Here is a 57,045-nt window from a genome sequence, read left to right on the forward strand (position 1 = left end):
TCGCAGGCGGCGATGGCCCCGGCGGTCGCCTCCACCCAGCGCCGCGCCTGCGCGAAGCCGCGTTCGCCGAAGCCCGCGCCGCCGGGGCGGCCGTCGTACACGAACACCGCGGGGGATCCGGTGTCCGGGTGCAGCACCATCGAGACGCCGCCGATGTCCCAGCGGTCGTTGGAGGCCACGAGCGGCATCATGCCGATCATCGCGTGCTCGGCCGCGTGCAGGGCCCCCGGCAGTCGGTCCATGGTCAGGCCGGCGGCGATCAGCTCCTCCGACGACGCCTGGAACCACACCGCCGAGGTGAACAGGTCCCGGGCCGGCAGCTCGAGCGGCTCCTCGCCGAGCACCTCCCCGGAGACCAGGGCCTTGCGCTGGAAGGAGACCACCTGCGTGCGCACCTGCACGTCCCCGAGGCACCAGCGCAGGGTGCCCTCGCGTGCGTCGAGCCGGCGGTGCACGTCCACGATCTCGATCTCGGTGACGTCCCGGGCCTGCGTGGTGAAATCCGGCCAGGCGCGCGTGACGATCACCGCGTGCGCGTCCTCGTCCAGCTCCTCCACCAGGTACGTACGGTCCTGGTGCACATACACGGCCCCGGGGTGCGCCTGGTAGTGCGTCTGCGGGGAGTCCATGGTGCCCAGCAGCGTCCCGGACTCGGCGTCGATGATGTCCATGGGCCCGCCGCCGTCGTCGCGCAGGGAGACCATGCCGGCCGCGTGCTCGGGGTGCGTCCAGAACCAGCCCGCCGGCCGCCGGCGCAGCAGCCCCTGCTCCACGAGCACGTCCAGCAGCGCCCGCACCCGCTCGGGGTCGCCGAACCGCTCGAACGCCTCGGGGGTGAGCGGCAGCTCGGCCGCGGCCGCGCACAGCTGCGGGCCGAGCAGGTGCGGGTTCTCCGGGTCCACCACGGTGTCCTCCACCCCGAGGTCGAACACGGCCTCGGGGTGGTCCACCACGTACGTGTCCAGCGGGTCGTCCGAGGCCACGAAGAACGCGAGCGCGTCCTGTCCGCCGCGCCCGGCGCGGCCGATCTGCTGGAAGAACGACGCGCGGGTGCCCGGCCAGCCCGCCACCACCACGGCGTCCAGGCCGGCGACGTCGATGCCCATCTCCAGCGCGGGCGTGGAGGCCATGCCCAGCAGGCGCCCCGAGCGCAGGTCCGCCTCGAGGGCACGCCGCTCCTCCGGCAGGTAGCCGGAGCGGTAGGCCGCGATGCGAGAGCCCAGGCCCGCCTCGAGCTCCTCGAGCTGGCGCCGCGCGGCGGAGGCGATGGCCTCGGCGCCGCGCCGGGAGCGGATGAAGGCGAGGGTGCGCACCTGCTGCAGGGCGAGGTCGGTGAGCAGGTCGGCCGAGGCGGCCATGGCCGAGCGGCGCACCGGGGCGCCGTTCTCCCCGCGGCGGTCCGTGAGCTCGGGCTCCCAGAACGCCACGGTGACGGCACCGTGCGGGGAGGCGTCCTCGGCCACGGCGGTCGCCGGGGCCCCGATGAGCCGGGAGAAGTGCCCTGCCGGGTCCGCCGAGGTGGCGGAGGCCCCGATGAACACGGGCTCGGGCCTGTCCCCGCGCCAGTGCGCGGCCACGCGGCGCAGCCGCCGCAGCAGGATGCCCACCTGCGAGCCGAACACGCCGCGGTAGGAGTGGGACTCGTCCACCACCACGAACGCGAGGTGCCGGAAGAACCGCGCCCAGCGCTCGTGGTGGGGCAGGATCCCCACGTGCAGCATGTCCGGGTTGGTCATCAGCACGTTCGCGTGCTCGCGCGCCCAGATCCGGTCCGGGGGAGCGGTGTCCCCGTCGTAGGGCGCCGCCCGCAGCCAGGTCGCCCCGTCCCGCTCCAGCGCCCGCCACGCGAGCAGCTGGTCCGCGGCGAGGGCCTTGGTGGGGGACAAGTGCAGCACGGTGGCGTGCGGGTCCCCGGACAGCCGGATGCCGGCCGCGAGCTGGTAGGCGAGGGACTTGCCGGAGGCCGTGCCCGTGGCCACCACGGTGTGCGTGCCGGCGCCCGCCACGGTGGCGGCGCGGACCTGGTGCGCCCACGGCCGTTCGATCCCGCGGCCGGCGAACGCCCGCACGAGCGCCTCGGGTGCCTCCGAGGGCCAGTCGGCGTGCCGAGCCTGGCGCGCGGGCAGGGTCACCACGTGGCGGATCTGCTCGGGCAGGCCGTGGCGTCCGAGGGCGCCGCGCAGGACGTCGGCCGCCTCGCCCCCGGCCACGGGGTCGCCAGGCCGGGACACGCTCAGCCCCGCGACGACGTCGGCGACCGCGTCCGCCAGCGGCGCCGGCTCGTCCCAGGGATGGGCCTCGTCCCCGGGGTGGTCCGTCTCGTCGACGTCGGCCGGCGCGTCTCGGCGGTCGCTCGGGCCGTCGTCGGGAGCGCCCCAGCCCGCGGCCGGGTCGGCCCACGGGTCGAACGCGTCGCCCGCCGCGGCGGGCTCCGGTGGGGGCGTGCTCACGCCCCCATGGTGCCGGTGTGCTCGGCGGTGGGCGTGTCCGCGGCCAGGCCGCGGCCCCAGATGGAGACGGGGCCCAGGTCGGTCCAGGCCAGGTGCTCGTAGAGCTTGCGGCCGTCCGGGGAGGCGACGAGCAGGCCGAGGCTGATCTCGCCGTCGCTCATTACCTCGGAGGTCAGGTAGCGCATCACGAGGGAGCCGAGGCCGCGGCGGCGGTGGTTCGGGGAGGTCCAGATGCGGTCGTAGACGGCGGTGCCGTCCTCCCGGGTGACCCAGCCGAGTGCGGCGAGCTCCTCCTCGCCCTCCGGGGCGGTGGAGGCGCCCACGGCCATGATGCGCACGCGGACGCTGCCCTCCATGGGCTGGTCCACGCGGGCCTCGTAGCCGTCCGGGAGCAGCGGCGGCTCGATGTCCTGGACCTCGGGGTCCATGTCCATGGCCATGAAGCGCTCGGGCTCGGCCTGCGGGGTGAGCCCCATGGCCTTCGGGTCCGCGCCGGAGTCCCCGAACACGGTGAGCAGGATCTGCTCCTCGTCCCGCAGGACCTCGCGCAGCTCTTCGAGCTGCTCGCGGGTGGGGTCCACCACCACGTACTCCCACGTGGCGGGCACGTCCACGGTGGCGCGGCCGGAGCCGCCGGGGATCATGCGGGCGGGGCGCCGGGTGCGCAGGGCCGCGCGCCGCCCCGCCTCGGGGCTCGTCCTGTAGCCGCGGGAGCGCGACCAGGCCGCGAACCACGTGTCGACCAGTGCCGTGTCCAGGTGCTCACTCATGCCATGAAGGGTAAGCGGTGACCCCCGCCACGGCCAGGGCCCGCGACTTCCTGCGACGCCGCGCGCACTAGCCTGGACTTCGATGAGCCCCGCCCCCGTCTCCCGCATCGCGCTGTACTACCGCTTCGCCCCGCTCGCCGACCCCGAGGCGGTGCGGCTGTGGCAGCGCACGCTCGCGGCCTCCCTCGGCCTCACGGGCCGGATCATCGTGTCCCCGCAGGGGATCAACGGCACCGTGGGCGGCCCCGTGGACGCGGTGAAGCAGTACGTCAAGGGCACCCGCGAGCACCCGGCGTTGAAGGACCTGGAGGTGAAGTGGTCGGACGGCTCGGCGGCGGACTTCCCGCGCCTGTCCGTCAAGGTCCGGCCCGAGCTCGTGGCGTTCGGCGTCCCCGAGCGGATCACGGTGGATGAGCACGGCGTCGTCGGCACGGGCGAGCGGCTCACCCCGGAGCGACTCGAGGCCCTGGTGGCCGAGCGCGCCGGCACGGAGAACCCCGTCCGCTTCCTGGACGGGCGCAACACCGTGGAGGCGCAGATCGGCCGCTTCGACGGCGCCGTGGTGCCGGCCGCGCACACCACGCGGGACCTGCTGGCCGCCGTCGACTCCGGCTCCCTGGACCATCTGCGCGACGCCCCGGTGGTCACCTACTGCACCGGCGGCGTGCGCTGCGAGGTCCTCACTGCGCTGCTGAAGGACCGCGGGTTCCGCGAGGTCTACCAGCTCGACGGCGGCATCGTCCGCTACGGGGAGGCGTTCGGCGACGCCGGCCTGTGGCGCGGCGAGCTGGCCGTGTTCGACCGGCGGATGGCCCTGCGCTTCTCCGAGGACGCCGAGACGATCGGCCGCTGCGTCACGTGCGAGGCCCCCACCTCGGCGCTGCGCAACTGCTCCGACCCCGCCTGCACCACCCTCGAGGTCCGCTGCGCCGCCTGCGCCGCCGAGGACCCGGACCGCCGCTGTCCCGTCTGCACCGAACGGAGCGCCGCATGAGCCCGACCGCCCCCGAACTGCCCGCACCGAGCCTGCCCGCCCCCCGCCTCACCCCGGCCACGGCCGCCGCGCTCGCCGCGGACCTGGCCGCCCTGCCCTACACCACCGCCGCGGTGGAGGAGCTGCTCGGGCCCGTGGCCGCCGCCGCCCTGGACCGCGAGCACGCGGAGCCGGCCCGCCGCGTCGTCGCCCGGGTGCTCGCCTCGGCCCCGCACGACGACGGCGACCCCGGCTCCGGCGCACGTCGCGGGCTCGCGGCCCTCGTCTCCGTGTGGATGCTCGGCGACGCCGCGGACGCGGCCGACGTGGCTGCGGCCCTGCCCGCCCTGGGGCTCGACGGGGCGCGCGAGGCGGGCCTCGTGGTCAAGGAGGGCGGGGGCACGGTGCGGGGCATCGTGGACCTGTCGCCGTACGAGGCGGACGAGCCGGGTCGGATGTGGGTGGCCTCGGACCAGACTGCCCTGCAGCGGCGCGGCCCCCTGCCCGAGGACCACGTGCTCGGCATCGGCCGTGCCTCGCTCACCCTCGCCGGGGCCACGCAGCGTCGGCCGGTGGCGCGCGCCCTGGACGTGGGCGTGGGCTGCGGGATCCAGACGCTGCACCTGCTCGCGCACGCCGAGCATGTCACGGCCACGGACCTCTCCGAGCGCGCCCTCGAGTTCACCCGCTTCAACCTGCTGCTCAACGCGGACGTGCTGGGACTGGACCGGCAGCGGCTCGAGGACCGCGTGCGCCTGGTGACCGGGGACATGCTGGAGCCGGTGGCGGGGGAGCGGTTCGACCTCGTGGTCTCCAACCCGCCGTTCGTCATCACCCCGCGCACGGACCCGGACGCGCCCGTGCTCACCTACCGCGACGGCGGCCGGGAGGGGGACCGGATCGTGGCCGAGCTGATCGCCGCGCTGCCGGAGCACCTGACCGAGGGCGGCACCGCGCAGCTGCTGGCGAACTGGGAGATCCCCGCAGGCGAAGCCGAGATCCCCGCGGGGGCGGCCGAGGGCGGTGACGGGACAGGCCCCACACCATGGGACGTCCGCCCCCGCTCGTGGATCGCGCCGGGCATGCAGGCGTGGATCGTGCAGCGCGACAGCCAGGACCCCGCCGGCTACGCGGAGACCTGGCTGCAGGACTCCTCGCTCGAGCTCGACCCGCACCGCTACGAGGCCGCCTACCGCGGCTATCTGGAGGACTTCGCCGCGCGGGGCGTGGCTGGCGTCGGTTTCGGCCACGTGTGGCTGCGCCGCCCGGTCGACGACGGCGCGCAGGGCCGGGCCTGGACGGTGGCGGAGGAGCTGACCCAGCCCGTCGATGAGGCTCTCGGTGCGGCGTGGGCGGCCGCCGTCGCACGCCGGGACCGGCTGGCTGCGGGCGCCCCGGACGGCGCCGGCGACCCCGCCCTGGCGGCGCTGCGCGGCCTGCACCTGCGCGTCGCCGAGGACGTCAGTGAGGAGCGGCACGGGCGCTTCGGCGCCGAGCACCCCGAGGTCATCCTCGCGCGGCAGGGCGCCGGCTTCCGGCGCACCGCGCGCCTGGACACCGCGACGGCGGGCGTCCTCTCCGCCTCGGACGGCGAGCTGTCCGTGGGGCAGCTGGTGGGTGCCGTGGCGGCCCTGCTGGAGCTGGACGACGCCGGCCGCGCCGGCCTGCTTGCCGCGATCCGCGAGCTCTACGAGGACGGCTTCCTGGTGGAGGCGGCCCAATGAACCCCCAGTCAGGCATCGGGCAGGTGGTGCGATGGGACGACGAGGGCGGGTGGGGCGTGATCGACAGTGCGGTCACGCCCGGCGGCTGCTGGGTCCACTTCAGCCATGTGCTCGCCCGTGGGTCGACCTATTCCCATCTCACCGCGGGTGATGCGGTGGAGTTCACTTTCGAGTCGCTGGCTGCCGCCGAGAGCCAGGATGGATACTCCTATCGAGCCGTCACCGTCCTTCCGCGCACGGTGTCCCCTTGATGCATGCCTGCGGCGGTTGCTCCCCTGACGCACTCCCCGTGTGACCGCGATCCGGGAGCTGTACGAGTACGGGTTCCTGGTGGAGGCGGACTGACCGCAGCCCGCGCCCGCACCCCTGACGATCGCGACACGGCCTGGCGGCAGCACCCAGGTGATGTCGCGATCCTCAGACGGGACGGTCTGCGGCGGCCGCACGGCGTCGCGCGGACCGCTCATCCTGCGCCCCGCTCAGGGCCCGCCCCACTCCACCCGTTATCGTGGGCCACGCGCCCCCTACGATGTGGGGACGTTCCGCCCACGGCCGGCGGGGGAGACCCCGCCCCGGCCCGGGCCCGCAGCTTTCCCCGTCCGAGGAGGAACCCCCTTGCCCACCACCCCCGCTTCCGTGACCGCCTCTGTGCCCGAGGGCAAGAAGCTCGTCATCGTGGAGTCCCCGGCCAAGAGCAAGTCCATCGCGAAGTACCTCAACGCGGTGGGCGAGGGCTGGGTGGTGGACTCCTCCGTGGGGCACATCCGTGACCTGCCCAAGCCCTCGGACCTGCCCGCGGACATGAAGAAGGGCCCCTTCGGCAAGTTCGCCGTGGACACGGAGAACGGCTTCGCCCCGTACTACGTGGTGCACCCGGACAAGAAGAAGAAGGTCACCGAGCTCAAGCGCGAGCTCAAGGACGCCGTGGCCCTCTACCTGGCCACCGATGCGGACCGCGAGGGCGAGGCCATCGCGTGGCACCTGCTGGACACGCTCAAGCCCAAGGTGCCGGTCTACCGGATGACCTTCGGCGAGATCACCAAGGAGGGCGTGCGCCGCGGCCTGGAGAACATCCGCGAGCTGGACACGCACCTCGTGGACGCCCAGGAGACCCGCCGCATCCTGGACCGCCTCTTCGGCTACGAGCTCTCCCCGGTGCTGTGGCGCAAGGTCTCGCGCGGCCTGTCCGCGGGCCGTGTGCAGTCCGTGGCCACGCGTCTCGTGGTGGAGCGCGAGCGCGAGCGCATGGCGTTCGTCTCCGCCGCCTACTGGGGCGTGGAGGGCACGTTCACCGTGGCGCCGGGCGCCCAGGCCGCCGACGCCGTTGGCAGCTCCTTCACCGCCCGCCTGTCCACGGTGGACGGTGAGCGGGTGGCCACGGGCCGGGACTTCGACGACGCCGGCGCGCTGAAGGCCTCCGCCGGCAAGAAGGTGACTCACCTGGACGAGGCCGCCGCGACCTCGCTCGCCCAGGGCCTGCGCGGCGCGGACTTCACCGTGGACGCGGTGGAGGACAAGCCCTACACGCGGCGCCCGGCCGCCCCGTTCACCACCTCCACGCTCCAGCAGGAGGCCTCGCGCAAGCTGCGCATGAGCTCGCGGGTGTCCATGCAGGTGGCCCAGCGCCTGTACGAGAACGGCTACATCACCTACATGCGCACCGACTCGGTGAACCTGTCCCAGGAGGCCGTCCAGGCCGCCCGGCGCCAGGCCACCGAGCTCTACGGCCAGGACGCGGTGCCGGCGCAGCCGCGCGTGTACGCCAAGCGCAACGAGTCCGCGCAGGAGGCCCACGAGGCCATCCGCCCCGCCGGCGACTCCTTCCGCACCCCGGCCCAGGTCAAGGCCGAGCTGCGCCCGGACGAGTTCCGCCTCTACGAGCTGATCTGGAAGCGCACCGTCGCCTCGCAGATGGCCGACGCCAAGGGCTACACCGCCACGCTGCGCTTCTCCGCGACGGCGAAGGACGGCCGCGCCGCCCAGTTCAGCGCTTCCGGCACCGTCATCACCTTCAAGGGCTTCCTGGACGCCTACGAGGAGGGCAAGGACGCCGAGACCGAGGACGAGAAGGCCGAGGCGAAGGACCGCCGCCTCCCGCAGGTCGCCGAGGGCGAGCGCCTCATCGGCGAGCCCATCGAGGCCACCGGCCACGAGACCTCCCCGCCCGCGCGGTACACCGAGGCCTCGATCGTCGCAGAGCTCGAGCGCCGCGAGATCGGCCGCCCCTCCACGTACGCGCCCACGATCTCCACGATCATGGACCGCGGCTACGTGTCCAAGCGCGGCAACGCCCTGGTCCCGTCCTGGACGGCGTTCGCCGTGATCGGCCTGCTCGAGGACTACTTCGCGAAGTACGTGGACTACGACTTCACGGCCCGCATGGAGGACGACCTGGACCGGATCGCCGCCGGCGAGCTGGGCCGCGAGGCGTGGCTGCAGACCTTCTACTTCGGCGCCCCCGCCTCCGAGACCGGCAAGGGCGTGGAGGGCCTGCAGCAGGTGGTGGAGAACCTCGGCGAGATCGACGCGCGGGCCGTGAACTCGCTGCCGATCACGGACGAGATCACCCTGCGCGTGGGCCAGTACGGCCCCTACCTGGAGAAGCCGCTGCCCGCGGATGCCGAGGCCGGCTCCACGCCGCCGCGCGCCAACGTCCCCGAGGAGCTGGCCCCGGACGAGCTGACCCCGGCCAAGGCCGAGGAGCTCTTCGCCACCGCCAAGCCCTCCGAGCGCGAGCTGGGCACGGACCCGGAGACGGGGCGCGCCGTCGTCGCCAAGGACGGGCGCTACGGGCCCTACGTCACCGAGGTCATCCCCGAGATGACCGAGGAGCAGCTGCAGGCCTGGCTGGACGCCCAGCCCACCGAGTACTACAAGAACGGCAAGCCCAAGCCGAAGAAGAAGCCGGCCAAGGAGAAGCCCCGCACCGGCTCCCTGTTCTCCTCCATGTCTGTGGACACGGTGACCCTGGAAGAGGCGCTGCGGCTGATGTCCCTGCCGCGCGTGGTGGGCGCGGACGCCGAGGGCGAGGTCATCACCGCCCAGAACGGCCGCTTCGGCCCGTACCTGAAGAAGGGCACGGACTCGCGCTCCCTCGAGTCCGAGGACCAGATCTTCACCATCACGCAGGAGCAGGCGCTCGAGATCTACGCCCAGCCCAAGCAGCGCGGCCGCGGCGCCGCGAAGCCGCCGCTGGCCGAGTTCGGCGAGGACCCGGTCTCCGGCAAGAAGGTCACCGTGAAGGAGGGCCGCTTCGGCCCGTACGTCACGGACGGCGTCACCAACATCACCGTGCCGCGCGGCCGCCAGCCCGAGGAGCTCACCGCCGAGGAGGCCTACCAGCTCCTCGCGGACAAGCGCGCCAAGGGCCCGGCCACCCGCAAGGCCCCGGCCCGCAAGCCCGCCGCCCGCAAGGCCCCCGCCAAGAAGTCCGCCCCGAAGAAGAAGGCCTGAGCCCATGCGTCTCGGCGTCCTGGACATCGGCTCCAACACCGTTCACCTGCTCCTCGTGGACGCCCACCCGGGCGCGCGTCCGTCCGCGTACGCGGAGCACAAGCGGTCCCTGCCGCTGATCCGGTACCAGGACGCCGAGGGCGCCATCACCGAGGAGGGCCAGCACGAGCTCGTGGACTTCATCCGCGAGGCGGTGGCCTTCGCCGAGGTGCACCGGGCCGAGGACATGATCTCCTTCTGCACCTCGGCCATCCGGGAGTCCGCCAACGGGGCCGAGGTGCTGGCCCGCGTGGACCGCGAGGCCGGGGTGCACCTGGCAGAGCTCTCGGGGGACCAGGAGTCCGCCATGACCTACTTCGCGGTGCGCCGCTGGCAGGGCTGGGACGCCGGGTCCATCCTGAACTTCGACATCGGCGGCGGCTCCTTCGAGATCGCCTACGGCCAGGACGAGCTGCCCTCCCACGCGCTGTCCCTGCCGCTGGGTGCCGGCCGCCTCACGCGGGACTGGCTGCCGGCGGACCCGCCCAGCCCGAAGGCCGTGAAGAAGTTGCGCAAGCACGTGGAGAAGCGGCTCGAGGAGGCGTTCGCGGCGTTCCCGCCGGTGGAGGCGCCCGTGGCCGTCACCGCCACGTCCAAGACCTTCCGCTCCCTGGCCCGGCTGACCGGGGCGGCGCCGTCGGCCGCGGGCCCCTACGTGAAGCGGCACCTGCGCGCGGACGACCTGCACCTGTGGGTCAACCGCCTCGCCGCCATGACCGCCGCCGAGCGCGCGGACCTGCCCGGCGTCTCCGAGGTGCGCGCCCCGCAGGTGCTCGCCGGCGCGATCGTGGCGCTGGCCGCCATGCGGACCTTCGGGATCGCGCAGCTCGAGATCTGCCCGTGGGCGCTGCGCGAGGGCCTCATCCTCAACCGCCTGGACGCCCTCATGCTCGAGGGCCACCTCACCCATGACGGCCGCCCCGGGGTGGGCCATGTGAACCTCAACACGGACACCCTCCTGCCCGGGCTGCGCCTGGGGGTGCGCTGACCATGGCCGGCTCCACCGCCCACCTGGCCCCCGCCCCGCGCTTCGGCTCGGACATCCCCGTGACCCTCTCCTCGTCCTCGGTGTTCCCGCTGGGCACGCAGGACGTATTCGCCACCGCGCAGGACCTGGGCTACGACGGCGTGGAGGTCATGGTCACCCACAACGCGTGGAGCCAGGACGCGGACCGCCTGAAGCGGCTCTCGGCCCGCCACGGCATGCCGATCGACTCCATCCACGCCCCCACGCTGCTGTTCACCCAGCAGGTGTGGGGCTCGGCGTGGTCCAAGATCCGCCGCTCCGTGGAGCTCGCGCAGGCGGTGGGCGCCCCCGTGGTGGTGGCGCACCCGCCGTTCCGCTGGCAGGGCACCTACGCCTCGGGCTTCGCCGAGGGCATCCACGAGATCATGGCGGACACCGGCGTGGTGATCGCCGTGGAGAACATGTACCCGTGGCGCGCGTACGGCCGCGAGGCCACCATGTACCTGCCGCACTGGGACCCCATGCCCGAGCCCTACGAGCACGTGTGCTGGGACTTCTCGCACGCGGCCATCGCACGCGAGGACTCCCTGGAGGCGCTGCGCCGGCTGGGCTCGCGGGTCCGCCACATCCACCTCACGGACGGCAACGACTCCGGCAAGGACGACCACCTCGTCCCCGGCGAGGGCACCCAGAAGGTGGCCGAGTCGCTGCGCCACCTGGCCGCGGACGGCTTCGCCGGCACCGTGTGCGTGGAGGTGGGCACGCGCGGCGTGGAGTACGCCGGGCAGCGCGAGGAGAAGCTGGCCGCCTCGCTCGCGTTCGCGCGCGAGCACCTGGCGGCCGGCGGGACGAAGGACGACGACGGCGCACCGGGCGCCTGACACCGCACCTGGCACCACACCAGACACCGCACCGGACAACGAAGGAGAGCGATCCACCGTGAAGCTGACCATCCTGGGCCTGGGGACCATGACGGGCGCCATCCTGACCGGCGCCATCGAGGCGGGCGCCGTGCGCGCCGAGGACGTGCGCGCCACCACCCGCTCCGCCGCCTCGGCCGAGCGCGCCCGCGGCCGGCACCCCGGCGTGGAGGTGCTCGCCGCCGAGGAGGACCCGCAGGCGAACGTGCGGGCCGTGGAGGGCGCGGACGTGGTGCTGCTCGGGGTGAAGCCCAAGGACATGGCGGCCACCGCCGCCGAGGTGGCCCAGGCCCTGCCGGAGGCCGCCACGGTGGTGTCCGTGGCCGCCGGAGTGCGCGCCGAGACCCTCGCCGCGGCGCTGCGCGAAGGCCAGCCGCTGGTGCGCACCATGCCGAACACCCCGCTCACGGTGGGCTCCGGCGTGGTGGGAGTGGCTCCGGCCGCCGGGGTCACCGACGCCCAGGCCGAGGCCGTGGAGGCGCTGTTCGCCGGGTCCGGGCTCGTGGTGCGCGTGGCCGAGGAGCAGCTCGCGGCCGTGGTGGCCGCCGCCGGCTCCGCCCCCGCCTACGTGTTCCTGCTCGCCGAGGCGATCGCCCGGCACGCCGAGGAGCTCGGCCTGGACCGCTCGGACGCCGAGGCCATGGCGGCGGCCACCGTGAAGGGCGCCGGGCTCATGCTGCAGCGCGGCATCCGGGAGGGCGACCAGACCGCCGAGGACCTGCGCCGCGGCGTCATGAGCCCCGGCGGCACCACCGAGCAGGCGATCCGCACCTTCCAGGAGGGCGGCTTCGAGCGGCTCGTGGCGGACGCCATGGACGCCGCCGCCCGACGGGACGAGGAGATGGGCCGCGAGTTCGCGGGCTGACCCCTCCCCGCCGGGGGTGAGGGCCGCCGTCGTGCCCTACGACGCGCGGCCGCGGACGCGCACGCCCTCCAGCCACTGGAGGATCCGCGCCGCGGACTCGGACGGGGTGAGGCCGCCGGTCTCGAGCACCAGGTGCGGATGCGCCCCCAGCAGGCCGGCCGCGGCGTGCGGGCCGTCCGCGGTGGTCATGGTCCAGCCGGCCTCCATCTCCCGCACGTTGCGGTCCGACCACTCCAGGTCCCGCTTGGAGGCCTTGTGCGCGAGGCGCTCGGCCGTCCGGTTCCGGGCCAGCCGGGTCGGGAGGTCCGCGCGGAGCTCCACGAAGGCCGCCTCCTCGAAGAGCGCCGCGTAGTCCGCCAGCAGGGCGGCGTCCTGCGGATCCTCCACGTCCCACACGAGGGTGAACACGAGGTCGGTCCCCGTGCGGGCGGCCTCCTGCAGCACGCGCAGCCGGAACTCCTCGTTGAGCAGGTGGAACGGCTCGGTGCCGTGGCCGAAGACCTCGATCAGCGGCTCGATCGTCATGTGGTTGTGGAACAGGCGGAACGAGGAGGCGGAGGCCACGGCGCGGCCCACCGTCATCTTCCCGACGGCGGGCGGGCCGAAGAGCAGCAGCAGCATGGCCTCACCCTAGGCGGCCAGGGCGCCTGGCTCAGGGCCGGGCCGCGAACCGGTCGATCAGGTCGGTGTGACCGGAGACGATGAGCGTGTCCCGGGCGCCCACGCGGGTGTCCGGCTGGGCGTAGGTGAAGTCCTCGCCGGGGGTCTTCACGCCCACCACGGTCACGCCGTACTTGGAGCGGACGTGGGACTCGCTGAGCGTGAAGCCCACGCACTCGGCCGGCGGGTACATCTTCACGATCGCGAAGTCGTCGTCGAACTCGATGAAGTCCAGCATGCGCCCGTTCACCAGGTGGGCGGCGCGCACGCCGGCGTCGTGCTCGGGGAAGATCACGTGGTTCGCGCCGATCCGCTTGAGGATCGTGCCGTGGGCCTCGCTGATGGCCTTCACCCAGATGTGCTGGATCTCCAGGTCCACGAGGTTCGCGGTGATGAGCACCGAGGCCTCGATGGAGGTGCCCACGCCGACCACCGCCGTGGAGAAGTCCTGCGCGCCGAGCTGGCGCAGCGCCTCCGGGTCCGTGGCGTCCGCCTCCACCACGTGCGTCAGGGACGGCGCGTAGCGCTGGACCAGCACGGGGTCCCGCTCGATGGCGAGCACCTCGCGGCCCTGGGCCACGAGCTCCTCGGCCGTGGCCGCGCCGAAGCGGCCCAGCCCCACCACGAGCACGGGGGCGTTGGGATCGGTGCGCTGCGGGTCAGCCAAGGATCGGCCTCTCGACGGGGTAGCGGTAGAGCACGCGGCGCTGACGCAGGGCCAGGGCCGCGGCGAACGTGATCGTACCAACGCGCCCCGCGAACATCATGGCCGCCAGCAGGTACTTGCCGGCCGGCGGGGCCTCCGCCGAGATCCCCACGGACAGCCCGCACGTGGCGAACGCGGAGATCACCTCGAACAGCGGCCGCTGCAGGGACTCGTCGGCGATGTGCACGAGGGCCAGGGTGGCCACGAGCACCAGCGTGGCGCCCAGGGCGAGCACCGAGATGGCCACGCGCAGGGTCTCCGAGGCGATCGTGCGGCCGTGCGCGGTGACCTCGCGGTCGCCGCGGGCCTCGGCGAGGATAGCCAGGAACATCACGGCCAGCGTGGTGACCTTGATGCCGCCGGCGGTGGACGCCGAGCCGCCGCCCACGAACATCAGCGCGTCCATGAGCAGCAGGGACTCGGGGCGATGCGCGTTCGTGTCGTCGATCGCGAACCCGCCGGAGCGCGTCATCACCGAGCCGAACAGGGACCGCCAGATCCGCTCGACGACGCCGAGGTCCCCGTTCGTGCCCGGATTCCCGGACTCGAAGAAGAACAGCAGCACGGCGCCGAGCACCAGCAGCGCGAGCGTGACCTCCACCGTCAGCTTCGTGTGCAGGTTCCAGGCCCGGTAGCGCCAGCCCTTGTCCAGCAGCACCATGACCACCGGGAAGCCGAGGGCGCCGGCGAACACGCCCACCGCGATCACCGTGAGGATCACCGGGTCGTGCGCCACCGCGGACAGCCCGTCCACGTGCAGGGAGAAGCCGGCGTTGTTGAACGCGCTCACCGAGTAGAAGACGCCGTGCCACAGCCCCGTCAGCCACGAGCCCGACTCGGCCGCGAAGTGCGGCACCAGGAACACGGCCAGGGCCGCCTCGCAGCTCAGCACGGTCACGACGACGACGCGCAGCAGGCGTCCGACCTCGCCCACGTTGCCGGTGGTCATCCCGGCCTCCTGCGTGGCCAGCTTGGAGCGCAGGCCGAGGTGCCGGGACACCGCCAGGGTGAGCAGGGAGGCCATGGACAGGATGCCGAGGCCGCCGATCTGGATGGCCACGAGGATGATCACCTGGCCGGCCACGGACCAGTGCTCGGCCGTGTTCAGCGTGGTCAGCCCGGTCACGGAGACGGCGGAGACGGCGGTGAACATCGCGTCGTGCAGGGCCGTCGGGCGGCCGTCCGCGGACGCCCACGGCAGGCTCAGCAGCGCCGTGAACACGAGCGAGACCAGCAGGAACGCGGACAGCGCCGCGCGGGCGGGGGAGCCGCTCACCACCGAGCTGACCGCCCGGGAGGAGCGGCGCAGCGCCGTGCGCAGCTCCGAGGAGGACTCCAGCGTGGACACCCCGTCCGGCCGGGGCAGGCCGCCGTGGCGGCGCGCGGGGGAAGCGGGCCTGGGGGCCATGGGCACCTCCTGCGCGGGTGAAGGGGTCGGGGCGGGGGCCGGACGGCGTCCGGCCCGGTCATCCCGGGGTCGCGTCCAGTATCGCCCCGCCGGGGCGTCCGCGCGTCACGTGCGCGAGACATCCGCTGCAACCGTCGCGGCCGGGCGCGGGGGATGCCTACCCTGGAGGGTGATGAGCACCACGTCCCAGCGCCCTGCTCCCACACCGGCCGCCGTCGTGTGGGACCCCAGCCTGCTCCGCTACCGGTTCAGCGCGGAGCACCCCATGGCGCCGCTGCGGCTGGACCTGACGCACCGGCTCGTGGAGGCGTTCGGCCTGCTGGACGCCCCCCACGTGAGCATCATCGAGCCTCCCGTCGCCACGGACGCCCAGCTCGCCCTCGTCCACGACCCGGACTACATCGCCGCGGTGCGCCGGGCCTCCGAGGCGGCGTCGGACGAGGACGCCCCCTTCGGCCTGGGCACCGAGGACTGCCCCGTGTTCCCGGACCTGCACGAAGCCTCCGCGCGCATCGCCGGCGGCACCCTGGCCGCGGCCGAGGCCGTCTGGTCCGGGCAGGTGCGGCGCGCCGTGAACTTCGCCGGCGGCATGCACCACGCCGCCCGGGCCAAGGCCTCCGGGTTCTGCATCTACAACGACTGCGCCCTCGCCATCCAGCGCCTGCTGGACCTCGGCGCGGAGCGCGTCGTCTACCTGGACGTGGACGCCCATCACGGCGACGGCACGCAGGCGATCTTCTACGACGACCCCCGAGTGATGACCATCTCCGTCCACGAGACCGGCATCAGCCTGTTCCCGGGCACCGGCTTCGCCAACGAGATCGGCGGACCGGACGCGCAGGGCACCGCCGTGAACGTCGCCGTGCCGCCGCGCACCGGCGACGCCGGCTTCCTGCGCGCCGTGCACGCCGTGGTGCCGCAGCTGCTGCAGGGCTTCGACCCGGACGTGATCGTCAGCCAGCACGGCTGCGACGGCCACCACGCCGACCCGCTGGCGGACCTGCGCCTGAGCGTGGACGGCCAGCGCCAGCTCGCCTTCGACATCGGCGACTGGGCGGAGAAGTTCGCCGACGGCCGGTGGGTGGCCACCGGCGGCGGCGGCTACAACCCGCTGCGCGTGGTGCCGCGCGTCTGGACGCACCTCACCGCCGCCGTCCTGCAGACCCCCATCCCCGTGAAGGCAGAAATCCCGCAGTCCTGGATCGAGCACGCCCGCACCCTCACGGCCGAGGAGCTCACGGGGGACATGTCCCTCTACGAGGGCGACGAGTCCGAGCGCATCCCCACCGTGATGGGCGAGGACGCGGACGTCTGGTGGCGCTCCTGGGAGGTCGGCTACGACCCGGCCGACCCGGTGGACCAGTCGATCATGGCCACGCGCCGCGAGCTGTTCCCGCTGCACGGCCTGGACCCCTGGTTCGACTGACCGCTCGGCGTCTCGGTTCGACCGCGGCGGGCCCGGCCGGTATTGTGGCCGAGAACGTTTTCATGCGTTCCACATCCGGTGGAATGCGGGTCGGCGTGTCCGGGGCCCGGATGCCAGCGGTCCCCACAGCCGCCGACCTACACCCCGATTCAAGGAGTCCCCATGGGATCTGTGATCAAGAAGCGCCGCAAGCGCATGTCGAAGAAGAAGCACCGCAAGCTGCTTCGCAAGACCCGTCACCAGCGTCGCAACAAGAAGTGACGCCCGCGCCGTCACGGCGCTGACACCACGAGGCCGCCGGCTCCCACGAGGAGACGGCGGCCTCGTCGCGTCCGGGCTGCGCTGTCCGGGACTGCGCCGTGCGGGCCGTGCTGTCGGGACTGCTCCGTAGAGTGGGCGCATGAGCACCCTCCTGCCCGCCTCCGCCGCCCGCGTCCAGCTCCTCGTCAAGCCCGGCTGTCACCTCTGCGAGGACGCCGCGGCCACGGTGGCGCAGGTCTGCGGCGCGCGGGGCGAGGCCTGGGAGGCCGTGGACGGGGCCGCGCACCCGGACCTGCTCGAGCGCTTCGTGGACGAGGTGCCCGTGCTCTTCGTGGACGGCGTCCAGCGCGACTTCTGGCGCGTGGACCCGGCCCGCCTGGGCCGGCTCCTCGACGCGCCCCGCCCCTGACCGGGGTCAGCGGGTGCCGGCGCGCTCCCAGGCCTTGAGCCGCATGTACTCGGTGGCCTCCGGGCGGAAGGCCATGACGATGCCCGCCACGCCCAGGCCGACCCACAGCAGGTCGAACGGGTTGACGGCGCCCATCATCAGGTTCGTCACGATCATCAGCACCGAGAGCGCGGCCAGGACCGTGCCGACCGTGCGGGCCGCGCGCGAGCCCTTGCGGATCTTCAGGGCGATCAGCAGGTAGACGAGGAACGCCACCACGCCGAACGCGGCCGCGACGACGCTCATCACCGGCAGCAGCTGGTCCGTCATCTGCTCCATCTGCGCCAGCTGGTCGGCGGGCAGCCCCATCTGCTCGTAGGTCTCGCGCATCTGCTGCTCGAGCATGGCCCGGGACTCGGGCAGGGTCATGGCGAAGGCGGCCAGCAGCGTGCTGGCCAGCAGCACGAGGCCGCCGGCGAGGATCAGCCAGAACGACGCCGTGATGGCCCCGGGGCGCCGCGGCGCCGTCAGCGGGCCGGGGGCCTGCTGGCCTGGCCAGCCGCCCTGGGCCGGGTATCCCTGGTCCGCGTACGACGGGGCCGGGTGCCCCTGCCCGGGCTGGCCCTGGGCCGGGCCGCCCTGGCCGTAGGGCGCCTGTCCATACGGATGCGCGCCGTACGGATTCTCGCCATACGGGCTCGGGCCGGGGGCCTCCTGACCGTACGGGTTCTGGCCGTACGGGTTCGGGCCGCGCTGCGGGTCGGTGGGCGAGGTGCCGGACATGGGGGCCTCCTGACGGCGTCGCCGCTCGCGGCGCCTGTGATGCGGACGGATGCGGTGCGCGCGGGGCGCACCGGACTGCCGCCCACGCTACCGCCGGGGCCCCGCGCGGGCACGGGCCCCGGCACGGCCGGCGCCCCGCCTCTGCCAGACTGGGGCCATGCAGACGCCCGCCACCGTCCACCTGGTCCGCCACGGAGAAGTCCACAACCCCGACCGCGTCCTCTACGGCCGCCTCCCGGAGTTCGGCCTCTCGGAGCTGGGCCGGCAGATGGCCGACGGCGTCGCCGCGTGGTTCCTCGAGCGCGCGGAGCAAACGGGCCGCCGGCCCGACGTCGTCGCGGCCTCCCCGCTGACCCGCGCCCAGCAGACCGCCGAGCCGATCGCCGCCGCCCTCGGGCGCCCGCTGGCCACCGAGCCGGACCTCATCGAGGCCGAGAACGACTTCGAGGGCATGTCCCAGGTCGCCGCCTCGCTCAAGCGGAATCCGCGCCTGTGGCCCAAGCTGCGCAACCCGCTGCGCCCCTCCTGGGGCGAGCCCTACCGCCAGCAGGCGGCCCGCATGCTCGCCGTCGTCGACCGGGTGCGGGACGAGGCCGAGGCCGCCGGCGGACCCAACGCCGAGGCGGTGCTCGTCTCTCACCAGCTGCCCATCTGGGTGACGCGCCTGGCCGTCGAGGGCCGGCCCCTGTGGCACGACCCGCGCCGCCGCGAGTGCTCCCTGACCTCCGTGACCTCCCTCGTGTTCGAGGAGGGCCGCGCGCTGCCGCGCGTCGAGTACCACGAGCCCAACCAGGCCCTGCTCAAGGACGCCTCCTCCCTGCCCGGGGCCTGAGCCGGACCCCGCCCCTCCCACGGGCCGCGGGGGTGACACCCAGGGTTCAGTCAGGATCCAGGGCGGACAGTAGACTTCCAAGGTCCCCGGAATCCAGCGCCGCGCATCCCCTGGAGGGCAGTCACGCCATGCACACCCCGCCCCGTCCGTCCCGCCGCACCCTGCTGACCGGCCTCGCCCTCGCCGGCCTGGCGCCGGCGCTCGCGGCCTGCTCGGGCGGTGACGACTCGCTCGCGCGGCAGGCGGGCAACGCGGACGGCAAGAACTACATCGCCGGCGACGGCTCCGTCCTGGAGATCGCCCCCGCCGAGCGCGGCGCCCCCGTGGAGTTCGCCGCCGAGCTCTTCGACGGCACCCCCGTGACCGGCGCGAGCCTGCGCGGCACCCCCGCCCTGCTGAACTTCTGGTACGCCGCCTGCGCGCCGTGCCGCGTCGAGGCCCCCCACCTCGTCTCCCTGCACGAGCAGTTCGCCCCGCAGGGGGTGCGGTTCCTCGGCGTGAACGTCCGGGACACCGTCACCACCGCGCAGGCCTTCGAGCGCACCTTCGAGATCCCCTACCCGTCCATCGAGGACGCCCGCGGGGACGTGCTCCTGAACATGACCGACTACGTGCCCCCGCAGGCCGTGCCCTCCACCCTCGTCCTGGACGTCGAGGGCCGCGTGGCCGCCCGCGTGCTCGGCGCCGTGGAGGAGTCCACCCTGCGCGCCCTGCTCACCACCGTGGTGGACGAGGCCGCGGCCTGACCCGGCCGCCGTGTCCATGCAGAGCAACCCCTTCGCCGAGATCGCCCTCGACGGCTCTCTGCTGCTGGCCGCGCCGATCGCCGTGCTGGCCGGCCTGATCTCCTTCCTCTCCCCGTGCGTGCTGCCGCTCGTGCCCGGCTACCTCGGGTACGTCACCGGCCTCGGCGGGGACGTGCTCACCAGCCGCCGCCGCGGGCGCCTCGTGCTCGGCTCCGTGCTGTTCGTGCTCGGGTTCGCCGTGGTGTTCGTGGGCATCACCGTGGTGTTCACCCAGGCCATGGTCTGGCTGCGGCGCGACGGCGCCTGGGTCACCCCCGTGCTCGGCGTGCTCGTGATGCTCATGGGCCTTGTGTTCCTCGGTGGCGGCGGCCGGCTACAGCAGGAGCGCCGCATCCACGTCAAGCCCGCCGCCGGCCTGGTCGGCGCGCCCCTGCTGGGCATGACCTTCGGCCTGGGCTGGGCGCCGTGCATCGGCCCCACCATGGCCGCCGTCCTGGCCATGTCCACGGCCAGCTCCGGCTCCGTGGGCCGCGGCGCCCTGCTCGCCTTCCTCTACTGCCTCGGCCTGGGCCTGCCGTTCGTGCTCATGGCCCTCGGCATGGAGCGCGGCATGCGGGCCCTCGGGTTCTTCCGCCGGCACCGCGTGCTGATCATGCGCCTCGGCGGCGCCCTGCTGATCGCGCTGGGCCTGCTCATGGTCACCGGCGTCTGGACCGCCTGGACCACGCAGCTGCAGCTGTGGTTCGCCAACGAATGGGAGATGCCCCTGTGAGCTCCAAGGCCGCCCGGACGCGCTCCGAGCCCGTCACCCTGCCGCGCCTCGGCCTGGCGGGCACCCTGCGCTGGATCTGGACCCAGCTGACCAGCATGAGCACCGCGCTCATGCTGCTGCTCCTGCTCGCCGTCGCCGCCGTGCCCGGCTCCCTCGTGCCCCAGCGCCGTGCCGGCCCCGAGATCGTGGACCAGTGGATCGAGGACAACCCCGTGTGGGGCCCCGTCCTGGACGCCCTGCAGTTCTTCGACGTCTACAACTCCGTCTGGTTCTCGGCCATCTACCTGCTGCTGTTCGTCTCCCTCGTGGGCTGCGTGTGGCCGCGCGCCATCCAGCACGCCAAGGCCCTGCGCCAGCCCCCGGCCCGCACCCCCCGCAACCTGACGCGCCTGCCGGCCTCCGGCGTCGTCGTCCTCGAGGAGGGCGGCCCGAGCCCCGAGGAGGCCGTGGCCAGAGCCCAGGCGTGGCTGCGCAAGCGCCGCTACCGCGTGGAGCACCGCCCCGAGGCCGGCGGCGCGTCCGTGGGCGCCGAGCGCGGATACCTGCGCGAGATCGGCAACATCCTGTTCCACGTCTCGCTGATCGGCGTGCTCGTGTTCATGGCCTACGGCGGCATGACCAAGTACGGCGGGCAGAAGATCATCGTGGAGGGCGAGGGCTTCGCCAACAACCTCGTGGCCTACGACTCCTTCACCCCCGGCACCTACTTCAGCGCGGACGACCTCCAGCCGTTCTCCCTCACCCTCGACTCCTTCGACGCGGTGTTCGACCGCGAGTCCGAGACCCACTACGGCCAGCCGCTGGACTACACCGCCGTCATGGACGTCCGCGAGGGCTCCGGCGGCGAGCTCCAGCGCCAGATCCTCAAGGTCAACCAGCCGCTGGACATCGACGGCGTGCGCGTCTACCTCGTGGGCAACGGCTACGCGCCCGTGGTGACCATCCGCGACGGCGCCGGGGACGTGGCCTTCCAGGGCCCCGTGGTCACCCGCGTGTTCGACAATAACTACGGCTCGCAGGCCACCATCAAGGTCCCCGACGCGCGGCCGGACCAGCTGGGCTTCGTCGGCTTCTTCCTGCCCTCGGCGGTGGAGGACGAGGAAGGCGCCGCGTTCTCCGCGGACCCCGAGCTGCTCAACCCGGAGCTGCAGCTGAACTCGTACTACGGGGACCTCGGCCTGGACACCGGCCGCCCGCAGAACGTGTACGTGCTGGACACCGAGTCCCTCACCGAGCTCAACAGCCGCACCAACGAGCACGGCGGCATCGTGCTCGGCCAGGGCGAGACCTACGAGCTCCCCGAGGGCCGCGGCACCATCAGCTTCGACGGCGTCCGCCGCTACGTCGGCCTGGACATCCACTACGACCCGGGCAAGTGGGGCGTGGGCCTCTTCGCCACCACCGCCCTGCTCGGGCTGGTCATCAGCCTGTTCGTCCGCCGCCGCCGCGTGTGGGTCCGCGCCCGCACCGACGAGGCCGGCCGCACCCGCGTGGAGTACGCGCTGCTCGCCCGGGGCGAGGAGTTCGGCTTGCACGAGGAGCACGTGGCCCTGCGCTCGGCCATGGAGCGCTGGTGGCCCGTCGCCGCCCCCGAGTCCGAGGAGGAGGCCGTCGCATCGGCCGCCGCCGTCGGCCACACTGGAACCACCCCCGAGACCCTCGCCGGTCCCCGCACCCCCCGATCAGGAGACTGACAGTGTTCAACCCCACGGCCCCCGTGAACGAGCAGCTGGCGCTGTACAGCGACCTCTTCATGCTGATCGCCGCGCTGGTGTACGCGGCCGCGTTCATCCTCTTCACCGTCGACATGGCCACGTCCTCGGCCACCATCCGGCGGCTCGAGGAGGACCTCGCGGCCCAGCGCGGCGACGTCCGCTTCGTCCCGGACCGCGAGGCGGCTCGTGAGGCCGTGGGCGCCGGCGTCGGCGCCTCCGCCGGCTCCGCGGGCGCGGGCGTGCCGGCCGCGTCCGGCTCGACCGCGGGCGCCGCGACGGGCGCCGCGTGGGCCGACTCCCGCGCGTCGGGCCTCGGCACCGGCTCCGACACTGGCCTCGTGGACGACGACATGGACTACACCGGCGGCGGCCGCCGGCCGATCGCCAACGTGGCCGTGGCCGTGCTGGCCACCGGCTGGGCGCTGCACGCGTTCGCCGTCGTCGCCCGCGGCCTCGCCGCCTCCCGCGTGCCGTGGGGCAACCTCTACGAGTTCATGACCTCCGGCGCGCTCGTGATCACGACCGTCTACCTGCTGTTCCTCTTCCGCAAGGACCTGCGCTTCGTGGGCACCTTCGTCACCGGCCTCGTCGTCGCCATGATGTGCGCGGCCACCATGGGCTTCCCGACGCCGGTGGGCCACCTGCAGCCGCCGCTGCAGTCCCCGTGGCTCGTGATCCACGTGTCCATCGCCGTGCTGGCCACCGCGCTGTTCACGCTGACCGCCGCCATGTCCATGCTGCAGCTGCTCCAGGACCGCGCCGAGAAGCGCGCCGCAGCGGGCGAGCCCACCTGGTCGTTCCTGCGCCTCGTGCCCTCCTCCGACTCCCTGGAGAACTGGTCCTTCCGCATCAACGCGGTGGGCTTCGTGATGTGGACCTTCACGCTGATCGCCGGCGCCATCTGGGCCGAGGCCGCGTGGGGCCGCTACTGGAACTGGGACACGAAGGAGGTCTGGACCTTCGTGATCTGGGTGGTCTACGCGGCGTACCTGCACGCCCGCGCCACCCGCGGCTGGACCGGCGCGCGCGCCGCCTGGCTGAGCATCGTGGGCTTCCTCTGCATCGTGTTCAACTACACGATCGTGAACACGTACTTCCCGGGCCTGCACTCCTACGCGGGGCTGCCCAGCTGACCCGAGGCCTCACGCTTCCCCCCCCCACCCCCAGCGCTTTCGCTCGTGAAAACGTCGCTACCGCCCCGGATTTCCGGGATGGTAGCGACGTTTTCACGAGCGAAAGTGTTCCTGGGGGAGGTCAGGGGGTGGGGGCGTCCGGATCGTCGGCGTCGGGTTCCTCGCCCCGCTCACGACGACGGCGCAACTCCTCCTCGCGGGCCTTCAGCTCGGCGTCACGCCGGTCCAGCTCCAGCTCACGCTCGGCCTGGCGCCGCTGGACGCGGAGGCTGCGCAGGAACGCCTCGTCGTCGTCGGGGGCGCCGGGGCCGCGGGGCGCCGGACGTGCCGTGCCGCGGGCCACGCGGGCGCGGCCCAGCACGAGCCACAGCAGCGGGCCCACGAGGGGGAGCAGGACCACGACGGCCACCCAGCCCCACTTCGGCAGGCTGCGCACCTCGTGGGCGGGGGTCATGAGGGCCTCGAACAGCGCGTACAGCGTGAGGCCCACGAGGACGATCGCGGCGGGGATGATGAAACGGCCCATCCTTCAAGTCTATGCGGGGGCGGTCGGAGCCGGTCTCGGCTCCGCCCCGGGCGAAGGCCCGCGGAACCGGCGGGCGTCCAGGGGGTGACGGCGGCCCCCGGCGGGCGTCCAGGCACCGCTCGTAGAATGGGCCGGTGCGCATTCTCTACTACGGGCTGCTCCGCGTGGCCCTCTTCTTCGTCCTCTGGTGGGTCGGCCTGCAGCTCGGCCTCGGCATGGTCATGGCCACCCTGGCCGCCGCGATCCTGACGTTCGCCGTCAGCTACCTGTTCCTCGGCCGCCTGCGTCGGGGCGCCTCCCAGGACCTGTCCGCCGCGTGGGAGGGCCGCCCCGGCCGCCGCGGCCGCACCGAGGCCGCCGACGCCGAGGCCGAGGACGCCTACACGCAGGGCCGCTTCCGCGAGTGAGCCCCGGGGCCCGCGGTGCGGGCGCTCAGAGCAGGACGCCGAGGGTCAAGGTCAGCGCGTAGACGATCCCGATCACGCCGGTCGCGCGCAGCACCGGGATCAGTGTCCGGCGGTCGTCGGCGCGCAGCACCGTGCGGATCGGCCGGATCGCCAGCAGTCCGCCGAGCGGCACCAGCAGCAGCCACGGGTGCACGGCCACCCAGAACAGCGGCAGCAGCAGGGCGACGGCGAGCATGACGCCGTAGGACGCCCGCGCGGGTCCGTCGCCCAGGCGGGCGGCCAGCGTCATCTTCCCGACCTCGCGGTCCGTGGGGATGTCCCGGATGTTGTTGGCCATCAGCAGGGCCGTGGAGATGAGGCCGCAGCCGATCGCGCCGGCCCACGCCAGGCCGCTGACGGCGTCGGCCTGGGTGTACGTGGTGCCGAGGACGGCCACCAGCCCGAAGAACACGAACACGAACACCTCACCGAGGCCGAGGTACCCGTACGGCCGCTTCCCGCCGGTGTAGAACCACGCGGCCAGCACGCAGGCGACGCCGACCAGCAGGAACCACCAGTGCCCCGAGAGCAGGATGAGCCCCAGGCCGGCCAGCCCGGCGAGGCCGAAGAACGCGAAGGCCGCCTGCTTCACCTGGGCCGCGGGCACGAGCCCGGAGACGGTGAGCCGGAAGGGGCCGACGCGCTCGTCGTCGGTGCCGCGGATCCCGTCCGAGTAGTCGTTGGCGTAGTTCACGCCGATCTGCAGCGCGAGCGACACCACGAGGGCCAGCAGCGCCGCGCCGAGGTGGAAGGAGCCGAGCTCCGCGGCGGCGGCCGAACCGACGATCACGGGGGCGATCGCCATGGGCAGCGTGCGCAGGCGCGCGGCGGCGACCCACTGGGAGAGCGTGGCGGCCATGGGCGAGGGTTCCTCCTGGGGAGCGGGGTGGGGATGGGCGCGCGGCGGGCCGGGTCGACGGCGGAGCGCGGCCGGGGCCCGACGTCGGCCGGGCCCGGGTCATTCTCCCACGCGGGCGGGGCGACGCTCAGCCGGCGGTGAACCGGGCGGCCAGGGCCTGCCGGTCGGTCTTGCCGGTGGAGAGCAGCGGCAGGGCCTCGAGGACGAGCCACGTCTTGGGCACCGCGGCCGCACCCAGCGCCTCGCGCACGTGGGCGCGCAGGACGGCCTCGTCAGGGGCCGCGGTCGGGTGGGCGGGCACGACGGCGGCGCACAGCCGGGCGCCCCACTCGGGATCCGGCACGCCGGCCACGTGGGCCGCCGCGACGCCCGGGTGCGCCTCGAGGGCTGCCGCCACCGCGGCGGCGGACACCTTCACCCCGCCCGTGATGACGACGTCGTCCAGGCGGCCGGTCACGGCCAGCCGCACGCCGCCGTCGTCCGTGGGGGAGAGCACGCCCGTGTCCTCGGTCAGGAAGGCGCGGGCGCCGTCCGCGGCGGGGACGAAGTGGGCGGCGGTGCGGGCGGGGTCGTCGAGGTAGCCGGCCGCCACCATGGGCCCGGCCAGGCGCACGCGCGGCGGGGCGTCGGGGCCGTCCGGGGCCACCGCGACGGCGACGCCGGGCAGCGGCACGCCGTCGTAGACGCAGCCGCCGCACGTCTCGGCCATGCCGTAGGTGGCGGTGAGTCGCACCCCCGCCGCCTCGGCCGCGGCCCGCAGCGCGGGATCGAGCCGGGCACCGCCCACGAGCACGCGGTCGAAGGAGCGCAGGGCCGCCCGCCCGACCGGGTCGGCGTCGGCCGCCAGGAGGCGCGCGAGCTGGGTGGGGACGAGCGAGACGAGCCGGGGGCCGGCGTCGTCGGGCAGGGCGGCCGCCCCGGTGGCGAACGCCGCGGGCGTGAAGGGGCCCGGTGGCAGGGCCACGGGTGCGGTCCCGGCCGCGATCGAGCGGGAGAGCACGGCGAGCCCGGCCACATAGTGCACGCCGAGGGCCAGCAGCCACGCCCCCTCGCCCCCGAGCCGCCGGGCCGTGGCCGCGGCCGAGGCGCGCAGGGCCGCGCCGGTCAGGACGATCTGCTTCGGCGTGCCCGTGGACCCGGAGGTGCGCACCACGGCGACGGCGTCCGGGTCGCCGCAGCGGCGCGGGTCGCGGGCCTCGGGTCGGGGGAGGACGGCGCCGTCGGCGGTCAGCTCAACGGGGGCGCCGCCGTCGAAGGCCGCGGCGAGGGCGTCCGTGGCGCGGGCGAGGGCGTCGGCGGTGGCGGGCATGGCCCCGAGTGTAGGAGGCCCGGCGGTCGGACGGACCCGCCCGGTGGACCGGATCCGCCCGGCCGGTCAGAGCATGAACGGCACCGTGGCGATCTTGACCACCATGATCAGCGCGAACAGCTGGGCGTACCCCTCGGTCACGCGGGCGTCGGTGGACCGGGAGAGCGCGTAGTCCAGGATCGCCGGCTGGCCCGTGATGCCCGCCAGCGCCCCGAAGGTGCGATCCACGGACTGCCCCAGCAGCCGTGCCGCGGCGATGAGCAGGGCCGCGGTCAGCGCGGTGAGCACGGCGGACATCAGGATGGCCAGCCCGCCGACCCGGGTGAACACCGTCTCGATGAACGCCGGGCCGGCGGCCAGGCCCACCACGCCCAGGAAGAGCATGAGGCCGAACTGCCGCAGCGTCAGCGCGATCTCCGTGGACGGCTCCCACACCGTGGGTCCGGTGCGGCCGATCGCCCCGAGGGCGAGGCCGACGAGGATGCACCCGGCCGCCGGGCCGAGGGCGAAGGAGGCCCCGCCCGGAAGCGGGATCGTCACCATGCCCAGCAGGTAGCCCAGCGCCATGCCCGTGCCCAGGGAGATCCAGTCCAGGTCCGAGAGCCCCCGGGTCGAGTTGCCGAAGAAGTCGCGCACCGCCTCCATCCGCGGCGCGGTGGTCACGATGAGCACCCGGTCGCCGACCTTGAGCTCGGTCTGCGGGGTGGGCAGCGACTCGACGTCGTGGCGCCGCAGCCGGGCGACGTCGGTGCCGAAGCGCTCGCGCAGGGACAGCGTGCCCAGGCGGCGATCGGCCAGGGCGCGGGCCGTGACGATGACCATGGAGGTCTGCAGCGGGTTCATCACCCGCGCCGGGTCGGCGTCGGTGCGGCGGCCGAAGGCCTGCACGGCTGCGTCGACGTTCTTCTCCGTGCCGTCCAGGACGACCTCGTCCCCGGGTTCGATCCGGTCGGCGGAGCCGGCGATCCGGGCCACGCCGCCGTGGCGCAGCGCCACCACGCGCACCAGCCCCTCGGAGACCCCCGGGATCTCCCGCACGGCGAGGGCGGAGGTGGCGGCCGCGGCGGTGAAGCGCAGCTTGCCGTCGGTCACCGGCGCCGGATCGCGCGGGGAGCTGCTCCACGGGCGGGCGGCGAGCAGGGTGATCGCGATGATGGTGCCGACCACGCCCACCAGGTAGGACAGCCCGTAGCCCACGGCCGGGGCCTGCCCGCCGGTGAGCTGGTTCGCCAGCGCCATCGCCGGCGTCGCGGTGAGCGAACCCGTCCACACGCCGATCGCCGTCGGCAGGTCCATGTTGAGCAGCGCGGCCAGCGGGTGCACCGTGAAGGCGGTGAGGATCACCACGACGACGGCGGCCAGCATCAGGGGCAGGTTGCGGCGCAGGTCCCGGAAGAACACCTTGCCGGCGCCGAGCCCGATCAGGTAGGCGAAGAGGGCCAGACCGAAGCTCTGGAACAGGGCCAGCCGGTCGCCGACGTCGGGCAGCACCGCCCCGACGAGCAGGCCCACGAACAGTGCTCCGGAGGCGCCGAGGCGGATCTTGCCCAGGGGGATGGTGCCGACGGCGGCGCCCAGGGCGACGGTCGCCATGAGGACGAGGAGGGGCTGGTCGTTGAGCAGTGCGAGCATGGGCGGGTCTCCGTCCTGCCGTGGTGGTCGGTCAGAAGTGGTACGGGAAGGCGGACCAGTCCGGGTCGCGCTTCTGCAGGAACGCGTCCCGGCCTTCCACGGCCTCGTCCGTCATGTAGGCCATGCGCGTGGCCTCGCCGGCGAAGACCTGCTGGCCGGCCATGCCGTCGTCGGGAAGGTTGAACGCGAACTTGAGCATGCGCAGGGCCTGCGGGGACTGACGGTTGATGTCCGCGGCGTACTCGAGGGCGACCTCCTCGAGGCGCTCGTGGTCCACCGCCTCGTTGACGGCGCCCATGGCCACCATCTCTTCGGCCGAGTACTCGCGGGCGGTGAAGAAGATCTCGCGGGCACGCTTCTGGCCCACCTGCCGGGCGAGCAGGGCCGAGCCGTAGCCGGCGTCGAAGGAGCCCACCGTGGCGTCGGTCTGCTTGAACTTCCCGTGCTCGCGCGAGGCGAGGGTGAGGTCCGCGACCACGTGCAGCGAGTGGCCGCCGCCGGCGGCCCACCCGTTCACGACGGCGATGATCGCCTTGGGGGAGGTGCGCATCAGGCGCTGCACCTCGAGGATGTGCAGGCGGCCGGCGCGCGCGGGGTCGATGGTCTCGGCCGTGTCCCCCTCGGCGTAGCGGTAGCCGTCCCGGCCGCGGATGCGCTGGTCGCCGCCCGAGCAGAAGGCGTGGCCGCCGTCCTTGGGGGAGGGGCCGTTGCCCGTGAGCAGCACCGTGCCGACGTCCGGGGTCATGCGGGCGTGGTCGAGCGCGCGGTAGAGCTCGTCCACGGTGCCGGGGCGGAAGGCGTTGCGGACCTCGGGTCGGTCGAAGGCGATGCGCACCGTGGGCAGGTCGCGGACCCAGCGGCCGTCGGCGTCGCGCTCCACCTGCCGGTGGTAGGTCAGGTCCTCGAAGTCGAAGCCTTCCACCACGCGCCAGCGGGTGGGGTCGAAGAGGTCGGAGACCTTCTCGGGGAGGCGGTCACGGGCGGCGGCGGGGGTCGTCTCGGTCACGCGGCGAGTCTATCCCCGACCCCCACCGGCGCTTTCGTGCGGGAAACGGGAGGCTACCCGCCTGCCGGACGCCACATGCCGAGGTGGGCCGGGGCGCCGTCGTCGATCTCCACCGTGGGGGTGCGCGCGACGCCGAACCGCGCGTAGTACGCCTCGCGGTGCCGCTCGCACTCGAGGTACGCGGGCAGGCCGTCGGCGTCCGCCCGGGCCAGACCGGCGCGCACCAGCGCCGAGCCCACCCCGCCGACCTGCGCGTCCGGGGCGACGGTCAGCAGCCCCAGGTACCAGTGCGGCTCGGCCGGGTGCCGGGCCTCCAGGGCCTGGTCGACGCGCGGGCCTCGCTCGTCCAGCACGCGCAGTGCGGCCCGGTGCGGCAGGCCTCGCGGATGGTGAGCGCGGGTCGGGGCGGAGGAGTGGGGCCGGAGGGCGTGGGGGAGGACGGGCGCGAGGGGAGGTCCTCGGGCTCGGGCGTGGGCGCCATGCGGCCAGGGTAGGACGACCCTGTCCCGCGGTCACTCCCTGACGCATCGGGGTGGCGGAGGCTTCAGGAGGTGGCCGCGGGACCAGGACCCGGTCCCAGCGAAGCCTCCCGTTTCCCGCACGAAAGCGCTGGTGGTCAGCCCCTCGACCCTCAGTCCCAGCCCTCGGGTCCCGCCGAGCCGGCCGGGTACTCGTCCAGGGGCACCTCGTCGGCCTCCCACGCGGCGATCACCGGCGCCAGGATCCGCCAGCACTCCTCGGCGGCGTCGCCGCGCACGCTCAGCAGCGGCTCGCCGGTGAGGATCCCGCGCAGCACCTCGCCGTAGGCGTCCACGTGCTCCTCGCCGAGGCCGGCCGTGAGTGCGCGCCGCTCGGCGTCGAACGGGGTGTCCGCGCCGTCCACCGCCAGCTCGATCCGCACGCCTCGCGGCTGGAGCCCCACCACGATCCGGTCGCGGCCGGCGGCCGGGGACAGCCCCTCGGGCACGTCCTCGGGCGCGCGGAGGGTGAGCGCCACCTCCCAGCGGGTCCGCTCGAGCGCCTTGCCCGAGCGCAGCCGGAACGGCACGCCGCGCCACCGGTCGGTGTCCACGGCGAGGGTCACCTCGGCGAGCGTCTCGGTCCGCCGCCGCGGGTCCACCCCCTCCTCGTCCGCGTACGCGGGCACCGGCCGGCCGTCCGCCTCGCCGGCGGTGTAGCGGGCGCGGCGGGAGGCCGCCACGGGGTCGTCCTGCCACACGCGGGTGGCGCGCAGGACCTCGACGACGGCGTCATGCAGCTCGTCCGCGGCCACGCGGGCCGGCGGCTCGAGGGCCGTCATGGCCAGCACCTGGAGCAGGTGCGACTGCAGCATGTCCTCCAGCGCGCCGGTGCCGTCGTAGAACTCGGCGCGCCCCTCGAGGCCGATCGCCTCGTCGACCACCACGTCCACGCGCTCCACGTCCCGCCCGTCCCACACGCGCCCGAGCAGCCGGTTCGCGGTGCGCAGCCCCAGCAGCGCGGTCACCATGGACTCGCCCAGGAAGTGGTCCACGCGGAAGACGCGGTCCTCCTCGACGATGTCGGCCAGCACCGCGTTGAGCTCGCGCGCGCTCGCCTCGTCCTCGCCGAACGGCTTCTCCAGGGTCAGGCGCAGCCGGTCCGGGAGGTCGTCCATGCCGGCGAGCGCGTCCACCGACTCCCGAGTGATCCCCGGGCCGAGGGCGAAGTACAGGACGGGGACGGCCTCGGGCCCGGCGGCCTCCCGCGCCGCGGCGAACAGGGCCCGCAGGTCGTCCGCGTCCGTGGCGTCCGCGGTCCGCCACACCGCGCGCTCCACGAGGTCGTCGACCGCGGCGGCGTCCAGGGCGGTGCCCTTGAGCGCCTCCCGCACGATGCCCTGCCACTCCTGCGTGTCGTGCTCGCTGTGCGAGGAGCCCACAAGCGTGATGCGCGGCAGGTCGTGCGCCGCGAGCGCCCCGGCCAGGCCGGGCAGCAGCAGGCGGGAGGTGAGGTCGCCGGTGGCGCCCAGGATGATGAGGGCGACGTCGTCGCGGTCGGCTCGGGCGGTCATGGGGCTCCCTCGGGAAGGCGTCGGCGGCGGGGTCCCGGCCAGTCAACCGCCCGGCCGCGGGGCCTGTCCAGGCGGGCCGGGCCGCCGTCGTCGTCCCGCCGGGCCGCCGTCGCCGTGCGTGCCCGCCCGCCCCCACCCCGCCCCCGCCGCCAGCCCTGGCCAGCCGCGTGGCGCGGATGATGGACTGGCGGGCATGACCACCGCGACCCCCCGCCAGCCGCTCATCGAGGACCACGCGTACCTCTCCAACCAGCACTCGGGGGCGCTCCTCACCCGGGACGGGGACGTGACGTGGCTGTGCCTGCCGCGGTTCGACGCGCCGTCCGTGTTCACCTCCCTGCTCGGCGAGCCGGAGCACGGCCGGTGGAGGCTGCGGATCGCCGACGGCGAGGTCCGCGAGCGCGCCTACCTGCCCGGCACCCTCGTGCTGCGCACCCGCTGGTGCGGCCCGGACGGCGAGGCCGAGGTCCTCGACTTCATGCCGCTGACGAGCCACCGCGGCTCCGGCCGGGCCCACGACGACGACGCCGGCGCCCTGGCCGACGAGGGCGAGGGCGAGGCGGCCCGGGCGGACCTCGTGCGCCTCGTGCGCTGCACCTCCGGCAGCGTCAGCGTGGACCAGTGCCTGCAGTTCCGGATGGACTACGGCGAGGTGGTGCCGTGGGTCTCGCGGCAGACGGACCCGGCGGACGAGTCCTTCCTGGCGGTGGTGGCCGGCGGCGACGCGCTCGCGGTGCACGGCCCGGACCTGCGCCCGGACGGCACGGCCCACCGCGGGCGCACCCGCCTGGAGGCCGGGCAGAGCGCGGCGTGGACGCTGGCCTGGTACCCCTCGTGGTCCATGGCCCCGGCCGCCCCGGACCCGGAGCGGGCCCTCGAGGCCACCGTGACCGACTGGGTCGAGTGGCTGGGCGAGCCGCTGGCCACCGGCCCGCGGGCGGACCGCGTGGCCCGCTCCCTGCTGGTGCTCAAGGGGCTCACGCACCGGGACACGGGCGGGATCGTGGCCGCCCCCACCGCGAGCCTGCCGGAGGACATCGGCGGCGTGCGCAACTGGGACTACCGGTACGTGTGGCTGCGGGACACCGCGCTGACCCTCGAGGCGCTCATGGCCCACAACCACACCGACGACGCGTGCGCGTGGCGTGACTGGCTGCTGCGCGCGATCGCCGGCGACCCCCGGGACGTGCAGATCATGTACACGCTCTCCGGGGAGCGCCGCATGCCCGAGCGGGACCTGGAGCACCTGCCCGGCTACGAGGGCTCCCGCCCCGTGCACGTGGGCAACGGGGCGGCGGACCAGTGGCAGGCGGACGTGATCGGCACCGTGATGCTGGCCCTCGGGCGGCTGCGGGACGCCGGCGTGGACGAGGACCGCTGGTCCTGGACCCTGCAGAAGCGGCTCGTGGAGCGCGTGCTGGAGCACCGGGACACGAAGGAGCACGGGCTGTGGGAGATGCGCGGCGAGCCCGCGTACTTCACCCACGGCCGGGTGATGATGTGGGCCGCCCTGGACCAGGCGCTGCACGCCGCCCGGGACCACGGCCTGCCCGCGGAGGACGAGGAGCTGGCCGCCTGGGAGCAGGTGCGGGACGAGCTGCGCGAGGAGATCCTCACGGAGGGCGTGCGGCCCTCCGGCGGGTTCCGGCAGACCTACGGGTCCGAGGAGACGGACGCCTCCCTGCTGCAAATCCCGCACACCGGGTTCCTGCCCCACGACGACCCGCGCATGCTCGCCACCGTGGCGGACGTGGAGCGGGACCTCGTCACGGAGACCGGGCTGGTGATGCGCTACCGCGCGTCCGGGATGGACGGGCTGCCGGGGGAGGAGGCGCCGTTCATGATGTGCGGGTTCTGGCTCGTGGAGCAGTATGCCCGCTCGGGGCGCCTGGCGGACGCGGAGCGGCTGATGGCCCGCCTGGACGAGTGCTCCAACGACCTGTTCCTCATGGCCGAGGAGTACGACGACGGCCTGGACCGGATGGCCGGCAACTTCCCGCAGGCGTTCTCCCACCTGGGCCTGATCCGCGCCGTGGACGCGCTGGAGGAGGCGCGCGGGGCCGCCGGGGGAGAGGGCTGAGGGGCGGCTTCCTGGCCCAGTGACCCCGTGACCCCGTGACTCAGTGACCCAGTGACCCCGTGACTCAGCGACCCAGCGCGGGCCGGGCTCCCCGCAGCCCGGCCCGCCCGCTCAGTCCACCCGCTGCGTCGCACCGAGGGCCGTGAGAAGGAACGCGTACTCCCACGCGGTGTCCTCCCAGCCCTGGTAGCGGCCGGACGCGCCGCCGTGGCCGCCGTCCATCTCGGTGCGCAGCAGGATCGGGGCGCCGCCCTCGGCCAGGGGCGTGGCCTGGTCGCTCGTCACCGTCCGCCGCAGCTGGGCCACCCACTTGGCGGGCTCCACGTAGAGCACGCGGGTGTCGTGCAGGCTCGTCACCGCGGCGATCGCCGGGTAGTCCACCGCCCGCACGTTCTCGTACGGCGTGTAGTCGCGCATGGCCGCGTACACCTCGGGGTCCTCGATGGGGTTGCCCCACTCCTCCCACTCCAGCGCGGACAGCGGCAGCTCCGGGTCCAGGATGGACGTCAGCGCGTCCACGAAGGGCACCACCGCCAGGCACGCCCGGTACAGCTCGGGGGCGAGGTTGAGCACGGCGCCCATCAGCAGTCCGCCGGCCGAGCCGCCGGTGCAGGCGACGCGGGCCGGATCCGCCCAGCCGAGGTCCACGAGGTGACGGGTGGCGTCCACGAAGTCGGTGAAGGAGCGGCGCTTGACCAGCTTCTTGCCGTCCTCGTACCAGCGCCGGCCCAGCTCGCCGCCGCCGCGCACGTGTGCCACCGCGTAGACCACGCCGCGGTCCAGCAGGGACAGGCGGGCCACGCCCAGCACGGGGTCCATGGACATCTCGTAGGAGCCGTAGCCGTAGACCACGCAGGGGGCGGTGCCGTCCGCGGCCACGTCCTTCCGGCGGATCACCGTCACGGGGATGCGCACGGGCTCCCCGGTGACGGAGCTCGGCTCGGAGGCCGGCGCCCACACGCGCTCGGCCACGTACAGGGAGGGGTCGTAGCCGGGGACCTCGGTCTCGCGGCGCAGGTGCACCTCGCCGGTGGCGGCGGAGACGTCGAGCACGCGGGCGGGGCTGATCCAGGAGGTGTAGGCCAGTCGCAGGAACGGCGACTCGGCCGCCGTCGAGGCCAGGTGGCACGCGTACAGCTCCTCCTCGAAGGCCGGCTCGCGCCAGTCGGCGGCCTCGCCGGCGAGCACCGAGCCCAGCGGGGCGACGACGACGCGCGGCGTCGTCTCCCGGCGCACCGCCAAGGCGGCATGGGTGTGGGTCACCATGACACCGTCGACCTTGACGTCCTCGCGGTGGGGCACCACGGTGCGCCACGCGCCGCGGTCCGCCACGTCCGCCTCGGCCACCAGCGAGAGCATGCCGTTGGGCGCGGGGACGCCGGCGTCGGCCGCGTCCTGTCGGGCGACCGTGCGGTCGTGCACTACGAGCAGGCGGCGCACCCCGTCCGCGCCGGTGACCGGCTCGACGTCCGCCAGCATCCCCCAGGCACGCGGGATGAGCAGGCGCGGGGCAGGCAGGGGCGCGTCGGGGGATTCGGGCAGGTCGACCACGTGCGTCTCAGAGACCTCCGAGTTCCCGACGCCGATGAGCAGCTGGGTGCGGTCCGCGGTGCCGGTGAAGCCGGTCCACATGCCGGGGTCGGACTCCTCGTAGAGCAGCTGGTCCTGTGCGGGGTCGGTGCCCAGCACGTGGGCCTTGACCTGGTAGGGCCGCCACGAGTCGTCCCACACGGTGTAGAGGACGCGCGCGCCGGAGCGGTCGAAGCGGACGCCGTGGGCGATGTTCTCCACCACGTCCGGCAGGTCCTCACCGGTGGCGATCTCGCGCACGCGCAGGGTGAAGCGCTCGTCGCCGGTGTGGTCCACGGCGTAGGCCACGCGGGTCGAGTCGGGGCTGATGTGCAGGCCGCCGAGCGCGAAGAACGGGTGGCCCTCGGCCTCGGCGTTGCCGTCCAGGATCACCTGCTCGCCCTCCAACGGGGCGTCCGGGGTGACGACCGGCGGGGTCCAGTCCGCCTCGAGGTCGCCCGTGTCCGCGGCGGGGACGCGGCAGTGCACGGGGTACTCGGCGCCCTCCTTGGTGCGGGCGAAGTACCACCAGCCGTCGCGCCGGGACGGCACCGAGCGGTCCGTCTCCACGGTGCGGGCCTTGATCTCCCCGAAGATCGCCGCGCGCAGGGGCGCCTGGTCCGCCGTCACGGCGTCCGTGTACGCGTTCTCGGCGTGCAGGTGCTCCAGCACCCGGGCCTCCTCCTTGCCGCGGAGCCACTCGTACTCGTCCGTGAACGTGTGGCCGTGGTGGGTGCGCTCCGTCGGCTCGGTGTCCGCGACGGGGGCGACGGCGGCGGTCGGCGGGACGGGCCGCTCGGTCGCGGTCGGGGCGGCAGGGGTGGTCTCGGGGGCGACGGCGGCGTCGCGCGCAGCGGTGTTCTCGGGCATGCCGCCCATCCCATCACGCCGCGCGGCGTCGTGCCGAGCCGCGCCGTCGTCGTGCCCTGGCCCTTGCCCGCGTTGCGCTCACGACTCGCCGTCGGCGATGCGGGCGTGCGGCGAGTCGTGAGCGCAACGCGGGGTGGCCTGGTCGGGGCCGGGCCCGGGTCCGGGGCTGGAGAAGATCCGCCGGGTTGCGGCCCCCACCGGGCCCCGAGACGGCGACGGCGGCGCACCGGGCCGGTGCGCCGCCGTCGTGACGGGGTGGGGGAGGGTCAGCTCAGGCCGAGCCCCGCCCGGACCACGCCCATGCCGAAGTAGGCCACGAACGCCAGCGCCACGAACCACAGCAGCGGGTGCACCTCGCGGGCCCGGCCCTGGCCGGTGCGGATCACTGCGTAGGCGATCACGCCGGCGCCGATGCCGTTGACGATCGAGTACGTGAACGGCATCAGGATGAAGGTGAGGAACGCCGGGAACGCGGCGCCCGCGTCCTTCCAGTCGATCTGCACCACGTGCTGGCACATCATGAAGCCCACCACCACGAGCGCGGGGGCCACGGCCTCGAACGGCACGAGGTGGATCAGCGGGGACAGGAACATCGCGGCCAGGAACAGCAGGCCGGTGAACACGGAGGCCAGGCCCGTGCGGGCGCCCTCGCCGATGCCGGTGCCGGACTCCACGAAGATCTGGTTGGCCGAGCCCGAGGCGCCGCCGCCCACGGTCACCGCGAGCGCGTCCGCGGCGAGCACCCGGTTCAGGTCCGGGATGGAGCCGTCTGGGTTGACGTTGCCGGCCTCGCGGGCCAGGCCCACGGAGACGCCCATGGCGTCGAAGAACACGGAGAGCAGGATCGCGAACACGAGCAGCGAGGCCATCAGGGGGCCCACGGAGGCGAACGCGCCGAACAGGTCCACGCTGCCCAGCAGCGAGAGGTCCGGGGCGGCCCAGTCGGGCAGGGACGGGGCGATGAGGGACCAGCCGGTGGGGTTCGGCTGGCCGGCGGCGTCCACGGAGGGGCCGATGTGGAACACGGCCTCGAGGATGTTCGCCACGATCGTGGCCGCCACGATGCCGATGAGGATGGCCCCGCGCACCTTGCGGATCACGAGGACGGCGGTGAGCAGCAGGCCCACCACGAACACGAGCACGGGCCAGCCCTCGAGCTCGCCGCCGGTGCCCAGGCCCACGGGGACGGTGGTCTGGGCGGCGTCCGGCAGGCGGCGCACGAAGCCGGCGTTGACCAGGCCGATCAGCGCGATGAACAGGCCGATGCCCACCACGATGCCGGACTTCAGGGCCTCCGGGACGGCGTCGAACACCGCGCGGCGGAAGCCGGTGACCACGAGCAGGAGCATGACGAGGCCGGAGAGGGTCACCAGGCCCATGAGCTGGGGCCAGGTGAGGCCCGGGGTGGTGGCGATGGTGATGGACACGAACGCGGAGACGCCCAGGCCGGCCGCTACCGCGAACGGGTGGCGCGCCCACACGCCCATGAGGATGGTCATGACGCCGGCCACCAGCGCGGTGACCGCGGCCACGGCCGGGATGCCCAGCGTGTTCCCGGCGGAGTCCGGGCCGGAGAGGATCAGCGGGTTGAGCACCACGATGTAGCTCATGGCCAGGAACGTGGCGAGGCCGCCGCGGAACTCCTGCGCCACCGAGGAGCCGCGCTCCGTGATGCGGAAGTACCGGTCCAGGGCGCCGCGGGGGGTGCCGGAGGAGGGGGCCGGACGGGGGGTGGACGGGGGTTGTGCGGAGGCGGTGCGAGAGGCCATGGGACAAGGGTAGTGACCGGCGGGGACGGCGGCGTGCGCGCGTCGCGACTACGCTCGCGGACATGTCCCGCCGCTCCGCCTCCGCCGCCGGCACCCGGCAGGCCCTGCGGGGCGCGGTGCAGATCTACGCCCCCTCCACCGTCTACGCGGTGGGCCTGGGCGCCATGACGCCCGCGCTCGCGGTGGCCGCGCTGGCCCTGGGGCTGGACGCGGCCCGGGCGGCCGCCGTCGTGGTGCTCGTGGGCCTGGGCTCCCTGGTGGCCAACGCGCCCGCCTCCGCGCTCGCCGCCCGGGCGGGGGAGCGGGTGACCATCGTGGTCTCCGCGTTCCTCGGCACCGCCGGCGCCGCCCTGGCCTGGGCGACGACGGTGGGCCTGTCCTCCTCGCCGGGGCGCGAGGGCGTGGTGGAGCCGGGCCGGCTCGCCCTCTACCTGACGGCGGTGCTCGCCGTGGGCATGGCCGGGTCCGGCTTCAACCTGGCCCGGCAGGCGTACCTGGCGGTGGCGGTGCCGCCGAGCCATCGGGCCCGGGCGATGTCCACGCTCGGGGGCACCATCCGGATCGGCGTGTTCCTCGGCCCGTTCCTGGGCGCGGCCGTGCAGGCGGCGATGGGCCTGGACGGGGCGTTCGCCGCGGCCACGGCGGCCATGGCGGCCGGCGCCCTGCTGTGCCTGCGGATCCGGGACCTGCCCGCCTCCGGCGCGGCCGCCCCGGGCGCGGATCCTGGGGCGCAGCCCGTCCCGGCCGACCGGCCCCGCGTGGCGGACGTGGCCCGGGCCCGGCGCGGGGTGCTGCTGACGGCGGGCTTCGGCGTGGTGGCGGTCTCGGCCGCCCGGGCGGCGCGCAACGCGGTGATCCCGCTGTGGGCCATGCACCTGGGGATGGACGCCGCGAGCGCGTCCCTCGTGTTCGGCCTGGCCGGCGCCGTGGACCTGCTGCTCTTCTACCCGGCGGGCCGGCTGATGGACCGGCATGGGCGGCGCGCGGTCGCGGTGCCCTGCCTGGCCGTGCTCGGCGCGGGCTTCCTCGCGGTGAGCCTGACCCGGGACCCGGCCGCGTTCGCCGCGGCGACCGTGCTGCTGGGCATCGGCAACGGGTTCGGCGCGGGCATCGTGATGACCCTCGGGGCCGACTACTCGCCGCCGAACGCGCGGGCGCAGTTCCTCGGGATGTGGCGCTCGATGTCCGACGCCGGGATGCTCGCCGGCCCGCTGCTGCTCTCCGGGGTGACGGCGGCGGCGGGGCTGGCTGTGGGCGTGGGTTCCCTGGCCGCGGTGTGCGCGGTCGGCGCGGCGGTGTTCGCCGGGGTGCTGCCCCGCCGGCCGGGGGCGGTGGCGGACCCGCCGCCCGTCGTCGTCCGCGGTCGCTGAGGCGTCCGGGGACGACGCGGCGACCGGCCCCGCCGCGGCCCGCCGGCGCCGATCAGGCGGCCGGGTCCTCCGGGGGCAGGGTCTGGCCGGAGGCGTGGTCGTCGAACACCATGTACGTCTGCGTGTCGACGACGCCGGGCAGGGTCTGCAGCTCGTCGAAGATCACGCGCCGCAGGTCCGCGGTGTCCCGGGCGCGCACGAGCAGGATCACGTCCACGTTGCCGCCCACCAGGGAGACGTGCCAGACCTCGGGGATGGCCAGCAGGGTGGCGCGCAGCTCGCGCCAGTTGTGCTGGCGCAGCTTGAGAGTCACGTGGGCGGACGCGCCGAAGCCCACCTTCACGGGATCCACGCGTACCGTGAACCCCGTGATGACGCCGGCGTCCTGCAGGCGGTTCAGGCGCGAGTAGCAGTGCGCGCGGGAGATGTGCACGCGCTCGGCCAGCGCCGCCACGGACATGCGCCCGTCCTGCGTCAGCGCGCGGACGATCGCACGGTCCACGCGGTCCAGGGCCTCGGTGGGCATGGGTCCTCCTGGGGACGGGGAGCGGCTCGGGCCGCGGGGCGGCGGACCGTCCACGTGGCAACGATCACAGTAGCAGGATGTCCACGTCGGGAGCGAAAAGCACCCGGAACGTCTGATGGTGCCGCGCGAGGGCGCGACACATTGCCCGAAGTCGGCACACTGATCTTCACAGATCGAGAGGACCCAACGTGAGCGACCCCACCCCCGCCGTGTCCGGCTCGGCCCGGACCGATCAGGCCGAGGCCCGTCCGAACGCCGGCGCCGCCTTCGGCATCTCCCTCGAGGAGTACCTGCTGCCCGCCACCCGGCGCATCCAGCTGATCGGCGAGGACGGCACGCTGCTGTCCCCCGAGGAGCAGGGCGCCGAGCCCGGCCACGAGTACCCGCTGCCCTCGGACGACGAGCTCCTGACGGCCTACCGCCACCTCGTGATCGGCCGCCGCGTCAACGACCAGGCCTACGCCCTCGTGCGCCAGGGCCGCATGGCCGTCTACCCCTCCTCGCACGGCCAGGAGGCCTCCGAGGTCGCCGCCGCCGTGTGCCTCGGCAAGCAGGACTGGCTCTTCCCCACCTACCGGGACACCGTGGCCGTGATCGCCCGCGGCGTGCCCCCGCTCGAGGTCATGGTCTCCTACCAGGGCACCTGGCATCAGGGCTACGACCCCAACGAGCACCACGTCTCCGTCCAGTCCACCCCGCTGACCACCCAGCTGCTGCACGCCGTCGGCATGGCCAAGGCCGCCCGCCTGCGCGGCGAGGAGGTCGTGTGCCTGGCCATGGTCGGCGACGGCGGCACCTCCGAGGGCGACTTCCACGAGGCGCTGAACTTCGCGGCCGTGTTCAAGCTGCCGGTGATCTTCTTCGTGCAGAACAACAAGTTCGCCATCTCCGTGCCGTTCGCCAAGCAGTCGGCCGCCCCCTCGCTGGCCCACAAGGCCGTCGGCTACGGCCTGGCCGGCGAGCGCGTGGACGGCAACGACCTCGGCGCCCTGCTGGCCGTGCTCGGCCGCGCCGTGGACCTGTGCCGCCAGGGCCAGGGCCCCTTCCTCGTGGAGGCGGACACCTACCGCATGCAGGCCCACACCAACACCGACGACCCGACGCGCTACCGCGAGGACGCCGAGGTGCAGGAGTGGGAGGCGCGCGACCCGCTGCGCCGCATGACCGCCTACCTCGAGTCCACCGGCGCCCTCACCGAGGAGGTCTCCGCGGAGATCGCCCAGGCCGCCGAGGACGTCGCGAAGGACCTGCGCGACGCCATGAACGCCGAGGCGGAGCTCGATCCGCTCGAGCTGTTCGACCACGTCTACTCCGTGCAGACCCCGCAGCTCGCCGCCCAGCGCGCGCAGCTGGCCGAGGAGCTGTCCCGTTCCGAGAACCAGGAGGCCTGAGCATGGCGACCCTGACCTTCGCCGCCGCGCTCAACGCGGCGCTGGCCGACGAGATGGCCGCCGACGACATGGTGGTGGTGTTCGGCGAGGACGTCGGCACCCTGGGCGGCGTCTTCCGCATCACGGACGGGCTGACCAAGCGCTTCGGCGAGGAGCGCTGCTTCGACACCCCCCTGGCCGAGTCCGGCATCGCCGGCATGGCCGTGGGCATGGCCCTCGGCGGGGCGCGTCCCGTGATCGAGATGCAGTTCGACGCGTTCGCCTACCCGGCGTTCGAGCAGATCGCCTCGCACGTGGCCAAGATGCGCAACCGCACCAAGGGCGCCACCCCGATGCCCATGACCATCCGCATCCCCTACGGCGGCGGCATCGGCGGCGTCGAGCACCACTGCGACTCCTCCGAGTCCTACTACGCGCACACCCCGGGCCTGAAGGTGTACACCCCGGCGTCGGTGAAGGACGCCTACATGATGCTGCGGGCGGCCATCCGCCTGGACGACCCGGTCGTCTTCATGGAGCCCAAGAAGATGTACTGGACCAAGGCCGAGCTGGACCTCGAGGACCTGCGCGCCGAGTTCGAGGAGCGCTGGGGCCGCGTCGAGGAGAAGAAGGAGCACGGGGAGGCCTGGGCGCGCGCCGCCGTCGTCCGCGAGGGCTCCGACGTCACCCTCGTCTCCTACGGCCCCTCCGTGCCCACCTGCCTCGCCGCCGCCCGCGCGGCCGAGGAGGAGGGCCTCTCGGTCGAGGTCGTGGACCTGCGCACCGTGAACCCGCTGGACGAGGACACCATGGCCGCCTCGGTCTCCAAGACCGGCCGCGCCGTCGTCGTCGCCGAGCCCCAGGGCTTCGCGTCCGTGGCCTCCGAGCTGGTGGCCCGGATCCAGCAGCGCTGCTTCCACTCGCTGGCCGCCCCCGTGGGCCGCGTGACCGGTTTCGACATCCCGTTCCCCGCGCCGAAGCTCGAGGAGCACCACCTGCCGAACATCGACCGCATCCTGGACGCGATCGACGACCTGAACTGGGACCTGGACGCCGAGGAGGCCCGCGCATGAGCAACACCTTCCTGCTGCCCGACCTGGGCGAGGGCCTGACCGAGGCGGACATCGTCCGCTGGCTCGTGGCCGAGGGCGACGAGGTCGTCGTCGACCAGCCCATCGTCGAGGTGGAGACCGCCAAGGCCCTCGTGGAGGTGCCCAGCCCGTACGCCGGCACCGTGCTCACCCTGCACGGAGCCGAGGGCCAGACCATGGAGGTCGGCCGCCCGCTGATCACCGTGGGCGCCGCCGGCGAGTCCGGCGAGGGCTCCGCCCCCGTGGCCGGCACCGAGGCCCAGGCCGTCCCGCCGGCCACCGGCGAGGACGCGGCCGAGGCCGACCGCCCCGGCGCGCTGAGCTACCGCGAGGAGGAGATGGCCGGCGTCCAGCCGAAGCCGGACAAGGCCCGCGGCGGCGACGGCGACGTGGCCGGCTCCGACGAGGAGGCCTCCGGCGCCGTGCTCATCGGCTACGGCACCTCCGGCCACTCGGCGAAGTCCCGCACGCGCCCGTCCAAGCGCGGCCGCCGCGGCGCCGACACGACGACGGCCGGCGGCTCCGGCGCGTCCGCCGGCGCGGCGTCCGGGCAGGGAGAGCAGGCCGGGCAGGCCCGCGCCCCGCGCGTGACCAGCCCGATCGTGCGCAAGCTCGCCCGCGAGCAGGGCGTCGACGTCGCCGCCCTCACCGGCACCGGCCCCGACGGCCTGATCACCCGCGCGGACGTGCTCTCCGCGGCGCAGGGCGGCGACGCCCCGCAGGCCGCGGCGGCCCCCGCCGCCCAGCCGGCCGCGACCGCCGGTGCCGCGAGCACCGTCGGCGCCGGGTCCGCCGACGCGCGGACCGGCCTGGCCGTCGTCGCCCGCACCCCGATCTCGGGCGTGCGCAAGGTGATCGCCGACCAGCTCTCCCGCTCGCGCCGCGAGGTCCCCGAGGTCACGGCGTGGCTGGACGTGGACGTCACGGCCCTCCTGGAGCTGCGCGCCGCCCTCAAGGCCAAGGACGCGGAGAACGCGCCGAGCCTGCTCGGCCTCATCGCCCGCTTCACCCTCGCCGGCCTGCGCCGGTACCCGGTGATGAACGCGCGCATCGAGGCCGGCGCGGACGGCAAGGACGAGATCGTGGAGGTCGACGGCGTCCACCTCGGCCTGGCCGTGCAGACCGACCGCGGCCTCATGGTGCCCTCCGTGGAGCACGCCGAGCGCCTCTCCGCGGACGAGCTGACCGCCGCGATCAACGAGACCGTGACCCGCGCCCGCGAGGGCAAGGCCGCCCCGGCCGAGCTCACCCGCGGCACGTTCACCCTGAACAACTACGGGCCGCTGGGCACGGACGGCGCCACGCCGATCATCAACGTGCCCGAGGTGGGCATGCTCGGCATCGGGCGGATCATCGACCGCCCGTGGGTCGTGGACGGGGAGATCGTGGTCCGCAAGGTCACCGAGATGACCGTGACCTTCGACCACCGCGTCACCGACGGCGCCACCGCGAGCGCGTTCCTCACCTTCGTGGCGGACTGCCTCAACGACCCGCAGTCGGCGCTCGCCCGGATCTGATCCGAGCCCGCCGGAACGGCCCCCGCATCACCCGATGCGGGGGCCGTTCGCGCGCCGGGCGGCGATCATGCGGTGCGGCTGCGGCGGAACGCCGTGGCGAGGGCGCCCCAGCACAGCACCACCGGGGCGGCGCTGAGCAGGATCCCGGCCGGCTCGGCCGCCGGGTGCGGACTCGCCCCGGCCGCCGCCGGCGCCTCCAGCGTCAGCCACAGCAGCACGAGCCCGGCGGCCATCCCGACGGCGCCCACGGTCCACATGCCGATCTCCGCGGCCCGGGCGCCGCGCGGCGCGGGCCGGGGGCCGTCCTCGTGCAGGGCCAGCGGCACGGCGAGCAGGCCCCAGCCGGCGGCCACGAGGGCGGCCGCGGCCATGTCCGAGGGGCGATGCCAGGCCTCGGTGTAGGCGACCGCGCCGGTGAGCGCGCTGACCGCGGTGCCGAGGACGGCCGTGACGGGCCGCCAGCGGGCGGGCACCAGCAGCAGCGCGGCCACGGCGGCGCCGGCGGCGAGGGTCATGTGCCCCGAGGGCAGCGAGTTGCCGCCGGAGAAGGGGACGCCGGCGGCGTGCTCGGGCCGCGGCAGCACCGCCTTGAGCAACTGCGTGGTCAGGTTGGCGCCGATCAGGGCGGCCAGGGCGAGCATGCCGCGTCGTCGCCAGCGGGGCACGGCGAGCGCGCCGAGGGAGGCCAGGGCGACGCCGGCGGCGAGCGTCAGCGGCAGCAGGCGCACCACGCGGGAGGCCAGGTCCGGCACGGTGTCCGCGTAGCGCTCCTCCACGGCGCGGAACACCTGGTACTCCAGGACCTGCCCGGCCGAGGACCACACCAGGGCGGCGTAGAGCAGCACGACGCCGGCCACGCACGCGGCCAGCGCGGCCCACCACGGCCACGAGGGGACGCGGAGCGGAGGGCGGGCGGTGCGGGGCATGGCGACCATTGTCCCGCACCGCCCGCCCCCGCGTCCGTCCGCGGGAGAGCCACGACCCCGCCCGTCACCTTTCGTGTGGGAAACGGGAGCCTCTTTCGTGCGGGAAACGGGAGGCTTGGGGGTCGTTTTCGTGTGGGAAACGGGAAGCTCGGGGGCCGCTTTCGTGTGGGAAACGGGAGGCGGGCACGACGACGGCGGGCACGGTCCCCGTTTCCCACACGAAAGCGTGGGGGAGGCTCCCGTTTCCCGCACGAAAGCGTGAGGGGTGGGGGTTCCTAGACTGGCCGCATGAACCCCGCGCACCCCTCCGACCCCGCGCACCCCTCCGACCCCGCGCACCCCTCCGCCTCCGCCCCCGCCCGCACCGCCGCCCTGCCCCCGCTGCCCGGCGCGCCGGGCGGGCCCGCGCTGCCGAGCGTCGAGGACCTGCTGGCGGACGCCGTCGCGGTCACCCTGCCGATGCGCGTGCGCTTCCGCGGCACGGACGCCCGCCAGGCCCTGCTGCTGCGCGGCCCGGCCGGCTGGGCCGAGTTCTCCCCGTTCCCCGAGTACGGGCCGGCCGAGTCGTCCGCCTGGCTGGCCGCGGCGATCGAGGCCGGCTGGCAGGGCTGGCCAGCGCCGGTGCGGGACGTCGTCCCGGTGAACGCCACGGTCCCCGCGGTGGAGGCGGACGCGGTCGAGTCCGTGCTCGCCCGCTACGGGGAGGGCATCACGGCGGTCAAGGTGAAGGTCGCCGAGCACCGTCCCGGCGGCGGCCTCGTCCCCGGCTCCCACTCCGCGGACCTCGCCCGCGTGCGCCGCGTCCGGGAGCTGCTGCCCGACGCGCACGTGCGGATCGACGCGAACGCCGGCTGGACGCCGGCCGAGGCGATCGCGATGCTCGCCGAGCTGGCCGACGTCGGCCTCGAGTACGCCGAGCAGCCCGTGCCCGGCATCAAGAAGCTGGCCCGGGTGCGTCGGGAGCTGCGGGCGCGCGGCGTCTCCACGCCCATCGCCGCAGACGAGGCGGTGCGCAAGGCCGAGGACCCGCTGGCGGTGGCGGCGGCGGGCGCGGCGGACCTCATCGTGGTGAAGGTCCAGCCCCTCGGCGGGGTGCGCCGGGCCGCGGCGATCGTGGCGGCCGCGGGCCTGCCGGCGGTGGTCTCCTCTGCGCTGGACACGTCGGTGGGCATCGCCGGCGGCGCCGCCCTGGCCGCGCACCTGCCCGCGCTGCCGCACGCGTGCGGGCTCGGCACGGCGGCGCTGTTCGACGACGACGTCGTCGCCCCGGCCTGGACGCCGCGGCAGGGCGTCCTGGAGGCGCCGGGGGAGCGGGCCCCCGAGCCGGACCCGGCGCTGCTCGGCCGGGTCCGCGCGGACGAGCGCACCCACGCGTGGTGGCGGGACCGGGTGGCCGCGGCGCACGCCGTCCTCGCCGCCGGCGGCCGCTGACGGGACGACGGCAGGGGCTGAGGTCGGGCACAGCCGGGGCCAATAGGGCACGGCGGCGGGACGAAATCCGGCGGGCGCCGAGTGTTCCCCGGCGGTTCACCTGCGGGCCAGCGGACCGATCGAATGGCGGGCCACAGTGTGGCCCGGGTCCGCCCCGCCCGTCGGGCGCGCTGCGCGGACCGGATCACTCCCCGCGTCGAGAAGGACTCCTCATGCTCAAGCGCCTCCTGCCCATGGCCGGCCACACCCGCGGCAACCGCTCCGCCGTCACCTGCGCCCTGAAGTGCGGCAACGCCTGCTCGCACCCCATGCCGAACACCTCGGCCAACACCACGTTCCAGGAGATCGCCGAGACCGCGATCTCGCGGCGCGCGGCCCTCGGCGTGGGCGGCGGCCTGGCGGCCGCCGTCGTCATCGGCGCGCAGGTGGCCCAGGCCCCCGAGGCGCTCGCGGACAACGGCGCGGCCCCGCGCGGCGGCGGCAAGCTGGACTACCGGGCGATCGCGCCGGTGCCGCGCACCGTGGACACCGTCACCGTGCCCGAGGGCTACGACTGGGGCACCGTGATCCGCTGGGGCGACCCCCTCTTCGCGGACTCCGAGGAGTTCGACATCCTGCACCAGACCGGCGCCTCGCAGGCCGGGCAGTTCGGCTACAACAACGACTACCTGAACATCATCTCGGACGGCGGGAACGACCGCTCCGGCTACCTCGTGTCCAACCACGAGTACACGAACGAATACATCATGTTCCCGCCGGCGTACATCGCCTCGAACTTCACGGACGTCGTGGACGCCGCCATCGAGGCGCACGGCCTGTCCATCGTGGACCTCAAGCGCGCCAAGCAGGGTGCCAAGTGGGAGTACGTCCGCGGCGGCCGCCGCAACCGCCGCATCACCGGCACCACCCCCTTCACGGTCACCGGCCCCGCCGCCGGGCACGCGCTGCTGAAGACCGTCGAGGACCCCACCGGCACCCGCGTGCTGGGCACCCTGAACAACTGCGCCGGCGGCACCACCCCCTGGGGCACCGTGCTCTCGGGCGAGGAGAACTTCAACCAGTACTTCAAGGGCCGCGGCACCGCGGAGGAGAAGCGCTACGGCATCGGCACCGGGAGCACGGAGCGCCGCTGGGAGGAGGTCCACGACCGCTTCGACCTCACCGCGCCGGGCTACGAGAACGAGGCCAACCGCTTCGGCTGGATCGTGGAGATCGACCCGGAGGACCCCACGTCCACCCCGGTGAAGCGCACCCTGCTGGGCCGCTTCAAGCACGAGGCCGGCACCGCCGTCGTCGCGCCCTCGGGCCAGGCCGTGGTCTACTCCGGCGACGACGAGCGCCACGACTACCTCTACAAGTTCGTCTCGGCCGAGAAGGTCGTCGAGGGGGACAAGAAGCACAACATGACCCTGCTGGACGAGGGCACCCTGTACGTGGCCCGGTTCACCGGCGACTCCCCGGCGTCCGAGATCGACGGCCGCGGCACCCTGCCCTCGGACGGCGAGTTCGACGGCTCGGGCGAGTGGATCGCCCTGACCACGGACAGGAAGTCCTTCGTGCCCGGCATGTCCGTGGCCGAGGTCCTCGTCTACACCCGCCTCGCCGCGGACAAGATGGGCGCCACCAAGATGGACCGCCCGGAGGACGTGGAGACCAACCCGGTCAACGGCAAGGTCTACATGGCGCTGACCAACAACACCCGCCGCACCGCGGTGGACGAGGCCAACCCCGTGGTGGGCAACCGCGACGGCCACGTCATCGAGCTCACCGAGCGCGGCGGCGACCACGCCTCCACCCGCTTCGACTGGGTCATCCTGCTGCTCGCCGGCGACCCGGCCGTGTCCTCCTCCGTGTACTTCTCGGGCTTCCCCCAGGAGAAGGTCTCGCCCATCTCCTGCCCGGACAACGTGGCGTTCGACTCCGCGGGCAACCTCTGGATCTCCACGGACGGCCAGCCCGGCACCATCGGCTTCGGCGACGCCCTGCACAAGGTGACCCTGGACGGCCCGGAGCGCGGCCGCGTGGAGCAGTTCCTCTCCGTGCCCCGCGACGCCGAGACCTGCGGCCCCGTGGTCCACGACCGCGACAACTCGGTGTTCGTGAACGTCCAGCACCCCGGCGAGAACGGCATGTGGGGCGCGCACACGTCCTACTTCCCGGACTACCTGGACCCGGCCGGCCCCGTGCAGGTGGGCGACAAGGTGGCCGCCCCGCGTCCGTCCGTGGTCCAGGTGTTCGACGTGACCGGGAACAACGGCGTCGGCAAGGGCTCCGGCAAGGACAAGGGCAACAAGGGCAAGGGGAACAAGGGCGGCAAGGGCAAGGGCCCGAAGGCCTGATCCTGGACCGAACTGTCCTGCACCGTGCCGCTCTGAGGGCGATTCCGCGTCTCAGAGCGGCCGGATGCAGGACAGCTCGCGTCCTCCCGCCGCGAGGCCGTCACAGGCGGTGCGCACCGTGCGCCCGACGTGGCGCCCCCGCCGCACCGGGCGCGCACCCCTCACGCGCCCCGGCCTAGACTGGTGGCCACCATGACCTCCGTCGACTCCCTCTTCGTCGCCCGTGCCGTGGCCGACGCCCTGATCGAGGCCGGCATGCGAGACGCGGTGGTCTGCCCCGGCTCCCGCTCGGCCCCGCTGGCCTACGCGCTCGCGGAGCGGGAGCGCGCCGGCGCGGTGCGGCTGCACGTGCGGGTGGACGAGCGCTCGGCCGGCTTCCTGGCCCACGGGCTCTCCCTGGCCTCGGGCCGCCCGGTGGGCGTGCTGACCACCTCGGGCACCGCCGTCGGGAACCTGCTGCCGGCCCTGATGGAGTCCTTCCACGCGGGCACCCGAGTGATCGCGCTGACCGCGGACCGCCCGACCGAGCTGCATGGCACGGGCGCCAACCAGACCACCTCCCAGGAGGGCGTGTTCGCGCTGCATGTGCGCCACGCCGCCTCCATCGGCTGCGACGCGCCCGCGGGCCGGGACGCGGACGCCCACCTGCGCGCGGTGGGGGCCATGGTGCACCGCGCGCTGCTGGCCGCGGACGGCGTGGTCGCGGACGGCGCCGGGCACGACGACGGCGGCCACGTCCCCGAGCCCGGTCCGGTCACCGTGGGGGAGGCCCCGGCGGGGCCCGTGCACCTGAACCTGCAGTTCAGGGCCCCGCTCGTGCCGGCCCCGGACGAGGCCGCGGCGATGGGCTCGGCGCGTCAGTCCGCTCCGCAGTCTCCGGCCGACCCCGCGTCCGAGGCGGCCGTGCACTCCGCCTACCAGGCGCCGGGGGCCCTGCTCTCGGGCTTCCCGGAGCTGGACGTCGCCCGCCTGACGCAGCGGCGCACCGTGGTGCTCGCGTGCCACGGGGCCGGTCCGGTCGCGGCGGCGTTCGCGCTCGCCCTGGGCCTGCCGCTGCTGGCGGAGCCGTCCTCGAACGCGCGCTTCTCCGTGGACGCGATCGCCGCCTACCCGCTGCTGCTGGGCTCGGCGGGCGGCCGCGGGCCGGACTCCCACCCGCTGGCCAGGCGCATCGAGCGCGTGGTGCTGTTCGGCCGTCCCACGCTCACCCGTCCGGTCACCGCGCTGCTGGCCCGCGAGGACGTGGAGACCGTCCTGTTCGCGCCCGAGCCGGCGCCGTGGTTCGAGCCGGGGCGCCGCCGCGAGCGGCCGATCGAGACGCTGGAGGAGCTCGCCGACTTCGCCGGCCACGGCGAGGCCGGGTGGCTCTCGGCCTGGCAGCGGGCGTCGATGCGGGCCCAGGCCGCCGTGGAGGACGTGCTCGTCGCCGAGGACCTCCGCCACGGGCTGAGCCCGCAGTCGGTGGCGCAGGTGGGTGCCGCGGTCACCCGCGGCCCGCTGGTGCTCGGCTCCTCCTCGGTGATCCGGGACGTGGACCTCACCTGGCGTCCGCCGACCGCCCCGGACGCGGAGGTGTACGCCAACCGCGGCCTGGCCGGGATCGACGGGACGGTCTCCACCGCCGCGGGCGTGGCCCTGGCGCGGGGGATGCGCACCGTCGCCCTGCTCGGGGACCTCACGGCGCTGCACGACGTCGGCGGCCTGCTCGTCGGCCCCACCGAGGTGGAGCCGGACCTCGAGCTGGTGATCGTCAACGACGACGGCGGCGCGATCTTCGCCGGCCTCGAGCACGGGGCCGTGGCCGCGGTGCCGGGCCTGGCCGCCCCCGTGGAGCGGCTCTTCGCCACCCCGCACGGCGTGGACGTGGCGGCGCTGGCCGCCGCCTACGGCATCCCGCACGTGGCCGTGTCGGACCGCGTGGGGCTCATCCACTGCCTCGCCGACCCCGTGCGCGGCCGTCGGATCGTGGAGGTGCGCTGCTCGCGGGCCGACCGCCCGCGCGTCGCCGCGGCCCTCGCCGAGGCCGTCCGCGCCACCTTCCCCGCGGCCGCCGACTCCGCTCCCGCAGACACCGACCCCGCACCCGCCGACCCCGCCGCCGAGGAGGCCCCGCAGTGACCGCCGCGCCGTCGTCGTCCCCGTCCGAGTCCGCCCCGCCGCCCGTGGTGCGCCGGGCGGACGTGCTGATCTCCGGCGGCGGCCCCGCCGGGGCCACTGCGGCCGCGCACCTCGCCGCGGCCGGGCTGGACGTGGTGGTGCTGGAGAAGACCGCGCACCCGCGCGAGAAGGTCTGCGGCGACGGGCTGACCCCGCAGGCCGTGCGCGAGCTGCAGCTGCTCGGCGTGCCGCATCGCGGCGAGCCGGGCGACGACGGCGGCTGGCAGGTGATCCGCGGCCTGCGGCTGCGCGCGGGGGAGCGGTCCGTGGACGTGCCCTGGCCCGAGACCCGCAGCTGGCCCGACTACGCGCTCACCCGCACGCGGCGGGACTTCGACGCCCTCCTGGCGGACCTCGCCCGGGAGCGCGGCGCCGAGGTCCGCGAGCGGCACGCCGTCACCTCCGTGGTGCGGGACGACGCCGGCCGGGTGTGCGGGCTGGACGCCGAGCTGATCGCGCCGAACGGCCGCAAGACGGGGGAGACGGCGCGCTTCGAGGCGCCCGTGGTGCTCTCCTGCGACGGGGTCTCCGCGCGCGCCGCGGTCTCCGCCGGCATCCACCGCCGCGAGGACCGCCCCATGGGCGTGGCCGTGCGCGCGTACTACACGGCCGGGCCCGCCGCGGACGGTGCCGTCCCGGCCCCGCCGGGGGACCGGGGCGAGTGGATGGAGTCCTGGCTGCGCCTGCCGGACGCGCAGGGCCGCCCGCTGCCCGGCTACGGCTGGCTGTTCCCGCTCGCGGACGGCACCGTGAACGTGGGCCTGGGCATCCTGGACACCTCCCCGCAGTTCGGGAAGTTGGACTACCGGGGGCTGCTGAAGTCCTGGTCCGGGGCGCTCACCCCGGACTGGGGGATCTCGGAGCAGACCCGCGTCTCGAAGATCCTCGGCGCCGCCCTGCCCATGGCGTTCAACCGCACCCCGCAGCACGTGCCCGGCATGCTGCTGGTGGGCGACGCCGCCGGCATGGTCTCCCCGTTCAACGGCGAGGGCATCGGCTTCGCCATGGAGGCGGCCCGGATCGCCGCGGACCTGGCCGTGCAGGCGCACGCCGCCGGGTCCGACGCCGCGGCGGACGCGGTCCTCTCCCGGTACCCGGTGATCACGCAGCACCTGTGGGGCCGGCACTTCGCCCTGGGCGCCCGGTTCGCCCGGCTGATCGGCGATCCCCGCGTGATGCGGGCCTCGCTGGGCGCCGGCATGGCCGTCCCGCCGCTGCTGCGCGCGGTGGTCAAGGTCATGGGCAACACGGTGGACCCGGAGCGCGGCGACGCCGTGGACCGCGCGGTCCGCGTGCTCGAGGCGATCACACCGGCGCTGACCACCGCGGACTCCGCGCCGTTGGGTAGGCTTGCCCGGTGAGCACCGCAGACCCCGGCTTCGCCCTGCCCTCCGGCTTCGAGCCTCTCGCCGAGCACGGCCGTGTCCTGGAGGTCGTGCTGACCGGGCTCGAGCAGGTCGAGGAGCAGCTGGACCGCGCCGTCAGCTTCGAGGACCTGTTCTCGGACACCGCCGCCCACCACCTGCTGGCCGCCGGCGGCAAGCGCGTGCGCCCCGTGCTCACGGTGCTCGCCTCCCTCCTGGGGGACCCGGCCCTGGCCTCCGGCGAGGTCGCGGACGTGAACGCCCAGGTGCGCCAGGCCGCCGTCGTCATGGAGCTCACGCACCTGGCCACGCTGTACCACGACGACGTGATGGACGAGGCCCCGGTGCGCCGCGGCGCCCCCGCCGCGCACCGCCTGTGGGGCAACTCCGCCGCCATCCTGGCCGGCGACCTGATCTTCGCGCGCGCCTCCCAGCTCATGTCCGAGCTGGGCATGCGGCCCGTGCGCATCCAGGCGGACACCTTCGAGCGGCTCGTGCAGGGTCAGCTCTGGGAGACGCAGGGCCCCGACGAGGGCGCCGACCCCGTGGAGCACTACTACCGGGTGCTCGCGGGCAAGACCGGCTCCCTGATCGCCGCCGCCGGCATGCTCGGCGCGCTGCTGGGCGGGGCGGACGAGGAGGCCGTGCAGGTGATGAGCGCCTACGGCGAGAAGGTCGGCCTGGCCTTCCAGCTGGCGGACGACCTCATCGACCTCACCGGCACCGCCGAGCAGATCGGCAAGACCCCGGGCACGGACCTGCGCGAGCGCGTGCCCACCCTCACCACGCTCCTGCTCGACCGCGCCGCGGCCGGCGAGGGCCCGGACGCGCAGGAGGCCCGCCGCGTGCGCGCCCTCGTGGACGGCCCCCTGGACACGGACGAGCAGCTGGCCGCCGCGGTCGCGGCGCTCACGGCGCACCCGGCCATCGACGAGGCGTGGGCCGTCACCCGGGCCTGGGTCGACGACGCCAAGCAGGCGCTCGCCCCGCTGCCGGACTCGGTGGTGAAGACCTCCCTCGAGGGGTTCGCCGACTACGTGGTCGAGCGGTCGGCCTGAGCCGCCGCTCGGCCGCGGGCGGTGCATCGCCGCGCGGCCGTCCGCGCCCCGCTCGGTGGAGCGGACCTCAATCCAGGAAGGTCGGGGCCGGGTCGAGCTCGGCGGCGAGCTCCCGGGCCTTGAGCGCGCGCACCTCGGGCGAGACCGGGTGGCGCAGCTGCCGGTAGAGCAGGTCGCCCTCGAAGCGGGGGAACACGTGCAGGTGGTAGTGCCACACGTGCTGGTTGCCGGCCGGCTCGTTGTGCTGGCGCGTGGAGACCCCGTCCGGGGACCAGGCCCGCTTCATGGCCAGCGCCACCTCGCGGGCCATCAGCGCGATGCGCTGCAGCACGCGCGGGGGCAGCTCGTAGAGGTTCTCGTAGTGGCCGGCCGGGCACACCATGGCGTGGCCCTCGTGGTCGCCGAAGCCGTCCACCGCGATCAGCACGAGCAGGTCCTCGTCCTGGTACACGGTGTCCGCGAGCTCGCACCGGTTCCCGGGGTCCGAGACGTCGCCGGCCACGAGCCCGCAGAAAGGGCAGACGTAGCCCTCGGGGGCGTGGGAGCGCAGCCGGGGCCCGCTCATCGCTCGTCACGTCCGCCGTCGTCCTCCGGGTCCTCGAACGTCCAGGCGAGCAGGTCCGTGATGAACTCGCTGAAGGTGCCGCCCTCGTCCTGCCAGTCGCCCTCCTCGGCCTCGGCGCCGGAGGAGCGGCGCCACACGAGCGGGTCCGGCAGGGCCAGGTTGTCCACGGGCAGGCCCCACACCACGGTCTCCTCGGCGTCCTCGAGGAACATCAGGAAGCCGTCGCGCACCTCGAGGTCCTCGGGGTCCCACACGTAGTGGTCGGTCTCCATGAGGTCGCCGCAGTTGCCCAAGGCCAGGTAGAACTCGCGCAGGGCGGCGGGGACCATGAAGCCGGCGCCGAGCTGCCCGGCGGCGGGGGACTGGCCCAGGCGGGCCTCGACGTCGGCGGGGGACAGGCCGTCGTCCTCGGCCCACGCGTCCCCGAGCAGGTCCGGGACGAGGCGCTGGAAGGCGGGCAGGTGCACGGGTGCGGGGGGCTTAGCGGGCATGCGGCCAGTCTAGGCTCGCGCGCCGTGACCGGCCCGGGCCGCCCGACGGTGCAGGCGGGACGCCCGCACCTGGTCCAGGGTGAACACGAGCAGCGAGACCCAGATCAGCCCGAATCCGGCCCAGCGCGCGACGGGCATCTGCTCGCCGAGCACGGTGACGGCCACGATGAACTGCAGGATCGGCGCCGTGTACTGGAGCATGCCGAGCGTGGTGAGGGTGAGGGACTTCGCCGCGGCGGAGAAGAGGATCAGCGGCACCGCGGTGAGCACGCCGAGCCCGGCCATGAGCCAGAAGTGCGCGGGCCCCTCGGTGAACGTGGTGAGCAGCCCGGCCTGGCCGAGCCACACCATGCCCACGGCGAAGGCGGGCAGGAGCACCACGGTCTCGGCGGTCATGGTGGTCACCGCGTGCACGGGCGTGGGGAACCGCTTCTTCACGAACCCGTACAGCCCGAAGGAGAAGGCCAGCCCCAGCGCGATCCACGGCACCTGCCCCATGGCCACGGACATCACGACGACGGCCGCCACGGCGATCCCGACGGCGGCCCATTGGCCGCGGCGCAGCCGCTCGCCGAGGAACAGCACGCCCAGCAGAACGTTGACCAGCGGGTTCATGAAGTAGCCGAGCGACGCCTGCAGCACGTTGCCGGTGGTCACGGAGACGGCGTAGAGCAGCCAGTTCGTCCCGATGAACCCGGCGGCCAGCGCGGTGGCGCCCCAGCGGGCCGGCGTGGCCAGGGAGGTGCGCAGCTCCCGCAGGCGGCGCATGAGCGCGAGCAGCACGAGGCAGAACACGAGGGCGAAGCCGACGCGCACCACCACGATCTCCACCGCGCCGGCGGGCGCGAGCCGCGCCATGTACAGGGGAAGCAGCCCCCACAGGAAGTAGGCGGTGAAGCCCAGCGCCAGCCCGCGCGGGTCGTTGGCCGGGGCCGGGGAGACTGCCGGCAGGGCACCGGTGTCCGGGGCGGCGGCGTCGGGGGGCACGCCGGGGCGGCGCGAGGCGGGGGATGGGCTCACGCGGGCCACTGTAGGCCAGTCCTCACCGGTGGGGGCCGGTGCGTCCCGGGTGAGCACTCTCACCCAGGTCGCGCCCAGTTGCGCCGGTAGACTGGGAGGTCGATCCCCGCGCGCCGACGCGCCGCCGCGAACCCGCCGCGGCCTCCCGGCGCGCCCCGCCGTCGTCGTGAAGGAACTGACCGCCGTGACCGAACGCCCTGACCGCCCGCTGCGCATCGCCATCATCGGCGCCGGACCCGCCGGGGTGTACACGGCGGACATCCTGACCAAGGAGGAGCGGGACTTCCGCGTCAGCATCGACCTGTTCGACCGCTACCCGGCCCCGTTCGGTCTGATCCGCTACGGGGTGGCCCCGGACCATCCGCGCATCAAGGGCATCGTCAACGCCCTGCACAAGGTGATGGACCGCGGGGACATCCGCTTCCTCGGCAACGTGGACTACGGCACGGATCTGAGCCTGGCGGACCTGCGTCGGCACTACGACGCGATCGTGTTCTCCACCGGGGCGGTGCGCGACGCGCGGCTGGACGTGCCCGGCGTCGAGCTCGCCGGCTCCTACGGTGGCGCCGACTTCGCCTCCTGGTATGACGGGCACCCGGACGTGCCGCGGCACTGGCCGCTGGACGCCACCCAGGTGGCCGTCATCGGCAACGGCAACGTGGCCCTGGATGTGGCCCGGATCCTGTCCAAGCATGCCGAGGATCTGCTGCCCACCGAGATCCCGGACAACGTGTACCGCGACCTCGCCGCCTCCCCGGTTACGGACGTGCACGTGTTCGGCCGCCGCGGCCCCGCCCAGGTGAAGTTCACCCCGCTGGAGCTGCGCGAGCTGGCGCACTCGCGGGATGTGGACATCGTGCTGTACGAGGAGGACTTCGACTTCGATGAGGCCTCGGAGAAGGCGATCGAGGAGAGCAACCAGGTCCGCACCATGGTGGGCACCCTGACGAACTGGCTCATGGAGCAGGAGGACCGCGAGCAGTCCGCGTCCCGCCGGCTGCATCTGCATTTCCTCCAGGCCCCCGAGGAGTTCCTCGACGCGGACGGGGACGGCCGCGTGGACGGGCTGCGCATGCGCCGCATGGAGCTGGACGGCGCCGGCGGCGTGCGCCCCACGGACGAGACCGTGGACTATCCGGTGCAGGCCGTCTACCGCGCGGTGGGCTACTTCGGCTCGCCCCTGGACGGTGTGGAGTTCGACGCCGCCCGCGGCGTGGTGCCCAACGACGAGGGCCGGGTGCTCGACGCCGACGGCGCCCCCGTGCCCGGCCTCTACGCCTCCGGCTGGATCAAGCGCGGCCCCGTGGGCCTGATCGGTCACACCAAGGGTGACTCCCTCGAGACCATCAAGCACCTCATCGAGGACGAGCCGGGGCTGTGGACCGCGCAGGAGCCCTCGGAGGAGTCCGTGATCGAGCTGCTCGAGTCCCGTGAGGTCCCGTTCACCACGTGGGAGGGCTGGCAGGCCCTGGACGCGCACGAGAAGTCGCTCGGCGAGCAGGCCACGGAGGCCGGCCCGGTCGAGCGCGAGCGCGTGAAGGTCGTGGACCGCGAGGAGATGACGCGGATCTCCCGCGAGGGCGCCTGGGCCCCCACCGCCTGAGCGGCCCCGCCCCACGATGACGGCGCGCACCCCGGCGAGGGTGCGCGCCGTCGTCGTCCCGGCGCGGCGCGGGGCGGGCGGGGGCGGGGCTAGGCTTCCGTCGGTGGCCCGCCTCCTCGTCGACCTGACCCCGCTGAAGGTCTCGCCCGCCTACCGGCGGCTGTGGGTGGGCAACACGCTCTCCTTCGTGGGCACGCAGCTCACGCTCGTGGCGGTCTCGCTCGAGGTGTTCGCCCTGACGGGCTCCTCGTTCGCGGTCGGCCTGCTCGGTCTGGCGGCGCTCGTGCCCCTGGTGGTGGCCGGCCTGTACGGCGGGGCCGTGGCGGACCGGCACGACCGCCGCACCGTGGCCCTGGCCTCCTCGGCCGTGATGTGGCTGACCACCGTGGGCATCGCCGCGCACGCGTGGGCCGGCATCGAGTCGGTGCCCCTGCTCTACGCGCTCGTGGCCCTGCACTCGGGCGCCTCCGGCATCAACCAGCCCACGCGCGGGGCGATCATCCCCGCCCTCGTGGGCCTGAAGCTGGTGCCGGCCGCGAACGCCCTGAACATGATGACGTTCTCCGTGGCCATGATGGCCGGGCCCGTGCTCGGCGGCGTGCTCGTGGCCTCGGTGGGCTACGCGTGGACGTACTCGATCGACGTCGTCACGTTCCTCGCCGCCCTCTACGCCGTGTGGCGGCTGCCGTCCCTGCCCCCGCAGCGCGCCGAGGGCGAGGCCGCGCCCACCGGCCGCATCGGCGTGCGCTCCGTGGTGGAGGGGCTGCGGTTCCTGGGCTCCCGGCCCAACCTGCGCATGACCTTCCTCGCGGACATCGTGGCCATGGCGACGGCGTTCCCCCGCGCCCTGCTGCCCGCCGTGGGCGGCATGGTCCTCGGCGGGGGCGAGGCCGCCGTCGGGGTGCTGCTGGCCGCGATGGCGGCCGGCGCCTTCCTGGCGGGCCTGTTCTCCGGCCCGTTCACGCGCCTGCACGCCCAGGGCTGGGGCGTGTACATCTCGATCCTCGTGTGGGGCGCCTCCGTGGCGGCGTTCGGCGGTGTGGTGTGGTGGGCGCAGGGGCTGCCCGACGGCGACCCCCGGCTCACCGGGGCGTTCGTGGCCGCGGCGCTGTGCCTGGCCGTGGGCGG

The 57,045-nt window shown here is 74.5% G+C and carries 48 protein-coding genes (2 of these 48 cut by a window edge); 28 read left to right on the plus strand and 20 right to left on the minus strand.

Annotated features, from left to right (window positions below):
• Nucleotides 1-2,450, minus strand: partial view of a DEAD/DEAH box helicase gene (locus tag HDA33_RS00270; protein WP_338104207.1) — the 5' portion only. The gene continues 229 nt to the left of window position 1, outside the view; the window shows 2,450 of its 2,679 coding nt (coding positions 1-2,450); the start codon lies at nt 2,448-2,450; its stop codon lies beyond the left edge, outside the window.
• A complete protein-coding gene (locus HDA33_RS00275; RefSeq protein WP_184169651.1) occupies nt 2,447-3,220 on the minus strand; it encodes a GNAT family N-acetyltransferase in 774 nt (257 codons plus the stop codon). Before HDA33_RS00275 ends, HDA33_RS00270 begins: the two co-directional genes overlap by 4 nt.
• 82 nt (nt 3,221-3,302) lie before the next feature.
• On the opposite strand from HDA33_RS00275, the gene trhO reads away from it, so the two are divergent.
• From trhO to proC, 7 genes are all read left to right on the plus strand, one after another.
• Nucleotides 3,303-4,214, plus strand: a complete 912-nt coding sequence (trhO, locus tag HDA33_RS00280) for an oxygen-dependent tRNA uridine(34) hydroxylase TrhO (RefSeq protein WP_184169654.1) — start codon at nt 3,303-3,305, stop codon at nt 4,212-4,214.
• Entirely contained in the window at nt 4,211-5,917 is a 1,707-nt protein-coding gene (locus tag HDA33_RS00285; protein ID WP_184169657.1) for a DUF7059 domain-containing protein, read from the plus strand. The genes trhO and HDA33_RS00285 overlap by 4 nt, the downstream gene beginning before the upstream one ends.
• A complete protein-coding gene (locus HDA33_RS00290) occupies nt 5,914-6,168 on the plus strand; it encodes a cold shock domain-containing protein (RefSeq protein WP_184169661.1) in 255 nt (84 codons plus the stop codon). The genes HDA33_RS00285 and HDA33_RS00290 overlap by 4 nt, the downstream gene beginning before the upstream one ends.
• Nucleotides 6,169-6,532: 364 nt before the next feature.
• Complete coding sequence (gene topA / locus HDA33_RS00295; RefSeq protein ID WP_184169664.1) at nt 6,533-9,370, plus strand: type I DNA topoisomerase; 2,838 nt, start codon at nt 6,533-6,535, stop codon at nt 9,368-9,370.
• A 4-nt stretch (nt 9,371-9,374) separates the two neighbouring features.
• Entirely contained in the window at nt 9,375-10,397 is a 1,023-nt protein-coding gene (locus tag HDA33_RS00300) for a Ppx/GppA family phosphatase (RefSeq protein ID WP_184169667.1), read from the plus strand.
• Nucleotides 10,398-10,399: 2 nt separating this feature from the next.
• Nucleotides 10,400-11,257 carry a sugar phosphate isomerase/epimerase family protein gene (locus HDA33_RS00305; RefSeq protein ID WP_184169670.1) on the plus strand — a complete coding sequence of 286 codons (858 nt, stop codon included), beginning with the start codon at nt 10,400-10,402 and terminating at the stop codon, nt 11,255-11,257.
• 58 nt (nt 11,258-11,315) lie between these two features.
• Entirely contained in the window at nt 11,316-12,161 is an 846-nt protein-coding gene (proC, locus tag HDA33_RS00310; RefSeq protein ID WP_017488554.1) for a pyrroline-5-carboxylate reductase, read from the plus strand.
• Between the two features lie 36 nt (nt 12,162-12,197).
• Here the strand turns inward: proC and HDA33_RS00315 are convergent, their stop codons facing one another.
• From HDA33_RS00315 to HDA33_RS00325, 3 genes are read right to left on the minus strand one after another with little or no spacing between them, the layout of a single operon-like run.
• Nucleotides 12,198-12,782 (minus strand): DEAD/DEAH box helicase family protein, encoded by a 585-nt coding sequence (locus HDA33_RS00315; RefSeq protein ID WP_184169673.1) that lies wholly within the window; start codon nt 12,780-12,782, stop codon nt 12,198-12,200.
• 31 nt (nt 12,783-12,813) lie between these two features.
• Nucleotides 12,814-13,488 carry a potassium channel family protein gene (locus HDA33_RS00320; protein ID WP_184169676.1) on the minus strand — a complete coding sequence of 225 codons (675 nt, stop codon included), beginning with the start codon at nt 13,486-13,488 and terminating at the stop codon, nt 12,814-12,816.
• On the minus strand, nt 13,481-14,935 hold the full coding sequence (locus HDA33_RS00325) for a TrkH family potassium uptake protein (protein ID WP_184169679.1): 1,455 nt from the start codon (nt 14,933-14,935) through the stop codon (nt 13,481-13,483). Before HDA33_RS00325 ends, HDA33_RS00320 begins: the two co-directional genes overlap by 8 nt.
• A gap of 172 nt (nt 14,936-15,107) precedes the next feature.
• Here HDA33_RS00325 and HDA33_RS00330 point away from each other — a divergent pair, with 172 nt between their 5' ends.
• From HDA33_RS00330 to HDA33_RS00340, 3 genes are all read left to right on the plus strand, one after another.
• Nucleotides 15,108-16,361 carry an acetoin utilization protein AcuC gene (locus HDA33_RS00330; RefSeq protein WP_184169682.1) on the plus strand — a complete coding sequence of 418 codons (1,254 nt, stop codon included), beginning with the start codon at nt 15,108-15,110 and terminating at the stop codon, nt 16,359-16,361.
• Nucleotides 16,362-16,523: 162 nt separating this feature from the next.
• Complete coding sequence (locus tag HDA33_RS00335) at nt 16,524-16,622, plus strand: 30S ribosomal protein bS22 (RefSeq protein ID WP_005504750.1); 99 nt, start codon at nt 16,524-16,526, stop codon at nt 16,620-16,622.
• 139 nt (nt 16,623-16,761) lie between these two features.
• Complete coding sequence (locus tag HDA33_RS00340; protein ID WP_158494172.1) at nt 16,762-17,031, plus strand: glutaredoxin family protein; 270 nt, start codon at nt 16,762-16,764, stop codon at nt 17,029-17,031.
• A gap of 6 nt (nt 17,032-17,037) precedes the next feature.
• Here the strand turns inward: HDA33_RS00340 and HDA33_RS00345 are convergent, their stop codons facing one another.
• Nucleotides 17,038-17,793, minus strand: a complete 756-nt coding sequence (locus HDA33_RS00345) for a hypothetical protein (RefSeq protein ID WP_184169685.1) — start codon at nt 17,791-17,793, stop codon at nt 17,038-17,040.
• Between the two features lie 157 nt (nt 17,794-17,950).
• Between HDA33_RS00345 and HDA33_RS00350 the strand changes: the two genes are divergently transcribed.
• The 5 genes from HDA33_RS00350 to ccsB all read left to right on the plus strand — a co-directional run bounded on the left by HDA33_RS00350 (nt 17,951) and on the right by ccsB (nt 22,991).
• Nucleotides 17,951-18,625 carry a histidine phosphatase family protein gene (locus HDA33_RS00350; protein WP_184169688.1) on the plus strand — a complete coding sequence of 225 codons (675 nt, stop codon included), beginning with the start codon at nt 17,951-17,953 and terminating at the stop codon, nt 18,623-18,625.
• Between the two features lie 128 nt (nt 18,626-18,753).
• A complete protein-coding gene (locus tag HDA33_RS00355; RefSeq protein WP_184169691.1) occupies nt 18,754-19,371 on the plus strand; it encodes a TlpA family protein disulfide reductase in 618 nt (205 codons plus the stop codon).
• Nucleotides 19,372-19,387: 16 nt separating this feature from the next.
• Nucleotides 19,388-20,143, plus strand: a complete 756-nt coding sequence (locus HDA33_RS00360) for a cytochrome c biogenesis CcdA family protein (protein WP_184169695.1) — start codon at nt 19,388-19,390, stop codon at nt 20,141-20,143.
• On the plus strand, nt 20,140-21,837 hold the full coding sequence (gene resB, locus HDA33_RS00365; protein ID WP_158491600.1) for a cytochrome c biogenesis ResB family protein: 1,698 nt from the start codon (nt 20,140-20,142) through the stop codon (nt 21,835-21,837). Before HDA33_RS00360 ends, resB begins: the two co-directional genes overlap by 4 nt.
• 2 nt (nt 21,838-21,839) lie before the next feature.
• Entirely contained in the window at nt 21,840-22,991 is a 1,152-nt protein-coding gene (gene ccsB / locus HDA33_RS00370) for a c-type cytochrome biogenesis protein CcsB (protein ID WP_184169698.1), read from the plus strand.
• A gap of 121 nt (nt 22,992-23,112) precedes the next feature.
• Here the strand turns inward: ccsB and HDA33_RS00375 are convergent, their stop codons facing one another.
• On the minus strand, nt 23,113-23,517 hold the full coding sequence (locus HDA33_RS00375) for a PLDc N-terminal domain-containing protein (RefSeq protein WP_184169701.1): 405 nt from the start codon (nt 23,515-23,517) through the stop codon (nt 23,113-23,115).
• Nucleotides 23,518-23,651: 134 nt separating this feature from the next.
• Between HDA33_RS00375 and HDA33_RS00380 the strand changes: the two genes are divergently transcribed.
• A complete protein-coding gene (locus tag HDA33_RS00380; RefSeq protein ID WP_184169704.1) occupies nt 23,652-23,924 on the plus strand; it encodes a DUF4229 domain-containing protein in 273 nt (90 codons plus the stop codon).
• A 25-nt stretch (nt 23,925-23,949) separates the two neighbouring features.
• On the opposite strand, the gene HDA33_RS00385 is transcribed toward HDA33_RS00380, so the two are convergent.
• The 6 genes from HDA33_RS00385 to HDA33_RS00410 form a co-directional block, all read right to left on the minus strand.
• Entirely contained in the window at nt 23,950-24,822 is an 873-nt protein-coding gene (locus HDA33_RS00385) for a 1,4-dihydroxy-2-naphthoate polyprenyltransferase (RefSeq protein ID WP_184169707.1), read from the minus strand.
• Nucleotides 24,823-24,949: 127 nt separating this feature from the next.
• Nucleotides 24,950-26,131, minus strand: a complete 1,182-nt coding sequence (locus HDA33_RS00390) for an AMP-binding protein (RefSeq protein WP_184169710.1) — start codon at nt 26,129-26,131, stop codon at nt 24,950-24,952.
• A gap of 66 nt (nt 26,132-26,197) precedes the next feature.
• Nucleotides 26,198-27,763, minus strand: coding sequence for an aspartate:alanine exchanger family transporter (locus HDA33_RS00395; RefSeq protein ID WP_184169713.1), 1,566 nt, complete (start codon nt 27,761-27,763; stop codon nt 26,198-26,200).
• Nucleotides 27,764-27,794: 31 nt separating this feature from the next.
• Nucleotides 27,795-28,769 carry a 1,4-dihydroxy-2-naphthoyl-CoA synthase gene (locus HDA33_RS00400; protein ID WP_184169716.1) on the minus strand — a complete coding sequence of 325 codons (975 nt, stop codon included), beginning with the start codon at nt 28,767-28,769 and terminating at the stop codon, nt 27,795-27,797.
• A 53-nt stretch (nt 28,770-28,822) separates the two neighbouring features.
• The gene (locus tag HDA33_RS00405) at nt 28,823-29,122 is read right to left on the minus strand and encodes a GNAT family N-acetyltransferase (RefSeq protein ID WP_221432937.1); all 300 of its coding nucleotides are present in this window, start codon (nt 29,120-29,122) and stop codon (nt 28,823-28,825) included.
• A 278-nt stretch (nt 29,123-29,400) separates the two neighbouring features.
• Nucleotides 29,401-30,801 (minus strand): glucose-6-phosphate dehydrogenase, encoded by a 1,401-nt coding sequence (locus tag HDA33_RS00410; protein WP_184169718.1) that lies wholly within the window; start codon nt 30,799-30,801, stop codon nt 29,401-29,403.
• Nucleotides 30,802-30,994: 193 nt separating this feature from the next.
• Here HDA33_RS00410 and HDA33_RS00415 point away from each other — a divergent pair, with 193 nt between their 5' ends.
• Nucleotides 30,995-32,881, plus strand: coding sequence for a glycoside hydrolase family 15 protein (locus tag HDA33_RS00415; protein ID WP_184169721.1), 1,887 nt, complete (start codon nt 30,995-30,997; stop codon nt 32,879-32,881).
• Nucleotides 32,882-32,992: 111 nt separating this feature from the next.
• Here HDA33_RS00415 and HDA33_RS00420 read toward each other — a convergent pair whose 3' ends face one another.
• Nucleotides 32,993-35,329 (minus strand): S9 family peptidase, encoded by a 2,337-nt coding sequence (locus HDA33_RS00420; RefSeq protein ID WP_184169724.1) that lies wholly within the window; start codon nt 35,327-35,329, stop codon nt 32,993-32,995.
• Nucleotides 35,330-35,586: 257 nt separating this feature from the next.
• Nucleotides 35,587-37,089, minus strand: coding sequence for an NCS2 family permease (locus tag HDA33_RS00425; RefSeq protein ID WP_184169727.1), 1,503 nt, complete (start codon nt 37,087-37,089; stop codon nt 35,587-35,589).
• Nucleotides 37,090-37,151: 62 nt separating this feature from the next.
• Between HDA33_RS00425 and HDA33_RS00430 the strand changes: the two genes are divergently transcribed.
• A complete protein-coding gene (locus HDA33_RS00430; protein ID WP_184169730.1) occupies nt 37,152-38,459 on the plus strand; it encodes an MFS transporter in 1,308 nt (435 codons plus the stop codon).
• Nucleotides 38,460-38,511: 52 nt separating this feature from the next.
• On the opposite strand, the gene HDA33_RS00435 is transcribed toward HDA33_RS00430, so the two are convergent.
• Nucleotides 38,512-38,985 (minus strand): Lrp/AsnC family transcriptional regulator, encoded by a 474-nt coding sequence (locus tag HDA33_RS00435; protein WP_158494190.1) that lies wholly within the window; start codon nt 38,983-38,985, stop codon nt 38,512-38,514.
• A 188-nt stretch (nt 38,986-39,173) separates the two neighbouring features.
• Here HDA33_RS00435 and HDA33_RS00440 point away from each other — a divergent pair, with 188 nt between their 5' ends.
• Genes HDA33_RS00440 through HDA33_RS00450 form a run of 3 tightly spaced genes read left to right on the plus strand, consistent with a single transcriptional unit; the run spans nt 39,174 to nt 42,963 of the window.
• On the plus strand, nt 39,174-40,376 hold the full coding sequence (locus HDA33_RS00440; RefSeq protein ID WP_184169733.1) for a thiamine pyrophosphate-dependent enzyme: 1,203 nt from the start codon (nt 39,174-39,176) through the stop codon (nt 40,374-40,376).
• A gap of 2 nt (nt 40,377-40,378) precedes the next feature.
• A complete protein-coding gene (locus HDA33_RS00445) occupies nt 40,379-41,428 on the plus strand; it encodes an alpha-ketoacid dehydrogenase subunit beta (RefSeq protein ID WP_184169736.1) in 1,050 nt (349 codons plus the stop codon).
• Complete coding sequence (locus HDA33_RS00450; protein WP_184169739.1) at nt 41,425-42,963, plus strand: dihydrolipoamide acetyltransferase family protein; 1,539 nt, start codon at nt 41,425-41,427, stop codon at nt 42,961-42,963. Before HDA33_RS00445 ends, HDA33_RS00450 begins: the two co-directional genes overlap by 4 nt.
• Nucleotides 42,964-43,028: 65 nt before the next feature.
• Here the strand turns inward: HDA33_RS00450 and HDA33_RS00455 are convergent, their stop codons facing one another.
• Entirely contained in the window at nt 43,029-43,889 is an 861-nt protein-coding gene (locus tag HDA33_RS00455) for a phosphatase PAP2 family protein (protein WP_184169741.1), read from the minus strand.
• A gap of 288 nt (nt 43,890-44,177) precedes the next feature.
• On the opposite strand from HDA33_RS00455, the gene HDA33_RS00460 reads away from it, so the two are divergent.
• From HDA33_RS00460 to HDA33_RS00480, 5 genes are all read left to right on the plus strand, one after another.
• Entirely contained in the window at nt 44,178-45,320 is a 1,143-nt protein-coding gene (locus tag HDA33_RS00460; protein WP_184169744.1) for an o-succinylbenzoate synthase, read from the plus strand.
• Nucleotides 45,321-45,532: 212 nt separating this feature from the next.
• Nucleotides 45,533-47,659: a PhoX family protein gene (locus HDA33_RS00465; protein WP_184169747.1), complete on the plus strand. Its 2,127-nt coding sequence runs from the start codon at nt 45,533-45,535 to the stop codon at nt 47,657-47,659.
• Between the two features lie 192 nt (nt 47,660-47,851).
• Nucleotides 47,852-49,777, plus strand: coding sequence for a 2-succinyl-5-enolpyruvyl-6-hydroxy-3-cyclohexene-1-carboxylate synthase (gene menD, locus HDA33_RS00470; RefSeq protein ID WP_184169750.1), 1,926 nt, complete (start codon nt 47,852-47,854; stop codon nt 49,775-49,777).
• Complete coding sequence (locus HDA33_RS00475) at nt 49,774-51,177, plus strand: geranylgeranyl reductase family protein (protein WP_338104208.1); 1,404 nt, start codon at nt 49,774-49,776, stop codon at nt 51,175-51,177. Before menD ends, HDA33_RS00475 begins: the two co-directional genes overlap by 4 nt.
• The gene (locus HDA33_RS00480; protein WP_184169753.1) at nt 51,174-52,238 is read left to right on the plus strand and encodes a polyprenyl synthetase family protein; all 1,065 of its coding nucleotides are present in this window, start codon (nt 51,174-51,176) and stop codon (nt 52,236-52,238) included. Before HDA33_RS00475 ends, HDA33_RS00480 begins: the two co-directional genes overlap by 4 nt.
• 67 nt (nt 52,239-52,305) lie before the next feature.
• On the opposite strand, the gene HDA33_RS00485 is transcribed toward HDA33_RS00480, so the two are convergent.
• Genes HDA33_RS00485 through rarD form a run of 3 tightly spaced genes read right to left on the minus strand, consistent with a single transcriptional unit; the run spans nt 52,306 to nt 54,323 of the window.
• Complete coding sequence (locus HDA33_RS00485; RefSeq protein ID WP_017488933.1) at nt 52,306-52,803, minus strand: HIT family protein; 498 nt, start codon at nt 52,801-52,803, stop codon at nt 52,306-52,308.
• Entirely contained in the window at nt 52,800-53,294 is a 495-nt protein-coding gene (locus tag HDA33_RS00490) for a hypothetical protein (protein ID WP_184169756.1), read from the minus strand. The genes HDA33_RS00485 and HDA33_RS00490 overlap by 4 nt, the downstream gene beginning before the upstream one ends.
• Nucleotides 53,295-53,303: 9 nt before the next feature.
• Nucleotides 53,304-54,323 (minus strand): EamA family transporter RarD, encoded by a 1,020-nt coding sequence (rarD, locus tag HDA33_RS00495; RefSeq protein ID WP_184169759.1) that lies wholly within the window; start codon nt 54,321-54,323, stop codon nt 53,304-53,306.
• A 175-nt stretch (nt 54,324-54,498) separates the two neighbouring features.
• Between rarD and HDA33_RS00500 the strand changes: the two genes are divergently transcribed.
• Both HDA33_RS00500 and HDA33_RS00505 read left to right on the plus strand, forming a co-directional pair.
• Entirely contained in the window at nt 54,499-55,917 is a 1,419-nt protein-coding gene (locus HDA33_RS00500) for an FAD-dependent oxidoreductase (protein WP_184169762.1), read from the plus strand.
• Nucleotides 55,918-56,020: 103 nt separating this feature from the next.
• A protein-coding gene (locus HDA33_RS00505; RefSeq protein ID WP_184169765.1) for an MFS transporter crosses the window boundary here: on the plus strand, nt 56,021-57,045 show its 5' portion. The gene runs 271 nt beyond the window's last position; 1,025 of the gene's 1,296 nt are visible here — the first part of the coding sequence; its start codon is at nt 56,021-56,023; its stop codon lies beyond the right edge, outside the window.

The organism is Micrococcus endophyticus, assembly GCF_014205115.1.
Taxonomy (GTDB): Bacteria; Actinomycetota; Actinomycetes; order Actinomycetales; family Micrococcaceae; genus Micrococcus; species Micrococcus endophyticus.

Excerpts from the sequence above, each read along its gene's own strand:
- HDA33_RS00275 (WP_184169651.1), bottom strand. The coding sequence starts at position 3,220 with ATGAGTGAGCACCTGGACACGGCACTGGTCGACACGTGGTTCGCGGCC.
- trhO (WP_184169654.1), top strand. The coding sequence starts at position 3,303 with ATGAGCCCCGCCCCCGTCTCCCGCATCGCGCTGTACTACCGCTTCGCC.
- HDA33_RS00285 (WP_184169657.1), top strand. The coding sequence starts at position 4,211 with ATGAGCCCGACCGCCCCCGAACTGCCCGCACCGAGCCTGCCCGCCCCC.
- HDA33_RS00290 (WP_184169661.1), top strand. The coding sequence starts at position 5,914 with ATGAACCCCCAGTCAGGCATCGGGCAGGTGGTGCGATGGGACGACGAG.
- HDA33_RS00300 (WP_184169667.1), top strand. The coding sequence starts at position 9,375 with ATGCGTCTCGGCGTCCTGGACATCGGCTCCAACACCGTTCACCTGCTC.
- HDA33_RS00305 (WP_184169670.1), top strand. The coding sequence starts at position 10,400 with ATGGCCGGCTCCACCGCCCACCTGGCCCCCGCCCCGCGCTTCGGCTCG.
- HDA33_RS00315 (WP_184169673.1), bottom strand. The coding sequence starts at position 12,782 with ATGCTGCTGCTGCTCTTCGGCCCGCCCGCCGTCGGGAAGATGACGGTG.
- HDA33_RS00325 (WP_184169679.1), bottom strand. The coding sequence starts at position 14,935 with ATGGCCCCCAGGCCCGCTTCCCCCGCGCGCCGCCACGGCGGCCTGCCC.
- HDA33_RS00330 (WP_184169682.1), top strand. The coding sequence starts at position 15,108 with ATGAGCACCACGTCCCAGCGCCCTGCTCCCACACCGGCCGCCGTCGTG.
- HDA33_RS00335 (WP_005504750.1), top strand. The coding sequence starts at position 16,524 with ATGGGATCTGTGATCAAGAAGCGCCGCAAGCGCATGTCGAAGAAGAAG.
- HDA33_RS00340 (WP_158494172.1), top strand. The coding sequence starts at position 16,762 with ATGAGCACCCTCCTGCCCGCCTCCGCCGCCCGCGTCCAGCTCCTCGTC.
- HDA33_RS00345 (WP_184169685.1), bottom strand. The coding sequence starts at position 17,793 with ATGTCCGGCACCTCGCCCACCGACCCGCAGCGCGGCCCGAACCCGTAC.
- HDA33_RS00350 (WP_184169688.1), top strand. The coding sequence starts at position 17,951 with ATGCAGACGCCCGCCACCGTCCACCTGGTCCGCCACGGAGAAGTCCAC.
- HDA33_RS00355 (WP_184169691.1), top strand. The coding sequence starts at position 18,754 with ATGCACACCCCGCCCCGTCCGTCCCGCCGCACCCTGCTGACCGGCCTC.
- HDA33_RS00360 (WP_184169695.1), top strand. The coding sequence starts at position 19,388 with ATGCAGAGCAACCCCTTCGCCGAGATCGCCCTCGACGGCTCTCTGCTG.
- HDA33_RS00375 (WP_184169701.1), bottom strand. The coding sequence starts at position 23,517 with ATGGGCCGTTTCATCATCCCCGCCGCGATCGTCCTCGTGGGCCTCACG.
- HDA33_RS00385 (WP_184169707.1), bottom strand. The coding sequence starts at position 24,822 with ATGGCCGCCACGCTCTCCCAGTGGGTCGCCGCCGCGCGCCTGCGCACG.
- HDA33_RS00390 (WP_184169710.1), bottom strand. The coding sequence starts at position 26,131 with ATGCCCGCCACCGCCGACGCCCTCGCCCGCGCCACGGACGCCCTCGCC.
- HDA33_RS00395 (WP_184169713.1), bottom strand. The coding sequence starts at position 27,763 with ATGCTCGCACTGCTCAACGACCAGCCCCTCCTCGTCCTCATGGCGACC.
- HDA33_RS00410 (WP_184169718.1), bottom strand. The coding sequence starts at position 30,801 with ATGACCGCCCGAGCCGACCGCGACGACGTCGCCCTCATCATCCTGGGC.
- HDA33_RS00415 (WP_184169721.1), top strand. The coding sequence starts at position 30,995 with ATGACCACCGCGACCCCCCGCCAGCCGCTCATCGAGGACCACGCGTAC.
- HDA33_RS00420 (WP_184169724.1), bottom strand. The coding sequence starts at position 35,329 with ATGGGCGGCATGCCCGAGAACACCGCTGCGCGCGACGCCGCCGTCGCC.
- HDA33_RS00425 (WP_184169727.1), bottom strand. The coding sequence starts at position 37,089 with ATGGCCTCTCGCACCGCCTCCGCACAACCCCCGTCCACCCCCCGTCCG.
- HDA33_RS00430 (WP_184169730.1), top strand. The coding sequence starts at position 37,152 with ATGTCCCGCCGCTCCGCCTCCGCCGCCGGCACCCGGCAGGCCCTGCGG.
- HDA33_RS00435 (WP_158494190.1), bottom strand. The coding sequence starts at position 38,985 with ATGCCCACCGAGGCCCTGGACCGCGTGGACCGTGCGATCGTCCGCGCG.
- HDA33_RS00445 (WP_184169736.1), top strand. The coding sequence starts at position 40,379 with ATGGCGACCCTGACCTTCGCCGCCGCGCTCAACGCGGCGCTGGCCGAC.
- HDA33_RS00450 (WP_184169739.1), top strand. The coding sequence starts at position 41,425 with ATGAGCAACACCTTCCTGCTGCCCGACCTGGGCGAGGGCCTGACCGAG.
- HDA33_RS00455 (WP_184169741.1), bottom strand. The coding sequence starts at position 43,889 with ATGCCCCGCACCGCCCGCCCTCCGCTCCGCGTCCCCTCGTGGCCGTGG.
- HDA33_RS00460 (WP_184169744.1), top strand. The coding sequence starts at position 44,178 with ATGAACCCCGCGCACCCCTCCGACCCCGCGCACCCCTCCGACCCCGCG.
- HDA33_RS00465 (WP_184169747.1), top strand. The coding sequence starts at position 45,533 with ATGCTCAAGCGCCTCCTGCCCATGGCCGGCCACACCCGCGGCAACCGC.
- menD (WP_184169750.1), top strand. The coding sequence starts at position 47,852 with ATGACCTCCGTCGACTCCCTCTTCGTCGCCCGTGCCGTGGCCGACGCC.
- HDA33_RS00485 (WP_017488933.1), bottom strand. The coding sequence starts at position 52,803 with ATGAGCGGGCCCCGGCTGCGCTCCCACGCCCCCGAGGGCTACGTCTGC.
- HDA33_RS00490 (WP_184169756.1), bottom strand. The coding sequence starts at position 53,294 with ATGCCCGCTAAGCCCCCCGCACCCGTGCACCTGCCCGCCTTCCAGCGC.